The sequence below is a fragment of the Bacillus sp. BC05(2025) genome (genome assembly GCF_056725905.1).
This window is the reverse complement of sequence record NZ_JBWYRA010000001.1, coordinates 1-57671: the sequence shown is the minus strand read 5'-3', so window position 1 is coordinate 57671 and position 57671 is coordinate 1. Positions and strand designations below refer to the sequence as shown.

Genomic DNA, 57671 nt, shown 5'->3' with positions numbered 1-57671 from the left:
ATATAATTCAATTGATGTTTTTTCTTTGTAATTTTCAAATTTATCAAGTCTTTGTATTACCTTTAAAGGTACAAAAGCAATAATATTGTCTAGCCCAATAGATTCAAAGTCTCTAATAACCTCCTCCACTCTAACCTCTTCCTCATCTAGTATGATTAAAGTTTCTGCTTTATAATCTAGTAACCATCCACACCACGTTGTAAAAGAATTGTTATAAGGTATGTTAATTGATTTCTCAATATGACCAGAAGCAAAACGCTCTACATCCCTTATATCAACTATTTGTTGAACGCTCCTCATAACTTCTTGAAGTTCTTCTACTGTTTTAATAGCAAAAACTCCCCTCTTCTTTCGAATTGGAGGACCATACTTATTTAAATTCTTCATTAATGAAAAATACTTTGGAGGCTCTGGCTGTCCCGTCAATAAAGTCGATACAAACTCACCTTCTTCATTACACTGAAATGCCCAATTAAACATCTTTTCATAACCTAATGTAGAAGTTGGAATTGCTCCTAATGCTTTTCCACATGCACTTCCTGCACCATGTGATGGCCATATTTGCAAATAATCAGGGAGTATTTTTATTTTTTGTATAGAATCAAATAATTGTTTCGCTCCTATTTTTGCAGTATCTTTCATACCTACAGCAGTTTCTAATAAATCCGGTCTTCCTATATCTCCTACAAATATAAAATCACCTGTGAATATTCCCATCGGCTTATCATTCGTATAATTATTTTGACTCGTATCAGTTACTAAAAAAGAAATACTCTCAGGTGTATGCCCTGGGGTGTGAATTACATTAAATTTTATATGACCTATTTTAAACTCTGTGCCCTCTCTAACCAATTTGTATCGACCTTCGTTAAGATATTGATATTTCCAATCATAATCTCCTTCATCAGATACATATAACTTTGCATGATAAAGATTTGAAAGTTCTTTAGACCCAGAAAGAAAATCTGCATGAATATGAGTTTCAGCCGCAGCAATTACTTCTATTCCCTCTTTTTTAGCAAATTCTATATATTGTTCTATATAGCGACTTGGATCAATCACAATTGCTACGCCTTCCTTCTGACAACCGACTAAATAAGAAGCATGTGCTAATTTTTCATCATAAAAATATTTTAAAAGCATAGCTATTCCCTCCAAATAGTTAATTCAAAATGATTTTCAATTTTCATTACCGCTTTCTCTCTTCTCTTATAGAATCCCTTTCAACATAAAGTTCCAATACATATAGGGCAACATATATCTTTTAAGTAAAAACATACTATATCGTTCTTTCGCTTGATTGAACGGAAAGGTTTCTTGAGGCTCATGTTCATAGTTGAATTCAGCGAGTATAAGACTTTTATAACCTGTAATAATCGGACAAGATGTATATCCATCATATTTAGCACGCAAATCTCTTCCGTTAAGTACGTCCATAATATTTTGTTTTAAGACCGGTATTTGTTTTCGAATTGCCGCTCCAGTTTTAGAGGTAGGTAAATTGGTACAATCTCCAAGTCCGAAAATATTCTTATACTTTACATGCTGCAAAGTATAAGGGTTTATATCTACCCAACCCTGATGATCACTTATCTCACTCTCTTTAATAAAATTAGGTGGCCCCATAGGTGGAACAACATGGATCATACTATATGGAACTGTTTCTCTTTTCAGTGTTTGCGTATCTTCAAAAATTGCTTCTTTCTTCCCTGCGATAATTTCTACTAAGTTTTTATTATAATTTGTTATTATTTGCTTTCTTTCTAGCACTTGTTCTAATGTATTAGCATAACGTGGAACCTGAAATATGTTAGCGTTCGCCGTATAAAACATTACTTCACTTTTGTTTCTTACACCGCTATTACCAAAATACTCCTCTGCTAAATACATAATCTTTTGTGGAGCACCGCCGCATTTAATAGGAGTATTGGGGTGGGTAAAAACCGCATTTCCTCCTTTAAATTTTTCAATTTCTCTCCAAGTAGAATCAACATATTTATAAGAGTAATTACTACAAACCCCATTAGTCCCAATAGACTCCTTCAAGCCTTTAATACCATCCCAATGTATTTGTATACCGGCTGCTACAATAAGTATTTCATACTCAAGCAGCAGTCCATCATCTAAAAGTAGCTTATTTTCTTCCGGAAACAACTTAACGACACTTTTAGGAATCCACGTTGCACCTTTTGGAATAAGCAATTCTTGATCACGCATCGTACTTTCCTTTGAAACAATTCCTCCCCCCACTAAACTCCATAGTGGTTGGAAATAATGTTTTTTTGATGGGTCAATAATTGCTATACTTTCTTTCAATAGGGGTACATTTCGTAACAAATGTGCAGTAGAAGATATTCCTGCCGTCCCAGCACCAATTACAATAATTTTATAACTATCTCTGGTCTTCATTATCCTCTTCCCATCTAAATTTGATTTTTAAAATAACTAATTCGTAGCCGTATTTTCATTGTAGTAACATTATTATAAGTTAAAAACACCATACATTTATCTGACTAAAATGAAAATTCCGTTAATTTTATCATCAATTTTACTTTATGCGTAAATCTCCTATGCTACTTCCATCTTTTATATTTTTCAATACTAGCCCTTTATCCAATCTTACCTTTATTCCAGTTTCTCTTTACGCTCAAAGCTACCTTTATCTTCTTTTTCGAAGAATGCTTCGTTACTTGTAATTGGAATTTAAGAGTTAGAATAACTTTCTCAAATATATAAATTTGTATAAACAGAGTAACGAAGATCAGCAGAATACTCTGTAACTGCATGAGTTAATTCATGTGCCACAACATAATGAGAACCAGAAAGTGGAATAAATCCACAATCATCTCCATCGCCATATATCATTTGCTAACCATTCCAAAATGCATTATTTACGTTAACTTCATAATTTTCACTCTTTAAGTTTGTACAAATGTCTTAGCCCTATGTACTTCTATATATAGGTCCACATCAATATATTATTGCATCATATACTGAAGAGATAATTTAAATTATTCTATAAAAAGGATGATGAGGATGAACCTAGAGGATATACAAAAATCCTATGGCCTGATTGTAAGTTTAGGCGGATTGTGCCAAGTTACTAACCAAGTCAAAAGGCACCATTTAAGAACATTTTCTGGACCTTTAGATTGGTTTTATTATCCATCACTTTCAGATGTAAACAGATTACTTCAAAATCGATTTGAAAAATTTATGAAGTTGGAAAATATGGTCATAGAAGGATCAGAAAGTTATGGTCTTATTGAATCAGAATTTGATAATCAAACGAAATGGGCAGAACGAGTTACCTACTGTATAAAGGACACTTATTATAATTGTTTATCAATGCATGACTTTCCTATTAATCCAGATGAGAATTGGAAAGTAACCTACCCTTCTTTTAAAGCTAAATTAGACACTAAAATTAAACGATTCCTTGAAGAAATAACTAGTAGTGAATCAATTTTATTCATTAGAATTTGGGGAAATCGAGATGAGGCAGTTGAATTACAGAACGTGTTATCCAAAGTTACAAATAAAGATTTTAATATTCTTATTGTAAATTTTAAGGAGGGTATATCAAATATTGTTGAACAAAATTGGGGCATACCTAGGGTTTGTTCAATTGAACTCCCACGTTATCAGGATAGATGGGAAGGTGATGATTCCGATTGGGATTATATTTTAAATAAAATAGCATTAACTTATTAATTTCCTTTTTACTTTTAACATAATTTTGTTTGTAGATTAAAATAGGCGTAGAAAAATAAAATTCCCCTCTGATTAGCACACACTTAATTCATTATCCGTTCATATAATCATTCATAAGTCCTTCTTTATAGGATCAATAGTTCTTTACAAAGTTAATTCCATCACTAGAGCACCTTTATGCGGTGCTCTTTTTTAATTTCTAGAGTTTAAAATGTAATATTTGTTCACTTTTTCTTTAATAGTTAATTTCCTTCGCTATTCTTCTGTTAATTTCTTTGAAATCATTTATACAATCAGCATATTCTGCTTAGGTAGTATATTCACAACTACCAGATTCTATAATTCACCTTATTTTTGTTATAATTTTATCTTCTAATACTTTTAATTACATGCTTCTTCCATCCCCCCAGATTTCCCTCCCCTTCTTTTATCTTACGAATAAGCAATTTCTTTCATTAGTACTATATAAACTAATTTACATACAATTCATGGTAAACTACATTGCGTATTCTCAACATTTAATCAGCATTTGAATTATAAATCTAACATATATTTTTTAGTTGATTATCATTATGGTACAACCGTGTATACATTTTCCAAACAAACTACATAGCTTAAATTAGTAAAATATATAGAGAGGAAGGAAATAGATCTATGAAAGTCATAATTTTGTGTGGCGGAAAAGGGCTTCGGATGCAAGGAATTTTAGAGGACATTCCCAAACCATTAGTTCGAGTTCAAGGAAAGCCTCTCCTCCTGCATATAATGAATTGGTATAGAAAATATGGACATTCTGATTTCATTTTGCCCTTAGGATATAAAGGTGAGAAAATTAAAGAATATTTTATGGACTTTAGCTGGAAAGAGAATGATTTTAGTTTAAATTTTAAAACTAGTCAATATAAGCTACTTCAGGAATTAGAAAATTGGAATATACACTTTATAGATACAGGAATTGATACAATGACCGGGGCAAGACTAAAAAAACTTGAACCTTTTGTTCAGGGTGAAACCTTTTTATTAACTTATGGCGATGGATTAGCCAATATAGATATTGATCAACTGATAGCATTCCATAAAGAAAAAGGAAAAATTGCTACATTAACTGGAATAAAAAAGAATAGTCAATATGGCCTATTGGCGGTTGAAAATGGAATTGCTATTGATTTTAAAGAAAAACCATTACTTGATGAAGTAATTAACGGCGGTTTTTTTGTATTTAACAAAGGAATTTTCGATTATTTATGTAATAGTGATGATTGTGTTCTAGAAGAAGATCCTCTCCGAAATTTAATAAAAGATAATGAGCTGGCAGTCTATGAACACAATGATTTTTGGGCTAGTGTCGATACACCTAAAGATTTAAAAATCGTAGATGAAAGTTGGAATCCTAATAAATTTTAGTGGAGAGGACTGAATACACATTGAGCTTTAATGATAAAAAAACAAGCTTACCTCGATTATATATCCCCTCTAATGAGAAAATAATTAACCCAATTTCAACAGAAATGAAGACTTCAAATCGCTCTCCTAAAAATACTCAAAAACAAATTAACCCTCAATTCTATAACCAACAACATGATTTAAATAATCATTTTTGTGTCATTGTAGGTAGTGAATATATCTTGAAAATCATTGCCTTACAGCAATCATTAATGCAGTACTCAGATAGATTTACATTGTGGATTTGTTGTATAGACCCTTTTGCATATTCATTATTAAAAGAAATGAACCTAATTAACGTAAACCTTTTGCAAGTTGAAGAATTAGAAGATAGTGAACTAAAAGCAATTAAGAGAAAAAGAAAAGTAAATGAATATTGTTGGACTTTAAAACCTGTCTTGATAGAATATTTATTGGTAAATTATCATTTACCATCTATTCTATATTGTGATGGTGATTTATGCTTTTTCTCTAATCCTAATATTATTTTTGAGGAATGGGGTGAACATTCTATTTTCCTTACTCCCCAAAGAGATCGTGATTGGGTAGAAAAAATGTACGGTAAATACCAGGCTGGTCTAATTGGATTTAAGAGTGATCTCTATGGACTAAAGAGTGTAAGGTGGTGGAAAAAAAAATGTATAGATTGGTGTAGTGCCGAACCTGAGGAGGGAAAGTTTGGCGACCAAAAGTATTTAGATTATATCCCTATCTATTTCCCGAAAGTTAAAATCTCCAATAACTTAGGTGTAAATGCTGCTCCTTGGAACTGTATATATAATAACGGTTACAAAATTGACAAGAGTAAAAATGATGTATTTATCGAAAATGATAAACTAGTTGTTTACCATTTTGCATGTATTACTATCTTTACTGAAAATGATTTTGATTTATGGTCCTTGGGAGCAATTTCAATACCAAATAATATATTAAACCATATTTACACTCCTTATTTAGAGAGAATCCAATTTATTTTAAAGCAATTAAAAGAAAAATTCAATAAAAATATAAAACAATTTTTAAGTAAAAAAGATATAAATGAAGCTCAAACCTTATATAAAGATTCACAATTAAGAAGAAAAATGAATCAATCCAATCATTTTATGAATTTTTCTATGATTATAAGTAAAGAACGATTAATTCAGGGATTGACTTCTTATTATTCCTTAGAAAATCTCGACACTAAATTTACTGTATGGATCTGTTGTATGGATGATTTAACTTACCAAATATTAAAAGATTTAAAATTAAAGCACGCCATACTCATTCCAGTTAAAGATATTGAAAGTCATGAACTACTCAGTATAAAACATGAGAGGAATTTACAAGAGTATTGTTGGACATTAAAAGCACCTCTTTGTCTCCATGTCCTTAATCTTTATCCCGAAGTTGATCACATTATATATTGTGATGCTGATATGTATTTCTTTACAGCACCTAATATCATTCTTGATGAATGGTGGAAATACTCTATATTTCTATGCCCCCAAAGAAGTTCTACTGAAATTGAAAGCATACACGGTATATACCAAGCTGGTTTAGTAGGCTTCAAAAACGATCAAAATAGTAAAGAAATTCTAACATGGTGGAAAGATAAATGCCTAGAATATTGCAAAAATCATTATGATGTTGAAATGAATAGATGGGGTGACCAAAAATATTTAAATCACATTCCTAACATTTTTTCTAATATAAAAATCATGACTCATAAAGGTATTGATGCAGCACCTTGGAATGTAATTCTAAATAGCAGTTCTATATCAAAACCAGATCACAAGGTTCTTATTGATCAAGATGAATTAATTGCTTTCCATTTTGGAAGTATGCAGATTATTAATCCAAATGAGTTCGACTTATGGAAACATGAAACTTTAGAATTACCTTCAGCGATTTTAGATGATATATATATTCCTTATATTGAACAATTGAACAAGACATGTCATATCCTTCAAAACACTTTTCAAAAATCCCCATCCCCTTTATTTGCTGGCCAAATTGATACAACTACAATAAAAAATTATTTTAAATACTCCTCCCCTCATCACAATTAAGACTGATATTCTCCTTATGTTAAAATAAATGAATTTATTCTATTAACTAAAAATACATCTTAATAAAGGATAGATTATCACTATGATTACTTCATTTAAAAATAAAACTTTTCTTATTACTGGTGGATATGGTTTTATTGGTTCTCACTTAGTACGAAGACTTTTAAATTTACAAGCAAAAATTGTTCTTTTTATAAGAACATCATCCAATTCTTGGAGACTGAAGGATATTCTAGAAAATATTGAAACCTATGAAATAGATATACGAGACAAAAAACAAGTACAAGATGCAATAAAGAAAGTTAATCCAGATTATATCTTTCACCTGGCAGCCTATGGTGTAGATTCTGCCCATACAGACTACATGCATGCTATAGAAACAAATATTATAGGGACATGTAACATAATTCATGCAGCAAAACTAGTGAATTGTAAAAAAATTATTCACATGGGCAGTAGTTCTGAATACGGCAATAAAATGGAACCTATTCATGAAAATATGCTACTAACCCCTGTGGATATTTATGGAAGTACCAAAGCTGCTGCTACTATACTAGCCCATCAAATTGCAAGTGAAAACAATATTAATCTTATAACACTAAGACCTTTTGGCATATTCGGAGAGGCCGAGGAGCCACATAAAATATTCAGCTATATTATCTTGCAGGTGCTACAAAATAAAGATGTAAATTTAACTTTATGCAATCAATTAAGAGATTATTGTTATATAGAAAATATAATAGATGCCTGCATCCTAATAGTAGAAAATACCACTGTACAAAATGATATCTTTAATATTGGGAGTGGTACCATTCATCCCTTAAAACATTATGTAGAATTATTATTCAAACATTTGAACACCAATTCCAGACCAAATTACGGTGCAATTTCCTCTAGAACAAATGAAAGATGGATTCCTGAAGCAGATGTTCACAAAATTAAAGAATCTCTTTCTTGGGAACCTAGAATTAATATTGAAGAAGGAATCATTAAAACTATTAATTGGTATAAAAACAATACGCATCTATACCTACTCCCTTGAAAATATTGTACTAAAGGAGGTGGATTAATTGTTAAATAAAAACTTTAATAACGCTTTTTACGGAAAGAAAGTTTTAATTACAGGACATACTGGTTTTAAAGGTTCTTGGTTAGCCTTATGGTTAAAGGAATTAGGTGCCACTGTAATTGGATATTCACTAGATCCTAAAAATAAAAACGACAACTTTAATGTTACCAATCTTCAAAATGATATAATAGACATTCGCGGAGACATAAGAGATTTTAGTAAACTAAATAAAGTTTTTACAGATTACAATCCTGAAATTGTATTCCATTTAGCTGCGCAACCGCTAGTTAAGTATTCATATGAATATCCTAGAGAAACATACGAGGTAAACGTTCTAGGAACTATGAATGTACTAGAGGCAATTCGATTACATGAATCAGCTAAAATAGGAATTATGGTGACAAGTGACAAGTGCTATGAAAATAAAGAATGGCCTTGGGGTTATCGTGAAATTGATCCTATGGGCGGTCATGACATATATAGTTCAAGTAAGGGATGCTGTGAGCTTTTAATTTCTTCCTATCGAAACTCTTATTTTTCAGAAGAAAAATTTTCTCACCACAAGAAAATAATTGCAAGCGTTCGAGCTGGTAATGTAATTGGTGGTGGTGATTGGTCAATAGATAGGATTATTCCTGATTGTATACGAGCATTAGAATCGAATAAAAAGATTATTATTAGAAACCCTACTGCTATTAGACCCTGGCAACATGTACTAGAACCCTTAAACGGGTACTTACTCCTCACAGAAAAAATTATTAATAATGGTATTATTTTTTCAGGCGCATGGAACTTCGGACCATCCCTAGACAATATTGTTCCAGTAGAAAAATTAGTGACGAGTTTACTAGATATTTGGGGGTGCGGGGATTGGACAGCAGAAAATATGGGTCCAATGAATTTTCATGAAGCAAATTTACTAAACCTTGACGTTAGTAAAGCAAAATTCGAGCTTAATTGGCAACCGAAGTGGTCCCTACAACAGACTTTAGAAAATACAATAGAATGGTATAAACATTATAATTCTTACACCAGTACAGAGATGCTAAATTTATGTGTTAACCAAATCAAACAATATTCTATACTTTGAACTAACTATCCCCCTTACTCATAATCACTGCTTGTTCCTTAAGGAGGAAGTCTTCTTAGCTAAAATAATAAAGGACACATTAACTTTTATAGTCTAAATTATGAACCTACTATACCTAAAATCATATGACTGCCCATTAACAAAGATTTTATTTCTTTCGTTATTTCAAATCACTCATAAACATTATACTAAAGAATAAAGGAATCACATATTGTTCTAGTGATTCCTTGGTTCAGAGAGAATAACGCCTTACTTTAACGACAATACAGTATATGAACTTCTTCATTTATTTTTTCTAGTTATGAAAAAAATCTTATCCTGTCAAAAAGGTTTATTTCAAAGCAAAACTTCCTATCTTCTTCTACTTATCCTATCAGAAAAGCAAACAAGGTTAAAATTCCAATAATTATACTAAGCTTTAAAAATTCTATACCTATTCCCTTCTTGTAATTACTCCATCAAAGCTCTTGCTTATATATTGAGTCTCTCATTTACTTTCACCAATGGCAATCAATTCATGAACTGTTTATTCTATAGTCAAATAGCTTTTAGGATCATCTTTCCAGAACGATTTAAAGGAGATTTTCTATTTTATGCACTTTATCCCCCTATCGGTCTTTAATTACCGACAGGAACAAGTCCTTAAAATAGTACACCTTCTTCATAGATCCACATAATTTTCAAATGTTAATACTCGTTATATAATGAAATCAAGCCATAAGTAAGTTTGTTTCCCTGTTACGAATAATGAGATAGACTGTTTTACCTTTTTACATTATTCAAAAATAAATGCGTAATTAATTCGTTTTACGAAACTATAATTTATGTAATGTTCAATCATAGTTTCTTGTTTCACCTGATTGAACATTACATAAAGAATTAAGAGATTATTATCTAAGAGCCTTAACTATAACTTCAGCTGCCTCTGCAATAAGTTGATTATCATAGATAGCTTCTTTCTCATCTTTATTGGATAAAATTGCGACAATAATTGGTGCTCTATTTGGTGGCCAAACGATAGCAATATCATTTCGTGTTCCATAACTTCCCGCTCCTGATTTATCTCCAACTTCCCAGTCAGTTGGTACGCCCGCACGAATAAGTTTGTCTCCAGTTGCATTTCCTTTCATCCACTCTGTAAGAATATTACATTTATGATCTGGAAGCGCATTTCCGACTGTAAAAGCTTTAAGATTTGTAGCAATCGCTTTCGCTGTACTAGTGTCACGAATGTCTCCTGGAATTGCCTCGTTTAATTCTGTTTCAAAGCGATCAGACATAGTAACCCGATCAGACATCTGTCTAAGTGCTTTTTCATATCCTTTCGGTCCGCCTATTTTATGAAATAAAATGTTTCCCGCAGTATTATCACTGTAACGAACAGCAGCCTCTGCAATTTCTCCTAACGTCATTCCAGTATCTATATGTTTCTCTGTAATAGGTGAATAATCCACTAAGTCTTCTTTCGTATAAGTAATAACTTCATTTAATTTCTCAGTAGAGTTTTGCTGTAGTAATACCCCTGCCGCTATCGCCTTGTAGGTTGATGCGAAGGCAAATCTTTCGTTAGGTCGATAAGAGATTGTTTGATTTGTACCAGTATCAATAGCATACACACCTAATCGAGCATCGAATTTTTTCTCAAGTTGTGAGAATTCTTTATACGTCCCATGATTATTATGTTTAACTGGTACTGTCTTTTCTTTCGCTTCAACTTGGACCCCCCCTCCTGTAAAAGCATGTAGACTTGTAATACTTAAACCTAATATACCAACGCATATTCCTATCTTTAGCATCCTCTTGTTTTTCAAGATCATCATTCCTTTCAAGTTCTTAACACTTTTTTAATTACACATAATAGACAATCACCGAAACAAATTTGTTCCATAAGCTTTTAAAAATTTTTAGCTAGTATGAGAGTCATTAGCAAAATAAGAGATAGCCACAATGATCGTCGCTATCTCTTATTGCCAATCTCATTTTTCTTTTATAAAGACCTTTATATAAACAGTATCTCTTTCCATAAGAAAAGCGTATACGTTTTTCTAATTTTGATTCGGAACATCTGTATGAGTAGTTTCACCATGTATACGTTGCTGTTTTAAATCAAAATATACATCTAAAACTTCTTTTCCAATTATAGAATTAATTCCATTTTTATCGTTATGAAGCCACGGAACTACTACTGAAAATGCTACTTCTGGATTATCATAGGGCGCATATCCAACTAACGTTAAGTTGTAGCATTCCATACGTTCTCCTTTTGCATTTCTACCAATTGGATCATCTCCACCATATACAGTTTGAGCTGTCCCTGTCTTACCTGCTGGCTTATATGGAGCATTTTTGAAATGCTTCACCCCAGTTCCATCACCTTCTTGGAATACCCATCTAAATCCTTCTTTTATTCGATCAATATGCTCTGTCTTCATATCAATCCGATTTAATACGACAGGCTCTATAGAACGAATAACTTTGCCAACCTCTTCTTTTATTGATTGCTCTCGTATTTCTTGTACAATTTGAGGTTGCATTCTATAACCGCCATTAGCAATTGTTGAAATATATTGCGCTAATTGCAACGGCGTATACGTATCATACTGACCGATAGAAAAATCTAGTAAAAAACCAGGTTGGCTATCTACTTTTCTAGTTTGGCCAATTATTTCATTCGGTAAATCAATTCCTGTTGGCACGCCTAAGCCAAATTGCTTAAAATAATAGCGCATCGTATTAAATGCTTCTTGTTTTATATCCAATGAACCATTTGGTACGTAATTAACGCCCGCAATTTTTAAAGCTGTTTGGAACATGTATACATTCGAAGATACTTGTAGAGCTCGTAAATCATTAATATTACCAAATCCGGATACATTCCACGATTTCTTAGCTTGTGTACCTTTAAATTTCATCGGTGCATCATAAAATTGATCTCCTGGTTGTATTGCCCCTGTCTCATATCCAGTTAATAAAGTTGCACCTTTTACAGCTGACCCTAGTTCATACGAAGTTGTCATATTACCTAATGCCAAATCCTCGATTTCCAGTTTCCCTTCTTTTTCTACAATCCTTTTGCCTGCCATAGATAAAATCTGTCCGTTATTCGGATTTGTCATAACAACAAAAGCTCGGTCCAATAGTGGCTCTGAACTCTTAAAAGCTCTCAAATTTTTCTCTAAACTTTCTTCCACTTTCTTTTGTAATTCCATATCAATCGTTAATGTTAAACTATTACCACTTTTCCCTTTAGAAATTATTTCTGTGTTTATAATATTTCCTGATTTATCTGTAATATTTTTCACTTCTTCTTTTGTACCATGTAACACCTCTTCATATCGTTGTTCAATATAACTTTTCCCTACTCGATCATTACGGTTATATCCGCGTACTAAATAAGAATCTAAATTTTCTTTTGGCAGACCTTCTTCGCTACTCGTAATATTACCTAACACGGAACGAAATAAATCACCATTTACATAATTGCGCTCCCAATCAACTGTTGCATCTACCCCAGGAAACTCCGCAAGATTTTCACTGATTTGCGCATACTCTTGATTTGTTACATCTTTTTTTATAATTTGTGGTGTCAGTTGATAACCTGAGTTCATTTTACTTTTAATAGCTAACACCTTTAAATCTTGTGCTGTTAATTCTGCCAATTCTACTTCTGTAACGCGACTTCGTCTTAATTCTTCTATTTTTTTATCTAACTCTTTTCCCTCTATTCCCTTTTCTTTAAACTTTTCTATATCTTTTTTCGTAATCATTGCTTCCGCACGTTTCGTATTCAACTGCATCCAAAAATCTTTTTTATCGATATCTGTTAATTTGTTTATATCTTGTTCAGGCATTTCAAGTACTTTTGCCAAGTCTTTTGCAGTTTTCAAAATATCTTCACTAGTAATTCCCTTTGCCCTTGTATACGTAATCGTACGAAGAGATTTATTATTAACAACTGTTTTTCCTTCTCGATCTAGTATTTGTCCACGTGGAACTGGGATACTAGTTGTTGCATTTTGACTGTTTTCCACTTGATTCTTATAAGCCTCTCCCTCTACAATTTGCACTTTTCCTAGTTGAACAATAATAGCTGAGAATAGTAAAAATATGCAAAGAAACATTATATTTAATCGAATAGATATATATGTTTTCTTATTTCCTTTTTGCTTTTCCATAAATCCTCCATATATTTGCTTATATATTACGTAACGATGGCCGATTATAAAGTGAAACTTTAATCAGTAGGGGTTTTCTTCATCCCCCACTGATTATTAGCCCTCACCAATCGGACTTTAATGGGTAGCCCGACCCCCGCCTAACTTCTTTGCTTTCGCTGAATTTTGAGGTGGGGGTCGGGCTGCCCATTAAAGCGGGATAAATATCGTTTCGACTTTTTCACTAAACCATTGTAAGCATCCATTTCTTTTCGTTTTGCTACGTAATTCAAAACTCTCCTGTCTTGTTTTCTCTCTATTTTTTGTCGTTTGCATTAGAAATGCTACAATGTATAACGACTCATCTTAAAAGTAAAATTTCATACTATTTATTCCTTTCTTTATGCTGTAATACTTAATAGACAACCTAAATAATAAAGTTGTTCCACATTTACAAAAAAAATAATTAACTATAATATGGAATAAGCTAAAAAGGGAGGGTTTTATGTTACATACAAAAATAAAAAGATGGAGATTTATAGCGATTCTTTCTATTGTAGGGTTTATATTAATAATTTTGTTTAAAAGTCATTTCTTTTCAATTACTATCGAAACTTCTTCAGCCGAAAGAGGACAAATACTTGATCAAAATGGTGTAATACTAGCTGCAAATAAGAAAGTTAAGTCTCTATATTGTACTTTTAATGATGAAAAGATATCGAAACTAGATACAGCAAACACATTAGCTTTTTTCCATCAATTTTCAAGTGAGTTTCAACATGACATTTCTGCAAAAGATATAAAATTACACTTACAACAATCTTGTAAAAAGCAAACTATGAATGATATACCGTTATACTCTGACATAAATGAGAGTGAACTTACATTCGTAAATAAGAACAAACCCAATAATGTAATAATTAAAGATGAAGTGATTCGATATTATCCTAAACATGAAATTGGTTCACAAGTAATTGGTTATGTGAAAAATGAACTTAATTCAGAGCATATGCCTGTTGGAAAAAGCGGGGTTGAGCTGCAATATGAAAATGATTTAAAAGGAAAACCAGGTAAAACTCTTATTTTTAAAATAAATAACAAAAAGTTCTTATGGAATATTCAAAAAGTACAAAAAGGAAAAGATGTCCAATTAGCTTTAGACTCTAAGTTACAGCAAAAAACAGAGGAAGCATTAAAATCTCAAATTAAGAAAATAACTGATGTTAATGCTGGTTATGTTGTGGTAACCGATGTGAAAACCGGTGCAATTTTAACTATGGCCAACTCAGCAGTATTTGATCCAAATATATTACATACACATACATCACCTGAAAAAGAAAACATTAAATCACTTTCGCAAAATAAAGCAATTCAAAAATTAAAGTACGGTGAATCTTATGTAAATATGGCCTCTACTATAAAGCCACTTTCTATTTTAATTGGATTAAATGAAAAGCTCTTTCAACCTGAAGATACTTATTTAGATAAGGGTAGTTTTCAGTATGATAATCAAAATAACATTGTGAATGCACCTGGAACGCCAACTGGGGAGATTACACCGCGGCAGGCTATCATTAATTCATCTAACACATTTATGACAGCAAAAGTAGCACTACCTTTATTCAACGAAAATAATGGTAATATAGAAAAAGTAGCAAACATATGGACCGATTATTTAATGCAATTCGGTCTTCGTTCTAAAACAGGGATTGATTTACCATTTGAAGAAGACGGACAATATGAGCTTCATCCATCTAATAAATTTGAAAATGGAATATCAGCTTTATTAAATGCCTCTTGGGGAGGAAATGAAGTACACACTCCTCTTCAACTTGCTCAATATGCAGCAACTTTAGCTAGTAAAGGTGATAAATATAAACCTCACATCGCAAGTGCTATTATTGGTCCAAATGGTAAGGAAACAAAAAAGTTTAAACCCATTTTAGAAAGTTCAAATCATTATCCGATGAACTTTTGGAATGTTGTGCAAGGTGGAATGAGTCAAAATATAGAGGAGATTAAAAAGCTGCCTTTTGACGTCGCAGGTAAAACAGGAATTACAGGGTTTCCGAATGAGCAAGCAAGAATGATCAATCATTCTCTTTTCATTGCATATGCTCCTACCAAAGATCCACAAATTGCCGTTTCTGTCGTTATTCCTGGTAGTAATTCAGAAAAAAACATCGCTGCTCTCGTAACATCAGAAATTCTAGAGTCTTGGAATACACTTCAAAAAGAGAATAACAACAAAGAGGAAGGTTCATTAAAGTGAACCTTCCTCTTTTACCATATAGAATCAATATTCGTTATTTTCCATTTACCTTCACGATCCTTTTCGAACATGAAAGAATATTTAATATCAGTTAAAACATACTCTTTTTGTACATATCCAGTATTACCGTTTATTGTAGATACTTTTATATATCCATCATTCTGCACTTTTTCCGGAATCCAAGCTTTTACCATTTCATTAGATACTTCATATAAAACTCGCGATTCTCGTTTTGGTTCAGCTAAAATTTTTGTTTTATTTCCAGTAACAGTTGCATATATAAAATGTGCTTGCTTTGGTTCGTTACTTTCTGTCAATCCACTTGGTACTTTGTATGCTTGCTTTGTATCATTTGTAAATTCTCCCCCCATTGTAAGGGCAACTTGCAACTCATGAAAAATATCTTCATCAAACTTCAATTCGTCCTTCTTATAACTATTCCCTTTAAATAAAACTTCATCATTTAACGCTCTATTCAAGTCGTTTTCATTTTTTGCATTTGTACTTTGATATAAATCATTCATAAATTGTCTTAATGTTGGATCTTGAGCAGACTCATCTTTCGTTTTAGGCTTAATTTGAGTGCTGCTTTGGACCGGTGATTTATTATCATCAAGCCAAGGTTGTTGAACAATAACAAATAACATTGTACAAACGAAAACAACTACAATAGGCAGCGCTTTTTTACGAAACGGTCTTTTATGTTTTACAAAATCCGCTTCTTTATTTTCATATATAGACTGCTTTATTTTAAAAATAAACTCTTCTTCATCTTTACGCTTCTCCATTGGACCTTTTTTTAATTTACTATACCAGTCGGGATTTTGTTTATTGTTCATCACTACTACCCTCCCCAATTAATTTTGAAACCTTACTTCTCGCTCGGCTTAATCTAGATTTTACAGTTCCAATAGATACTCCTAGTGTTTCAGCCATTTCTTCATAAGATAATTCATATTTCGCGTCTAAAATTATTATTTCACGGTGTTTTTTAGGTAGTTTTAATACAACATCCCACACTTCATTCATTTCCTCTTGATTAAAAAATTCTTTTTCTGCCGATGGTGATTGTTTATCATCACTAAAAAATCCTACTAAAGATATCCTTTTAAAATAGGAGGATTTCAAATAGTTTATTGCCGTATTTCTTGTAATTCTTAATATCCACGTTTTAATAGATGACTCCTTTCGAAATGAATTCCAGTTTTTAAATACCTTTATAAATACATCTTGCGTGATATCATCGGATAAGTGTGGATCTTTCGTAATAATAAATGAATAATTCCATACATCTTGCCAATAATCGTTTATAACATAGTCAAGCTCATCATGATTACATTCTTCAATAAACTTCTGTTCCATATCCACACCTCGAACTTATTTGAATAAACATAAAACTACCCTCGCTTTTATTATGGTTTCAATATATAGACAAGATACAAGTTGTATTTGTTCCATTGTCTATCTTTTTTTAATTAAAAAATCCTACTAAAAATGTAAAAGTGTGCAATTACTTTCATAAAATAATCAGCTATATATTCTCTCACATGACAGGCTCTAAAAAAGCAAGTAATGCATACAATGTTAAAAATACACTCATAAAAATCTGATTATTATTTGTGCATTTCACGCAATATTCTACTTGTATTACCTTTTTTTCTTAGAGCACACTTATTTGTGTGCTCTATTTATGTTTTACTACATAACTGTTTTGTTAAAGTTTTAAATTACCCTCACTTGTCCATTTCAATTTATTTACCTCTTCTATTTACTACTAACGATGGTAACCTTTCAAAAATGAAAATAAAAAGGAGATATCAATTTTCTACAGACACAACAAAAAAGCATTCTGGATTAGGAAGAATGCTTTTTTGTTGTACTTAATTTATACATTTTATTTTGAATCAAAACCCCTGCGCTGTATGGGACAGGGGATCCATTCGTTCTAAAGCTTATTTAGAAGAATCACGTACAGGTATACTACTATAAATCACTTCAGCAACTTTCACATATCCTTTTGAGTTTGGATGAATTAAATCCTTAGACCAAACCGTATTATCATTAACTAAATGATGATTCCAAAAGTCAACATGATGAAGCTTGTACTCTCTACTCAGTGAAAGTATAACTTCGTTTGCCTCTAATAATTGTTCTTTTACTACTTGCTTTTTTTTAGATGATAAAGGAAGCCTAATTGTAAAATCTGGAAGGTTCCCTATAATAATATCAGCATCTGCTTTACTTAATGTATCTATCATAAATTCCATATCGTTCTTATATTCTTGATGATTCCAGCGTCCTTTTAATACATCATTTGCACCTGCAATTAGACTAATTAAATCTGGACTAAAAGTTAACGCTTTTTCCAATTGCTGTGACCGAATTTCTTTAGTTACTAACCCACGCTTTGCAAAATTAGTATATTCTATATCAAATGCACACAGTTGAACAAAATGATCTACCCAGCTTTTTAATGTAATTCCCTCAACTTCATCCCCTATGCCCTCGGTAAAACTATCACCAATCGCTACAAATCGCTTCCACATATGTAATCCCCCTTTTTGTTGTTCATATCTACACTATATAATAGTTCATAGCGTATATCTATTTTCATTGGAATTTAATTGAATAATGAATCTCATTTCATCCTGTGTAACTTTATTAAACTATCCTTGTACTAGGTTACTTTAAATTAAAAAATCAAAATAAACGCCATTCTTTTTTCATACTAGCAATTGCTAATGATTCATCTGTATTTTTTTCATATAAAATCTTTCCGGAATTTAGATGAATTTTCCTTAGTCTAGACTATTAATTTTTTATAATAAAAAACTACATCCTATATAGAATGTAGTTTTTTCACAGATTTATCTATTTTTTTACTTCTTTTTTATAAAAATCATATAATAGTTTAATAGATGAGCTAGATAATATAGGCATTGCCTTCTCAACTAATTCTCTATTCCAATCAAACCAACGCATTTCCATCAGCATATTCATTTCTGTATCAGTGAACCGCTTCTTTATTTCCTTAGCAGGATTTCCACCAACTATTGTATACGGCGGAACATCTTTACTTACGACAGTTCCTGCTGCAACGATTGCACCTTCACCAATTGTAACGCCAGGCATTATTATAGCATTCATTCCAATCCAAGCATCACTTTTAATGACTGTATCACCCTTCGGTTCATATGAATGTGCAATTTGCTCAGCGAATGGATATACTGTAATCCATTCTGAGTGATGATTATGATTACCACCCATTAAAATGACCACTCCACTGGCAATACAAACATAATTCCCAATAATGAGTTTATCAAGATGCCATCCCATTTGTTCAATTGGATTGAAAAGTGCTCGGGACTTAGCATCCCCCCACAAATACCTTACACAGCCATCTTCAAAATTTTGGTGACCATAATAGCCTGAATAATAGGAGTACTCTCCTACCTCAATGAGTGGATTTGTAACTATATCTTTTAAATACTTCGTTTCTGACCAATGATTATATAATGGATGCTTCATAACTTTATTCCTCGCTTCTAAGTATTGTAGATCTTTATAATTCACTTAGAAGCTTAATACGACTGCTACATTTTTTAGCTTTCTCAAACGACGAATCATTATATTCAAGCCTTTCTGTTATAATAAAAAAATCATAACGTGTTAAATTACATAAGTCAAATTGCAACATGATGTACTGAAACTTAAAGTGTGAATTGAAATTTAAACATTAAAACAATCGAGTTTTAATTCACAAATTCCAATTACATATGATAAAGATTTCTTAACTATACATCTAACTTCTTTCCTGTATTAGCCATAACGTCCCCGATATAATCTTATTACATTTTAATTTGTCTGATAAATCAATAAATGTTAATATGATTATAGAAGATATTATCATCCATTAGATTTCACAGCTAGTTTTTCACAAAACGATTTCTGAATCCTTAAGTAAATAGGAGGTTTAGAACATGAAACTTTTAAGGCAATCAACAATTATTGGTGCATTGACTGTTGGAGGATTTTTATTTTCGAATACAATTGGTACGCTCCCACCTGTGTCTGCTGAATCGCAACTTACACAAGAAGAATCACGATTTTCAGATAATTGGCGTTGGCAAAGCTATTTTTTATTACATCATAATGCAGATTTTATAGAAGAGTTAGCAGTTGGTGACTTAAAACATGGAGATACATTCGATGTTACTATATATACTGGTGGTAAAGATACTGGTATTGTAAAAATATATCAATTGAGTGGGAATGAAAATGATGAAATAAACTTGCATAGATATAAAACCATTTATGACTCGGGTTTGAAACATAATTATGGTAGATTTGTAACGCCTATTACTAAGGCCTATAATCCTGGAACATATGTAGCTGTTATGAAACTTGGAGAAAATTATTATTATGGAGGCAGTTTTAAAATCTCAAAATAATTAAATCTCATCAAAAAATATTGGATACTATTTTTATTGAACAAAAACCATTTTAAAAGCTCCTCTATCTTATATAAGATAGAGGAGCTTTTGGTTTATTTGCCCTTTTTAAGATATAAAAAATCTTACTTTCTTTATAAATTATATTTTTTATTCAACAACTGTTTTCACCTAATTAAGTTCTACAATCTAATATGCAATATTGCATATTCTATATGTTAACTTTTTGAACATGCGATAATTTAGCTATAAAAATATTTTAAATTAATACTGAAAGGAGAATATTACATGTCTTTCTATTCTTGGTCTCCTCTTATTTTCTTAATAGTTGTTGCAATTAGCATTTCTATTCAAAAGACTAAGAAACGATAATTGATTATTTGGAGGTGTAAAAATGTCATTTGCAGCATGGAGTGCAATTTTTATGACTTTAATCGGAGCAATTTCTGGAGCGGTCTTTGGTACGATCTCCTCTAGAAATAAAGTGAAACTTTAATCAGTGGGGGTTTTCTTCATCCCCCACTGATTATTAGCTGAACCAATCGGACTTTTATGGGCAGTTGATCCCCCGCCTAACTTCTTTGCTTTCGCTGCATTTTGAGGTGGGGGTCTTACTGCCCATTAAAGCGGGATAAAACCAAGAATTAAATAATGACGTAAAAATGAATATCTAATAAAACGCTATACAAAAAAGTAGCCTATAAAGTTTTATAGGCTACTTTTCATTTCATTACTATTATTTAGCTAATTCTTTCGTACCCTTCATTACATCAACGAAGAAGCCCCAGTTATTCACAACAGAAGAAATACTAATATGTTCATCTGGAGTGTGAACATTAAATATATCTGGACCGAATGAAATTGCATCTAATTCAGGCATCTTTTGAACGAATACACTACATTCGATTCCTGCATGTACAGCAAAGATTTCAACATCTTTATTGTATTTTTCTTGATGCACTTTTTCAAACAAATTACGAATTTGTGAATTCGGATTGTATGGCCATTCTGGATACTCTGACTCGATTTCAAATGTTGCACCAACTAACTCGGCGATACATTTAATCTCATCTGCAACATGTTGTTTTAAACTACTTACAGAACTTCTCACTTCGTTACGTAATTTAATTTCATTTTGTAACGTTTCAATAACGCCTAAATTTGTTGAACTTTCTACAAGACCTTTAATATCCATGCTCATACTTTGAATGCCGTTTGGAATTAAGAATAATGATGAAATAAGTTGCTTTTGTGTCTCTTTAGCAAATACTTTTTCTACTTTCTCATCCAATTTTGTAAGTGTAACGTGAACATCTGGATCAACAGCACGCATTTCTTCTTGTAATACTCTCGTCCAAGATTCTAGTTTTTCTTCTACTTTCTCTACATCTTCTGTACGTAATACAACTGTAGCTACACTTTCACGCGGAATTGCATTTGTTTTTAATCCGCCGTGAACTTCACTTATATCAAATTGAATATTTGCTGATAAATCGCGTAATACTCGTCCTAATACTTTGTTCGCATTACCGCGTTGTTTATCAATTTCCATACCAGAATGTCCGCCTTTTAAACCACCAACATATAGACGGTATGCATCCGTATTCGCTGACGCTTCATCCCAAATCACTGGAATTGTTTCAACAGCTTTCGCACCACCTGCGCTACTTACAAGTAATTTATGATCTTCTTCAGAATCAATATTTATAAAAATCTTACCGTCAAAGTGATTTGCATCAACAGCAAAAGCCCCGCCCATTGTTGTTTCTTCTTCAGTAGTAATAACTACTTCAAGTGCTGGATGCGGAATGTCTTTCGAATCTAATAAAGCCATCGCATACGCCACTGCAATACCATTATCAGCGCCTAAAGTCGTTTGATTTGCATATAACATGTCCCCAATGATTCGTAATTCAATTGGATCTTTTTCAAAATCATGTACGGTTGCTTGATTTTTTTCACATACCATATCCATATGACCTTGAATGATAATAGCTGGTACATTTTCATAACCAGCAGTTGCTTCTTTTTTAATAATGACATTCATTGCTTCATCTTGAATCACTTCTAAGTTACGCTCTTTTGCAAAGCCAACTAAATAATCACTAATTTCCTTTTCATTACCTGATCCTCTAGGAATCTTTGAAATTTCTGCAAAATGATAAAATACAGGGTGCTTTGTTAATTGTTCTAAAGTAGAATACATTTTTAAGCTCCTCTCAAAATGACAAAATAATATGTAAGTCTTTTATCATTATACCATGATTCATTATTTTACCTTTCTTTTAACTTTTTAATATATTGTTCATTTTATGGACAACACTCTTACAACACTGTAAGGGTGTTGTAATCTAAATCGATTTTTCTCATTTCATAATAGCCGTATACTGTGTAAAGAAACAAATTGAAGGAGATAAAGAAAATGAAAAGGTTTTTAGTGATTATTACACTATGTTTATTATTTTCTAGTTTTACTATTGGATGTGAAAGAGCATCACTAAATCGAATTGGTAAAGATGTATATTACGTACAGATACAAGGCGAAGGAACTATCGAAAAAGTTGAAGGTAAAAACTTAAGAAATTACACACTGCCCGCTTATGACGAAGATGGAGTAAAAAAACAAATTACATTTAGAAGTAAGAAAGCATCAAACGAACATAAATTAAATGAAAATGCATTTTTATGTCTTTATGTAGATCAAGATGATAAGAGCAAAAATGAAATATCATCAATTGAAGTGAAGTCATATGAAGAGGTTCAGGAAGCTGATTTACCTGCAAAAGTAAAAGAAAAGTTAAATGCTAAATAAAAAACAAAAGAAAATGCTCTATGCATTTTCTTTTGTTTTTTTCACTCGTATATATTTTGAACTGCTATTATTCATCAGTTTCTCTAAACGATTTATATTTTCCGTTAACGCACCTTTCACAAGAGAGAAATCTGTATTTGGTTCTTCTTTTTTTTCTTTAAAAAATGAAGACTTTTGTACATTTACTTCAGCCATCTCTTCTCCCCCTTTTCAAAAAGATACAATCTTCTATTTATATTATATCGCAAATGTAGACAGCATGTACAAGGATCATTTTCTTTTTAATTCTTCTTCTAGTTCTTCTACTTGCTGTAATGTATCTCCTTTTATTAACGAGAAATCCGTTGTATCTTCATTATCTTCTTTAAAAAAATCATTGTCATAATCTTTTATCACTACAATCACCTCTACGTGCTAGTGTAGGGATGATTGTCCGATTTTATACAAGTTTGTCTAAATTTACTTTGTCTTTATGTATAAGTGAAAAGGACAGAAAAAAACTCTGTCCTTATTTACTAAAATAACTATGATGTATTGTTAAATTATATACATTTTCAAAATCCCGATCTTGCAGATTATTTTTCTTCCCATCAATAACAATGAAAACATCACTCACTATTTTTGCTGGTATAATTCCGACATTTTCTACTTGCACCGCTTTCTGCTCATTCAATTGCTCAATGTGTTCAAACGGAACGATAATACTAAATTGCGAACGGATACCGCGAAAGTTCGTATTTAATTCCTTTGCCGCTTCAAATACAACAATCTTCGCCCCAATCTTTTCCCCATATGAATCTAAAAATGCGTTTAAACTTTTTGTATATTCTTCTTCCGTATGCCATTCCATCGTACCAAATACTACTGGATTGACATTTTGAATAATTGTTGTGTATATTTCTCCTCTTGCTTTAGAAGCAATTAATGACCGTTTTATCGATTGAACAGTCTTGCCGATATCGCTAAATTTCGCTCCCCATATTTCTGAAATATTAGGTGTTAAAATAAAGGCAATATCAACGAAAATAACCATTGCAGTGAACATTAAAAGATTTTTCCAGAGGGTTAAATCAATTCCTTTTATCATGAAATACACGGTGACTGATACTATAAACAACCCATACCAAGTCTTTCTAATTCGTTGCTTCTTCTCCTCGTACAACTCTTCATTTCTCCAGTAAAAGAAAATAAGTACTAGAAGAACGATTGCTAAAATAAATAAGCCGATTCGAATGTTAGAGATCACCAATGACATCACCCTCCATTCAAAAACTACTCACGATATCATTACATGCACAAGCAGCTCTCTTTATGACTAAAGACGTGGACAAGCTTCTAAATTTAGCAATATCGCATATACATTAGAAGGTACCACGTCTTTTATCCCGCTATTTGCGACCAGTAAGATCCCCACCTCAACATTCTGCACAAGCGAAGAAGATAGGTGGGTGATTAACTGCTCATAAAAGCCCGATTAGTGAGGGCTGATAGTCAGTGGGACGAACAAAACCCCCACTAAGTTTCACTTTACCTTGAGTCTACATTGTATATGTAGACAAGCATGCGTTTCAAATTTTCATGTTAAAAAGAAATATGTTTCGGAATTTCCCCTTCTGGTACTTCTCCGTCCATACTTAAATAATAATGACGAATTGGACGTAAATCATCGTCTAATTCATAAACGAGCGGAATGCTTGTTGGAATATTTAATGAAACAACACCATCACTTGAAAGGTTATCTAAGTATTTCACTAGCGAACGAATTGTATTACCGTGCGATGAAATTATCACCTTTTCACCACTTTTTAATGATGGCGCAATTTCTGAATGCCAATAATTAAGTACTCTTTTCTCCGTATCCACTAAACATTCAGTCAATGGAAACTCACCTTTTTTAAGTGCTTTATATCTTGGATCATTCATTTCATATCTAGGATCATCTTCAGTAAGAGCAGGTGGTCTTACATCAATACTTCTTCTCCAAATATGAACTTGCTCCTCACCATATTTTTTCGCTGTTTCATCTTTATTTAACCCTTGCAATGCACCGTAATGTCTTTCATTTAGCTTCCAAGATTTATGTACTGGGACCCAGGCAAGATCCATCTCATGAAGTACAATCCATAACGTCCGGATTGCTCTTTTTAATACAGATGTATAAGCGACATCAAAAGTATAGCCATTTTTCTTTAATATCGCTCCTGCTTCTCTCGCTTCACTTAATCCATTCTCTGATAAATCTACATCTGTCCATCCTGTAAAGCGATTTTCAAGATTCCATAAACTTTGTCCGTGACGAATAAGTACAAGTTTTATCATAATAATTCCCCTCTCGGAAATGTGAATTTTATTGTTTCATTGCGTACACGTATAAAGTATCTAGTAATGTATCATTTTATCCATTCACTCTATGATTAAACCATAGTTGCCAAATGTATGGATAAAATTTGTTCTTTTTCAAACTATAAAACAGATATATTTCTTATTTTGTTTGATCGATTGTAACTTCTCGCTTCGACATCCAGGCATCAAAACCTGATCGGCTATTTGCCATTTCATTCATAACTTGATGCCAATTTTCTTCACACGATTCACCAAATTTTGAAAAAATAGCACCCATTTGTTGTCTTTGTACATCGCTCAATTTTTTCTCTAATTCGGTACCTTTTTTTGTTAATGATAACTGTTTCACACGACGGTCATGTGTAGCTTCATTACTCTCAATTAAACCCTTTTCCACAAGTTGTCGTAATGGTCCGTGAAGAGCTTGTTTACTTATTTCTAATAGTGATAATAACTCATTTACACTTATCCCTGGAAAGCGTGCGATAAAAAATAAAATTCGGTGATGTACTCGTTGTATGCCATATTCTTTTATGATTTCATCTGGCTTTTCAGTAAAAGTTTTATATGCAAAGTAAAATAATGCTAATGCTTCATTCATCTGTTCTTCTTTATGTTGTGTCATCTACTTTCCCCCTGTATGTAAATTATACCACAATCCAGTAATCAATATTTTAATGAACGCATTGGAACTTCTTTCGTCAATTGAAATATTCATTGCACAATTAGGAGATGATTCATTTGAAAACGCAATATACTGTAAGTACATATTTATTAGACCGACTAAGCGAATTAGGAATCGAGCATATTTTTGGTGTCCCTGGTGATTATAATTTGGCTTTTTTAGATGATGTAGTAGCACATGAAAAGTTAGAGTGGGTTGGCAATTGTAATGAATTAAATGCGGCATATGCTGCTGATGGATACGCTCGTATAAAAGGAATCGCTGCTCTTATTACCACTTTCGGTGTGGGAGAATTAAGCGCCATTAACGGTGTTGCTGGCTCATACGCAGAAAACGTACCTGTTATAAAAATCACGGGGACACCACCAACGACAGTAATGGAAAATGGAGCACTCGTTCATCATACGTTAGGTGATGGAAAGTTCGATCATTTTTCAATTATGTATAGAGAAATCACGGTGGCACAAACAAATTTAACACCTGAGCATGCCGCTGAAGAAATTGACCGTGTGTTACGTGCATGTTGGCGTGAGAAACGTCCTGTTCATATTCAATTACCGATTGATGTGTATAATAAACCAATTAATAAACCTACGGAACCCATTTTACATAAACCAGTTGTAAGTAATAAAGATGCGCTGGATAAAATGCTTCTACATGCGACTTCAAAAATAAACAGTGCCAAAAACCCTGTTATTTTAGCTGATTTTGAAGTGGCTCGTTTTCATGCGGAAGTATATTTGCATCAATTCGTAGAAAAAACAGGGTTTCCTATCGCAACGTTAAGTATGGGGAAAGGAATATTCCCTGAAAAACACCCTCAATTTATAGGAATTTATACTGGTGATGTTAGTTCCCCCTACTTACGAAAAAGAATTGATGAATCTGACTGTATTATTAATATTGGCGTGAAATTAACTGATACTATTACTGGTGGCTTTACACAAGGTTTTACGAAAGAGCAAGTAATAGAAATCCATCCCTATACTGTGAAAATTATAGATAAAACATATGGGCCCGTTGTAATGAAAGATGTTTTAGAACAGTTAAGCGATTTAATTAAACATCGCAGAGAGGAAAAACTTGAAATTAAGCCCTTTATTTCAGAATCACTATCGATTACTGAAGAGTTTAATCCAAAATCACAAATGGTTACACAAAAACGTTTTTGGCAACAAATATACCATTTCTTACAAGAAAACGATGTTTTAATTACAGAGCAAGGAACACCTTTCTTCGGTAGTGCTACTATCCCTTTACCAAATAGCACAACATATGTAGCGCAACCTTTATGGGGATCGATTGGCTATACATTACCTGCTCTACTCGGTACACAGCTTGCTGATTTATCGCGGCGGAACATATTAATAATTGGTGATGGTTCTTTCCAATTAACTGTTCAAGAGTTATCGACTATACTTCGTCAAAATTTAAAACCGATTATATTTTTAATTAATAACAATGGATACACTGTTGAACGTGCAATTCACGGCCAAAACGAACCGTATAATGACATACAAATGTGGGATTACACAAAACTAGCAAACGTATTCGGATCAAAAGAAAAAAGTCTAACTTGTAAAGCGGAAAATGAAATAGAGTTAGCAGAAGTCTTAACGGATATAACTTTAAATAAGAATCAACTTATCTTTATTGAAGTTGTAATGAGTCAAGGAGATCAGCCTGCATTGTTAGCTAAACTCGGTGAAAGATTCGGCAAGCAAAATTCTTAATAAGAAAAGCGTAGCTATAAATGGACTACGCTTTTTCTTATTAAACTTTTATTCCGCAAGCGTTAACTGCCAAGACACACCATACTTATCATTTAACCAGCCAAATTTTTTACTAAATGGATAGGAACCTAACGGCATTAGTACAGATCCATCCTGCGCTAACTTATGAAAGACCGCTTCAATTTCTTCTTCTGTCTCACAAGTTACATAAAGAGACATAGATGGTGTAAATGTAAAACCATGCTTTACATAACTATCAATGCACATGAATTCTTGACCATTTAGTGTAAAAGTTGCATGAATGACAGAACCCTCTTTACCTGGTCCATTTTCATCGTATCGAGAGATATTTACAATTTCTGATCGATCAAATAGCGACGTGTAAAAATTCATCGCCTCCTCAGCTTTACCTTCGAACATTAAAAACGTAGTGATTTTTTGATTTGTAGTACTCATATTGAGGCATCCCCTTGTTATGTATTTATGAAAAACATACACCGGCAAGTAAAAACCGAACATATATTCCCGTAAATATATTGTCTATAAAAAAGATGAGTTTGTCAATTAAATACTTTTTTATTTCTTCTTAAATAATGCTGTCCAAAGAAATGATTCTCCAAACATAGTATTTGGTTGGTCAATTTGCTTCATCTTTCTAATCTCGATCACCTTAAACTCGTCAAATATTTCTCTTAATTTTCCTTCTGAATATGCAAGGCCACCTTGTAAACTCCACCCTCTATATACGTCCCAATCCGTTATTTCTGATCCATTTCGCTCATCTAAATCACCTGCTGCAAAACATGTTAATCCGAAATAACCACCTGGTTTCAATGAGTTTTTAATTAAATTCACATAATGTATTCTCCTATGCGGTGGAATATGATGTAAACAGCCCGAATCGTACACAAAATCAAAATTATTTTGACACTCTAGATTAAAAATCGAATTACAAATAAAATCAATTTCTATTCCTTTTGCTATAGCCCTCTCTTTCGCCCAATTAATGCCCTCTATCGATAGATCCACTGCTGTTACTTCAAATCCTTCATTCGCCAAATAAATTGCATTTCTTCCTGGACCACATCCAAGCTCCAGCACTTTCCCTTTGGAAATCCATCCTGTTTCTATATATGAAACTAGATTCTCATCTGGAACATTTTCAAAAAACGGAACATCTTTTTCTCTATTTGCATAAAATTCATTCCAAAATGGTTCTGCCGGTCTTAATAATGAATCAAGCATTTTAATAATATCTTCTTCCGTGTGCAACGTTTCATTTTTCATTTGTACCCCTCCATTTTTAAATAATCAGAAAATTATTATATATCTTTTAGAGCTTTCGTACAACGAAAAAACTCCTACATTCAATAGGAGTTTTTCCTTTAAAATCCAAGTATAGCTAACCAGTTTAACAACTTCTCTTCTCGCACTTTTAAATCATCATTCCTAAGCTTCCCTAACTGTATTTCACTAACAATTTCTCCATCAGCCATAAAGAGCACTCTTTCTGTTTTCGCTGCTACCTTTACATCATGAGTGACTAACATAATAGTCGTTCCATCACGGTTAATATTTAATAAAATTTGCATTACCTCTTCTGTTGATTTTAAATTTAGAGCACCCGTTGGTTCATCAGCAAAAATAATATTTGGATTATTGATGAGCGCTCTACAAATAGAAACTCTTTGCAATTGCCCTCCAGATGCTTCAGTTATATAATGAGACGCTATATCACTAATCCCCATTTTCCTCATTAGCTCCAGAGCACGTTGATCTATTATTTTCTTACTCTCACATTTTGCTACATATGCTGACAGGATGATATTATCAAATAGGTTCAAGTTTCTAAGAAGGTTGCTCTGCTGAAAAATAAATCCTATTTCAGTAAGACTCAATTTTGCTAACGCCTCTTCCTTCATACAAGATATTTCTTTACTACCAATTTTCACACTTCCTGATGACATTTGATCCATTCCACTAATATTATATAGTAACGTCGATTTCCCAGAACCGGAAGGCCCCATAACTGATACAAATTCCCCCTCATAAATCTCTAAATCTATATTTTTTAGTACATGATAATTTTCATTTTCATCTATTGAATATGTTTTGTTTAATTGCTTTACTTCTAAAATTTTTTTCACGTTACAATCCCTACTCCCCATTTCGTTTTAAATCGTTTGTTTGCTTCGTAGTAAAACTGCTAAAAAGTGTTGTCGTTATCACAGATATAAATAATATAGCTGGACATATTACATAAGAAACGATAGGATTCACGTCAAACTTTATATGAGTTGCTCCCATAAATGATCCGAACCAGCTTACTAACATTTCCCCAAACGTAGCAGCTAGTAATGTCCCTGTTACAATACCTAATAATACGATGACAATAGAACGGGTTACATACTGTATACGAATATCTTTGTAAGAAAAGCCGATATTTTTCATAATTACTATTTGCGAAGAATCTTTTGCCAATAACATTTTAAAAAACATCGCGGTAATTAAAACTGATATCAATATAGCAACTAAAATAGCCAATTGCGTCACGAGTCTTAATTGTTTAATTGTTTCTCCTAAAGTTTGTGTTAAATAATCATCCATATCTGTTATTTTCGCGGAATGAAAATTATATTTATACTCCTTCACTTTTTCTTGTAAATTCACAGTAGGCTTCATATCTACATTTACTACATACCATAATATATTTTCACTATTATAAGAGAAGTTCGCTTTTGCTGTTTTCCCGCCATTCGTTACATCTTGATATATCCCACTAATAGTTAGTGCCTTTTCTTTTCCTTCTACAAATAAAACGATCTTATCCCCTACACTCTTTTTTAATTCATTTGCGTTCATATAAGAAAGGGCAATTTTATTTTCATTATCGGGTGCCATACCTTGAATATAATCTAATGGAAACTGAGTGAAGTCTCCTACTTCTACATGTAAGTTTTCATGTGTACCATCAGCATTCACCATTTTAAATGTACTCGTTACAAATGCTGCATATTTTTCTACTTCTTTATCATTTCGTATATATGAAATGACGTCCTTAAATCGTTTCTCTATATTTTCAGATTGCTGTAAATCTATTCGAATGTCACTTTTACCTGTTCCCATATAATTTACAAACTTCGGTGACTGAATCGTATACAAAAAATTAACAGGTACAACAATCATGAAGACGGCTATGATTAAAACGATACTTAATACGCGATATAACTTAAATCGTTTTACTATATCTTGTATACCAATAAATATATTTACATTTGTAATTTTAGTTTGACAGAACGAAAAAGACCTTTTCCCCTTCCTCTTTCCTAGATTATCTCTTGATTGTAAAGCATCTATTGTTGTAATTATCCTGAAATTCCGCAAAATGATACGACAAAATAGAATAACAGTTAGAAATAACAAAATTGTAACTATTAATGGTACAACAAAATGTAAAATACTTGTACTCGCTGTCCCCATATAAAGTGAGATATTAGCGTTGAAAATTTTTGTAACAAATAATGAAAGAATATATCCACATATACAACCGCTAGCAGCAATAACAACATATTTTGTTACATATAATTTTTGAATCTCTTTACTTGTAATACCGATAGCTTTCATTACACCAATTTCCTGATAATCTTCTTCCATAGATGTTATAATTGTAAATCTAATACATAAACTTGCGATTAACATTAATAATGCACTTATTATGATTAGTACCGCAGCTATTATTCCATCTGTTAATGAATTGAGTGTTTTAAAAAGTGAATACGTAATAGAAGGACCTTTTTGAGGTAAGTTCGATGATTGGTATAGAGTTTCAAATTCATTTATTTTATTTACATCTGTTAGCTGGAATTCAATAATATATTCGCTTTCTCCAAAATCCCACTTTATTCTTTCGAAATCTTCATCACTTATTACAAATCGTTTTGAACTAACGATTGAGGGATTCATTTGAACATCACGAACAAATTCTGATATAGTAAATGCTAGTTCATTATTATTTTTAACAAGCCATATTTTATCTCCAATACGCAAATTATGTTTTTGCATATAATAAATTGGTACACCTATTTCCCCTTTCCTAACGTCGATCACTTCATTATTTAAATTTAATAAAAAGTCAAATTTACTATTTTGTTTAACAAAGCTAATATCCATTACACTATTATGTTCCGCCTCATTTTTCTTCTTTATAAAAATGTTAGACCCGCCAATTTGAACCATCTCAGCCGTTTGCTGTTTTTTTACAATAGGATTTTCCGCTACAAATGAATCAATTGACTTTTGACTTATTTCTCCGGCATGCATTTGTACAAAGTGCGGTGCGTTTGATACTTTAAACAATTGATCCATTGAGTTCAATAAATTAATAACGTTACTTGAAGCACTAGCCATTAAAAGACTTGATAACATGATAAACATAAATAAAATGGTAATTATTATTTTATTTTGAGAGAAATCTCTTTTTAGCATTCTCCTAATCATATGAAGCTAGTTCCCTTCATTCCATAATATTTTCTTCGTCACGATTGCTATTATTATCATTATGAAACTAATAGCGAATATAGGTAAATAAATTTTCATACTGAATCCTTCAAACATATAACCATAAATAACTTGCCCGATTGGTGCCATACATTGAGATACCGCTGTTATAATTGCCATTACTTTTCCTAAGTTTTCATTTGGTGTTTTCTTTTGGACTACAGTAATGACATAGATGGATACAATTGTCATGATTATTGCAATTAGAATTGAAGAGAGGATAAAGAGGATAAATGGTGGATAGTGTCCTAAATTAAGAATAAATGGCGTAACTGATAGTGCCATAGGTATTACTAATAAAGCTATTAAAAGCATCCAATAATACAATGTTTTCATCTGTATCTTTTTCGCAAAATAACCTATAGATAACGCACCTAATATAGTAGCAAAATCTATTAATCCCATTCCAATTCCGTATAACGTGTCGCTACTTTCCATCGTTACTCGTATAATAATTGGAGCACCAACTACAAATAGCGGTGTCAGTATTAAATTTAGTAATGCGGCTAAAAGCATAGATTTCAAAATAAATGGTTGTTTTAAAACATATATAAAACCTTCTTTCATATCCTTGACAATTGTCGGTATAATATGTCTTTCTTGCACTCTTTTTATAAAAGGTATCGTAATAAACATTTCTAAAATCGCAGATAAAAAGAAAGCAAGACAGCTCATTATAACGAGCATTTTCAAACCAATTATGCCGTACAATATTCCTCCTAATACAGGAGCAACTATATTAGATAATGCCTGCACACCATTTACGATACCATTTGCTTGTTCTAACTTTTCCTCTGGAACTAATTGCGGAATACTCGCCATTACAACTGGTGAGTACATTGCACTAATGACTGCTAGTAAAAACATAATTGTCCCAATCAATATAATAGATACCGATCCAGAAAATAATAAAACTATAAAGCTTAATACAATCGCAGCGTTAATAAAATCAAAAATGACCATTACATTACGGCGATTGAAACGATCTGCTATCGCTCCGCCAAGGGGAGCTAACAAAAACGGAATACTCGTTACCGCATATAGTCCTGCGAATATATCAGCACGCCCTGTTATATCTAGCACATATAATGACAGAGCAAAACGTAAAAGTGTTGAACCTAAAATAGTAATAATTTGCCCACTCACCATTAAGTGAAAATCTTTCATTGAAGATTTTATACTTGCTGGCATCTTCATCACACCCTTCATTTGAATTTTGACCGACTGCCGGTCTGTAATAATCAAACAGAAATCATCATTTCTGTTTAGTTAAAACCTCCAGCATATAATCAAAAGATCCTTCTTTCGCTCCAACAGATGCTTCCATCATTTTTATATAAGCTTTCGCTCTTCTCATCATTTCTTCCGGCTTCCACTGGAATAAACCTTCATCAAATATGACTTGTGCTGAAGAGAGTAATAATTCAATCGTTTCTTGTGGGTATGGTGTAGAAAAAACACCTTCATCGATTCCTTGTTCTAAAATCTCTGCTAAAACAGGAGATAAATGAATAATGGATTGCACTATGCTTTTTTGATGCATTTCCGCATTATTTGGCTGATGAAATTGTTCAATCATTTTATCTTTAACATCTCCTGATTTTGGCGATTGCTCCAACAAAACTCGAAATAACTTTTCTAAAACGGGGATATTTGGGTTAGAGACGATTACTTTCGCTTTAGCAACATCTTCTTTAATGATCCTCATAATGATCTCATCCATTACTTCTTCTTTCGACTTAAAATAGTGATAAAACGTCCCCTTTGCTATTCCTATCTCTTTTAAAATGTCATTTACTGTTGTTTTCGTATAACCTTTCGTAATAAATAAACGTTCAGCCGTTTCTAAAATTTCCTTTCTACGCTCCTCATACTCCTTTACAACTCGCATTCATGTTCTCCTTCCCATCAGACCGACTGTCGGTCTATTTAAATTATATGTTTAGTTAGTAAAAAGTTTCCTGTTATTGTACATATACAACACACTACTTTTTATTTCCTTTATAAATTTTCTAATTTTTAATAAGGTAAATGAAATTTTAAAGGGTGTTTAAATGCAATCATCCCTGTACTTATATCGATTTCGTTGTGTACAAACAAAAAAGAGCCGCAATAATATGCGACTCTTTTCAATAATAACTATTTAACGGCCACGTCTTTGTTGACCTTGTTTTGTACTACCTTTTTTATTACTTGGCTTGTTAAATGATCGGTTGCTCTCATTTCTCGAACTATTTCTTGGACCACCTTTTGAACCATCTCTTGAACGACTTCTTGATCCTTCACGGCTATCTCTTTGACGATTCGGACCTGATTTCTTTGGAGCCGGCTTTGGTACCGGTTTTCCATTTTCATCTACACGTCTTATCTTCGGTTGTTCGATTATTTCTCTTTGCAATGGTGCACCAAGCGTTTTTTCAATTTCTTCTAAATGTTTTTCATCTTTCGCTGCAACAAACGTAATTGCAAGACCTGATCCGCCTGCACGTCCTGTTCGGCCAATGCGGTGAATATAACTTTCTACATCCTCAGGGATATCAAAGTTAAATACGTGCGTTACACCATCTACATCAAGTCCACGAGCTGCTACATCAGTCGCAATTAAGTACTGAATTTTCGCTTCGCGGAAACTCTTCATAACTCTCTCACGTTTCGCTTGAGGTATATCACCATGAAGTTCAGCACAATTATAACCTAGTCCTTTTAAATTATCATAAAGCTTACTTGCTCTAACCTTTGTACGACAGAAAATAACTGCTAAAAATGGCTGATCACGATCCATAACAAAACGAAGTGCATCTGGCTTTGCGCGATCTGTCGTCTCAATGACACGCTGTTCAATTGTATTTACCGTTACTTCTTCACTTTGTACTTGAACCATTTGCGGTTCATCCATATAACGCTTCGCCAATTTTTTAATATCTTTTGGCATCGTTGCTGAGAATAACATCGTTTGTTTACTACCAGGTGTCTCATCTAAAATATCTTCAATATCATATAAGAAACCGAAATAAAGCATTTGATCCGCTTCATCTAGTACAATCGTTGAAAGATTACTTAAATCAATTGTTTCACGACGTATATGATCTAATAAGCGTCCTGGTGTCGCTACAACAATATGTGTATTGCCTTTTAATTTTCTCAATTGCTGTGCTACATCTTGCCCGCCATAAATCGCTAGTACATTAATATCTTCTCTTTGAACAAGCATTTTTTTAATTTCAGTCGTAATTTGCAGCGCTAGTTCCCTTGTTGGTGCAACAATTAAAGCCTGAACATCACTACACTCTGGATCGATTTTTTCTAAAATCGGTAACACGAATGCTAGCGTTTTACCCGTACCTGTTTTTGCCTGCCCAATAATATCTTTACCAGACAGTATAACAGGAATTGCCTGCTCTTGAATCGGTGTTGCTTCTGTAATTCCATTTTCACGTAATGTATGATTAAAAGTTTCACTAATTCCTAATTCTAAAAAATTTTTCAAATAGACCACTTCTTTTCCTTATTTTTCACATTAGCTTTCATTGTACCATTTGTTTCCCTAAATATGAAAAATAAAAAAATTTTTATCTTCTTTTTTTATATTCATTATGTACTAGTTGGACAAATTCTATTTGTTTTTTCTCTGATTTTATTAATGCTTCCATGTTGGTAGAAGACAAAATGAACTTTTTAATTTTTCTATTACTCCAAATTAGTCTTGTATACTTTGTATCTTCATGTAGCCTTCGAAACCATTCAAATTCACTTAACTTTGCAATATGATGTTTTAATTTCATGTCATTTCGAGGATAAAATGTAATTATAGCCATTATTACATCAAGCAATAAACTCATCTTCTCCCCTCCTATACATATATATTTCAAATTTACGGAAGCATAGTTAAAGGGTGATGAAATTGACCACTACATGCATAAAGATTTTTTGTGTATTTTTCTTACTATATTTTCAATCCAACTCAATTATTATGGCGAAATCTCAAACAAATGTGATAAGTGACTTCAAACAAGCTTTACTCAAGAATGATAAAAAATTAATGAGGTCATATGTAACAGAAGGGGTTGAACTACCTACTTTCCAAACAAATAAACAAATTCATGAAATTAAAATAGTACCATCTCCAAAAGAAGATACCACAATACTTATTTCTTATTCCAAAGATACTGATGATGGATTTACTATCGGTTACATTTTAGAAATAGTAACAAAGAATAATAAAATATCTCGGATTAATCAAATTTATGATGGAACCAATCCCCTTATGAAAGAAGCTACTATTGTAAAAGAATATGAAATGAAGTGTAAGGAACATATACTTACTCCTACAAAATTTCCGTTCGAAATTCACGAATTTCAAGGGTACATCTATAACGAGTACTTACACCTCCTATACTACAATGAAGATATTAATGGGATTTTTAAAATCACTGTTTCACCAGTTCAAAACAAATTAGGCTTCTATGTACTTAGGGGAGATAAGTTCTACACCTTAAAAAATAATATAAAAGCATTATATAATCCTCATTTTGATTCAGCATATGAGCTTATCTTTCAGCAGAATGGTTTTCAATATACAATTGCAATTGGTAACAAACGCTATATAAAAGGAAAATATAACGTAAAAGATTTAATTCAAATTGCAGAATCAATGAATTAAAAAAAACGAACTTTTCGAAATGGAAAAGTTCGTTTTTTTATTATTTTATAAAGTAAGCTTTCCTCCATGATAGCAATAATAGCTTGCTGCTTTAAGGTTTTTAATTTTCTTTAAAGATTCTTCCGCTTTTTCTATATCTAAACAAAAATTCGAATTAGCTATTACTAATTCACAATTTTCTTGAACGGCCGCATCCCCTGTAATTACACAGTTTGAATTCGGAAAATATAATGAAATATGCCCCGAAGTATGCCCTGGCGTTGCTACTATTTGACATTCATTATTCAAAATCATTTGACCATCATATACTTTTTCATCGACGGAAACATGTCTTATATTTTTTAATTGTTGTATAAACCACTCACCAAAGTCTTTCTCTTCACTTGGCATACGTTGTAACATTTCTTCAGCTTGAATTAGTCTCTCCGATTTTATTTCACCATTAATATAGTTGGATTCAATTTCACTAGCAATAATATTAACGTGAGAATATTTCGATTTGAAATCATATAAAGATCCTATATGATCGTCATCATAATGGGTAATAATTATATTTTTTAAGTTTTTTATCTCATACCCCTGTTTTAAAATTGCCTCTTCAATTAAAGATAAAAAGTTTACATAACCTGTATCTACTAAAGTTAATTCATTGTTTATTATAATTAAGCTCGGATATATACATTGTTTTGTCCCATTAAATTCAAATTCAATTGATAGTTCTATAATCTTCATTTTTCTTCCCCCATACCCGTTATTTAATGTTTATTACTACTAAATACATCATCCACATACATTTTACTGTACATACTTATGTAACGAAACACTATGAGTCGTTACATAACCAACATTCTATTATTTTGAACAGGTAATTCCCTATTTTTATGGAAATATACAATAAAATTGATTATTTCACTACTTCTTTGTCTATCCTTTTAAAAATCTATATTTTTGTAAAAGGAGTGTTTATATGGAGAAACAGACACTTTGGAAAAAATTCAAAAAAAGCTCAGCAAATCTTGGGAAATCAAGCGTTTATGAAAGTATTATTTTATACTACACAATGAGAAAAAAAGGGTTACCTACTAAAGTGAAATTCATAATATTAGCCGCTTTATCTTATTACGTATTAGCAATCGACTTCATTCCAGATATAGCTGCTATTATTGGGATCGGCTTATTAGATGATGTTTTAGCAATTGCTATAGCGCATAAATTTGTAATGCGCCATGCGGACGCTGAAATTCGAGAAAAGAGTAAAATAAAAATGGAGTCATTATTTACTTCAGCTCAGGCGTGACTTAAAATAGTTAGTCATTTCCCTACGTTTTTTAGTTTCAACTAAAGCCAATCTTTTATTAAGGTACACTCTATGCACCCCTCTGAATATTATCCAGCATGAATTACGCTTTGACAGGATAAATCGTATCAGAAACAACAGAAATTCTCTTAACTCTTTAGCCTTAGACAATTAGGGTGCCAGCACTTGGTCTTAAGTTCCGACACCCTACTATTCGTTCTGATTCAGTTGATTTCAATAAAGGAGTATAGACAATATTAGTGCATATAGTTTATGCAGTTACATGCGTCCCCCTATACAAAACTGCTATTGCCACTACTATAAGAATCATCCCCATAAAAGCAGGTGCGGCATGACCAAGTGATACATAGATTTGTCCTCCAATAATTGGACCAATCATTCTTGCCAAAGCTTGAATAGATTGGCTACCGCCTTGAATCCTTCCTTGTTCACTAGAATCGACAGACTTTGAAAGCATCCCATTGAATGAAGGTCCGAAAATCGAGTCACCAAAACCAAATAGTAACATCCCAACGATTAGAAGAGGAAATAGGGAAAACAAAGCAGATGCTGCAATAAAACTGTAGCCAATAACCTCCGAAACCATCCCAAGTATTGCTATTTGCTTATCACTAAGCTTAATCAAAAGCTTCGGCATTATAAAAGCTTGTGAAATGATATCTTGAAATCCCATAATTGAAAACATAAGTCCGATTAGTGCAGGCTTCCAGCTAAAAGTATCCATCGTGAATTGTGTGAAAATTGCTTGTAAAGATCCGTTAGGCATCCAAAGTAAAAACGCTGAGACAAGTAACCATTTTAAGCTTTTCATGGAAAATATGTTTGCCAGCTGAGCAAAAGGATTTAACCTTACAAAAGTAATTTCTTTTAGTCTATTATTTTTCTCAAGACTCTCAGGCATATATTTCATCCCGTATAAAACATTTAATAAAGTTATAAGCGCTCCGAAATATAAAGGTACAGAATGACCAAACTTTGCAAGTAATCCCCCAAGAGTTGGTCCGATAATGGTTCCTGTACCTACCACCGCACTCACCCACCCAAAATACTTCGTTCTCTGTTCTGGAGGGATGATATCTGCAAAATATGCAAAAATTGTACTGATACTCCCGCCTGTTATTCCTTCTATTATGCGTCCAGCAAATAGTACCCATAAAGCTCCTCCTATACCAAAAACTAAGTACCCGATCGCAGAACCGAAAAGGCATATTAAAAGTAATGGACGACGGCCATATTTATCGCTCAAAGCTCCGAGTGCAGGAGCAGCGAAAAATACGCAAATCGCATAAACAGAGGTCAACAGCGTAACAACTAATGCCTGTTCTTCCGGACTCCTTATATAAGGATGCACTAAGAATGGAACAACAGGCATGATGATACTGAAACCTATTCCACAAAGAAATACAGAAATAAGGCCGAATATTAAAGCATGTTTATCTATGCTCTTTTCAGTTTCGCTTTCATTTTGTGATCTAAATATTGACATTTAATCTCTCTCCTCAAAACATTTTGTTGTTTTGTCAACAAAATAATAACTCCATTTAGTTGATTAGTCAACAAAAATACAATAATAAAAAGGTAGCCTTACTGTGAACAGGCTACCTTTTTATTATTTAAATGTATCTTGCATGAACGGACAAATAAGTTAGTTTTTCGGGATTAACTGCCCGAATGCTTCAACTTTATTACGACTTAATATGTATACCTTGTTTCTTTATTTCTGCATCCAAATGCCTACTATACTTTTCCACGAAGCTAATAATACTATTGAATTCCGCCTCAGTTACTTGCTCAAATACAGCTTTATCTCGCTCTTGAAACTCATTGTGCAACTCTTCGTGAATTTTATATATTTCTTTCCCACGTGCAGTAAGCCTAAAATAGATCTCTTTTTTATTCTCTGATTTCTGGTAACTTTCGATAAGGCCTTTGTTTATGAGCTTCTTAGTCATTCTACTTATTGCACCGCGAGTCACATAAAAGGCCTCTGCAAGTTGTGTCACGTTAGAATCTGCATTGTTTTCAATATATTCAATGCAATGTACTTCAGAAGACTTAAAACCTTTAAGACCTTCTTCCATCTTATCTTTATTAAGCCAAACTAGCTTATTATATAATTCCCTGAAACCGTTCATGACCTGTTCTTCCTTGTTCATGTTCTATCCTCCTAACAGCTCATTCATACGCTAAAACCATTATATTAAATTTATGTTTCCGTTTCGACAATATTGATATAATTATTTGAGGTATCTTTGAAAATAGACGATTAACATATGATAATTCACTATACAGTAGACAAAAAGTAAGAGCTAAGATTAGTTGTCTTAGCTCTTCTTCCATAAAATTCATGTTTTTTAAATACTATTTCACTTCATTAGCTACAAAAAATTGCTCACAAACACTTGAAATACGCTGCAAGTCTACATTCCCACCAGATATAATCGCTACTACCTTTTTCCCTTTAATATATGCATCCACTTTCCCTGCAAGTAGGGCAGCAGTAGCTAATGCGCCAGCACCTTCTACAACAGCTTTTCCACGCTGTAATAAGTCCTTCATCGCTACTTCTAATTCACCTTCTGATACTGTTACAATATCATCTACTAATTCTTTTACAACTTCAAAAGTTAATTTACCAGGTATTTTAACTGCGCAACCATCTGCTATTGTAGGTGCCTCATAATGCTCTACAATCGTACCTTTGTCATAAGAAGCCTTCATCCCATGAACATTATCTGCTTGGACACCAATAATATTAATGGATGGATTAAAAGATTTTAATGCAACAGCAATACCAGAAATAATTCCACCTCCGCCAATTGGTACAATAACAGTATCAACATCCCACATGTCATCAAGAATATCTAATCCTATTGTACCTTGACCAGCCATTACTTCTACATCGTCATATGGATGTAAGTATGTTTCACCTGTCTCCTTAATAATCTCCTCACATTTTGCCTTTGCATCATCAAAGGTTTCACCATGTAAAACCACTTCAGATCCATATCCTTTAGTTGCATCAACTTTCGCCTGAGGTGCAGAAATCGGCATAACAATTTTACTCTTAATACCGAGTAAATGAGCTGATAAAGCAATTCCTTGTGCATGATTACCAGCAGAACAAGCAATTACTCCTCTCTCTTTTTCCTGATCTGTTAACTGTGACATTTTATTAAATGCACCACGGAATTTAAAAGAACCCGTTAATTGCATATTTTCTAATTTCAAGTGAATTTCTCCGCCTGTTTTACTAGTCAAATAAAATGATTTTACTAATGGCGTTTTACGAGCATTTCTGTCTAAAATGTTTTGAGCTTTTTTAATATCGGCTATATGTAACGGTAGTTTTTTTGTTATCATACTAACACCTCTTCCAATGATCTATACCTAAGTTTTCGTATGTAGCAACTCCTTTATACGAAACCATCTATATTAAGAAAAAGTCTTTATATATGTACCTCACTCTGTAATACACACAGTTGTAAACAATTCAACATCCTCTTCATATCACGTTCTTTGTAATGATTCAGGCATGCAATTTGGATCCAGTTATTCTTTTGTAAATACGCTGATTCATAATGGACGATATATCCTTGTAACGCTAACGCATCTCCTAGCGCTTTAGAAGAAAGACCTTTATCTAATTGAATGGTAAGTATAATTGGTGCAGCATGTTCTTTCGGTGAAACGAGTTTTAAACCTATAGTAGTAATAGCTTGTTCAATATATACATACGTCTCTTTTATTTTTTTAAATGCCATTTCATCTTCGAATCTTTTTAATGCTTCTTGCAGTGCATAAATTAAATTCCATGAATGTGAATATGGAATACTTTCGTTTTCTTCGTACATACCAATGTCCATATAGACCGGTAAAGTCTCGTTTACTTTCACATTATGATTATGAAAAACGAAAGATAATCCAGTAAACGATTTAATTGCCTTTCCGCTAACGCCGCTCGCAAAATATACACTCTTTAAATCTATCGGTATTGCTCCAATTGAGCTAATGCAATCTACACATAGTTTCACTTTATACTTTTCACATAATGCATTTAACTCGTCTAAATCATTTAACATTCCGGTAGATGTTTCATGGTGAACAAACCAAAGCCACTCATAATTTCCAGCTTCCATTATTTGTTCTAATTCTGTAGAAATAAATGGTTGTCCCATTTCCTTTTTATACGTATCAAAATGTAATTGCGCGCGTGTTGCGTGTCCAACTAATCTATTGCCAAATTCCCCATTCGTTAATACTAGTCCTTTTAAAGAGCGTAATTGTAAAGCAATAGCATCATTCGCTAACGTCCCTGTTCCTAACATGATTTGCACATGTTTCGCTTTCGTCATGTGTAGTAAACGTTTTTTCACATTTTCCATCGTCACTTGAAATGACTTAGAGCGATGCGAAATCGGCTTAGTAGAAAATGCCTTTAGAACATTTTCTTCAATATCTACTGGACCTGGTAAAAATGTATATTCTTTCGTCATAATCCCACCAACACTCGATGCTTCAAACATAGCAGGAGTAACATACATTGGCTGAAAGGCTGCTTCTTCAGTACCAACTAACGTATGGAAAGATTTGAATCCCATTTGCTCATATAAAGGTAGTTCACGTGTTGTCGCAGAAATGAGTGCTAATTCATATCCATTTAGAAGCAAATAACGATGTAAAAAGCGAATTAATCCTAACAATGCTCTTCCATTTCGATATTCATGTTCTACTGAAAGTAAACGAATTTCATACACGTTTTCTCCATGCTCTTGCAAATAAAAATCTAAATTTGAAATTTTATAATCTAACGAGAATGGTCGTTTTCCTCGCAATGCAACCATACCTACTAATTTATCTTCATCTAAACAAATTAAATATGTATTTTCATCATGAAACCGATCTATACGAACACGCTCTTTCGTTTCTTCATGTTGCGGAATTTCTTCTACAAATGTTTTATAATTCAATTTATGTATACGTTCAAATTCCCAATCTTGATCAGCAACTTTATAAATTAACCCCATGCCCTATCTCCTTTATGTGTTTGATAAAAATTATAAGTGGAGATTTACTCCACTTATTAAAAGTTCGTTTCATTCTCGATTTACATATAAAATAAGCACAATGATAAGAGCACTTAAAACAGTGGTAATAATAGAATAAGAGTACAAAATCATGCAAACTGGTAAACAAGCGATTGTAATTAATCCTGGCTTAGTAAATCCTTTAAAGATTAAATAAAATATAATGAAAACAGCAACAAGGGTAAGCGCTATCAAATAATTAAATGCGATTAACCCTCCTATAAATGTTGATATACCTTTTCCGCCCTTGCCTTTAAATACAATTGGATAAATATGTCCAAGTAAAACAGCCAGTAAAGCTACCATTACAAATATAGAATCTCCAAAAAGGTATTTTGCAATAGAAACTACAATCGCCCCTTTCATTGCATCACCTAAAAATGTAGCGATGAAATACCCTTTTCCATATACACGCCCCATATTTCTTGCGCCGGGATTCCCGCTTCCTTCATCTCGAATATCAACGTTATATCTCCATTTCGTTACTATATAAGCGGTCAATATGTTTCCAAATAAATAAGAAGCGACCAAATACAAAAACTGCATACTATTAATCATATAATCATTCACTTTCTACATGGAAGTACTTATACAATATTCATGAACTATGTATATTGTACTTTTTTATCCACTTCCCTTTATACATTTTAACATCATATATTTACAAATCATACAAAAATTCTCATACAGCTATTTATTTAAATATAAATTCTTCATTAAATAATATGTTCCTTTCACCGCTGGTTCGGATTGTGATACAAATGTAACTTTTCCTATACTTTTCTCACAGCATTTCTTAAATTCAGCATATATTTCTGGAACGAAACGCATTATGCTGCCACTTACTGCAATTGAAGTTGATACATCAAACTTCATTTTATTGTAAATATTCACCGTAATTCTCGTTAATTCCTTAGCAGCTTGCAAGATAATTTCACGTGCGTCCTCATTCCCATTTTTCGCTTCCTCAATAATTAGTGGAGCAATTCCTGCAACTTTATCTTTTGAAGAACGATAAACTAGTCTTTTTATATGAGACGACGTCAAAAGTTGAAACTCATCTTGAATCCTTAAGCTTAATGGACAAAGTGCAACTCCTTGATCAAATTGATTCGCCATTCTTTTTAAACCTTGTAATGCAATCCAATATCCGCTTCCCTCATCCCCTAAAATATGTCCCCATCCACCACTATACTCGTACACTTCTCCTTTCTTCCCAATACAAATTGCACCTGTACCGCCAATTGTTAAAATTCCATCTTTTCCTTTTAAAACAGCTGCATGTGCAATCATCGCATCATTAAAAACTTCAATTGGTGTTCCGTACTTCTTCTTTAGACGTAATGTTAATTCATTCGTATTTACTCCACTTACACCCGCTAATCCTAAACAAATACAAACGCAATGCCCATTTAATACACCTTTCTGGCATTGATCAATCGCCTCCATAATATGCACAAGAGCTTCTTCAAAATCTATTAATATATTTCCAAAACCACTTGTAGCTCTTACAAGTTCATTTCCGTCTTTATCAAATGCAATTGCTTCTGTCTTCGTTCCCCCGCCGTCTATTCCAATCATATACTTCATATGTTCGCCTCATTTTCATCATCTTATTGGAGGGAGTGTTATATTCCCTAATACTACAGATTGCATTGCACCTGTTGCGCTCGGCACATTACTCGGATTACGATGATATGTTTCATTTGCTAAAATGGCAAAGGCGATTGCTTCCTTCGCTTCTGAAGAATAGCCTATATCTTCTTGAAGGAATAATGCACATTTTTCATCTTTCAATCCATGCCGTATCATTTCTACAAGTGTATCATTATAACTTCCGCCACCACCTAGAATTACCTCATCGATTTCATAATACGGCAAAATATACTCCTTATAATGATAAACAATTGAACTTGCAGTAAACATCGTGACAGTCGTCAATATATTTTCTTTGCTATACTTTTCAAACCGCTTCAATAACTCACTTACAAATTCTGCTCCAAACTGTTCTCTACCAGTTGATTTCGGTGGATTTATTTTCAAAAATGGGTGGTTCATACAATATGTCAAAATTTCTTCTACAACTACCCCCTGTTTTGCAATCTTACCATTTTGATCATATGACAACTGAAATAACCTTTGGCATACTTCATCCATTACCATATTACCTGGACCTGTATCAAATGCTATAACGCTCTTCTCACTTAGTTGACTTGGTATTACAGTCACATTACCAATCCCGCCGATATTTTGTAGTAGTCTATTTTTAGTTTGGTGACGATATAAAATAATCTCTGAATATGGTACAAGTGGTGCACCTTGTCCTCCAGCTGCCATATCCATCGTTCGAAAATTAGAAATAACCGTCGTATTCGTTTCATACGCTATAACTGCTGGTTCTCCAATTTGTAATGTGGAAGGAACCATAGTACCATCTTGCTGTGGCTGATGATAAATCGTTTGTCCATGAGAAGCAATTAAATCTAATTGTCCTAAAGGAAAATTGGCCTCTTTACAAACTTCCTTTACAGCATTTGCGAAGCGTAAACCAAGTTTAAAATTTAAACTGCATATAAGTTGTACATTTGAATTTTCTATTGATAATGCCCGCTGGATCTCATTTTTTATATCATTACTAAATGGCACAGTAGTAAAATGGATGAGTTCAACTTTAGAACCTATACCGCTTCCTTCTATATGAACGAGTGCTACATCTATACCGTCTAACGAAGTACCAGACATTACCCCTGCAACATACATAACATGCATGACCTCCTCTTTATTAAAAAACAATCATGTAAGTTACAAACGTACAACCGATTGAAAATAATATAAATCTAAAAAACAACTGAGCTTTTGATGCAAACGGTCCATCAATAAAAGAAACAACTATTGTAAGTAAAATACTTGCCGCAATGCTTGTAACGAGCCATATACTATGCATTTGTGATAGATGTAGCATTCTTAATAAAGGTACAAAAAGAAAATTTGCACATATCACTCCAAATAGTAATAAAAATACACCTTTATAACTAAATTTTATATTCATTCCAATTCATCCTCTCTGAACTTCATGTAAAAGAAGTGATAGACAGAATGCCTATCACTCATAAATAGAGTATGAAGCCTACGAATTAACAGATTCTCCGTCTCCATTCTTTTCAATTTCAAGCATATTTTTGTCGTACATTTTAAAGAATGGTAAATAAATAAGAAATGATATTGCTATATTTATTAATACTAATACAACTGCACGCCAATCTCCTCCTGTAGCTAAATATGCACCAATTGGAGCTGGCAAGGTCCACGGTGGCATAATATGCGTTGGCGTTACAAATCCCATTGCAGTTGCAGAATAAGCTATACTGGCTGTTACTAATGGTGTAATAACAAATGGAATAATTAAGATTGGATTCAGGACAATTGGTAAACCGAATATAACCGGTTCATTAATATTAAAAATGCCGGGCACAATACAAGTTCTCGATAGTGCTTTCGAATATTTTGACCGGCCAAATACAATCATAGCTAACACAAGTCCTAACGTTGCTCCCGAGCCACCAATCCAAATAAACCATTGATAAAACGGCTCTGGTGCAATAAATGGAAAATGGCTTGCCCCACTTGCTACAGCTTCACCGTTCTTCCCTAAATACACATCCCAAAGCGGCCTTGCGACAGTACCTACAACAGATACACCGTGTATCCCGAAAGACCAGAAAAAGGTAATTAAAAATACAGGGATGATAACACCAAAGTAACTATCACCAGCTTTAACTAACGGCGCTGCTAATTTATCCACAACGTAATGTACATCTACTTTAAAAACGACAGTAATAAGACTCATAATAATAATAACGAAAGCCGCAGGTATAAGTGCTTCAAACGAACGTGCTACTGATGGTGGTACTTGTTCTGGCATTTTGATTGTCACATTTTTCTTCTTACAAAATCTTAATACCTCCACTGATAAAATAGAAACAATCATCGTCACGAATAATCCATGACCTCCGAGATTTGTCATCGGAAGCATGAATCCTTTTTTATCAATTAATTCAGGTGTTAATGTTAGTAGCAATGAACATACTGCAAGCTGTGCTCCTGATAAAGCATCTAGCTTATAACTTTTCGCTAAATTGTATCCTATTCCAAACGCTATATATAAAGACATAATAAACATCGTTAAACGATATGGTATTAATATACTCGTTTGATTTTTTAATGCCCAAACAGATATGAAACTATCTTTCGGTAACGGTGGAAATGCTACGATTAAAAAGAAACTTCCTACAATAATAAATGGTAATGCAGAAATAACACCATCACGGATTGCTTGTAAATGCCTCTGTTCAGAAAGCCTTGCCATCGGTCCAGATAAATTTTTATCAAGAAACGTGACAAATTTATTCATAACGCTTCCCCCTAACTAATTAAATCGTTTACCGTTTTTAATAAAGTCGGTCCACCAAGCGGCGTGTATGCTTGCGGCGGTATAATACCGCACGGGATAGATTCCTCTTCAGCAAATTTTTTAACATAGTCAAATCGATGTCTGACTTGAGGTGCAACCATTACAACATCCCAGCCATTCTTTACTTCTTCCTCTACCTCATTTGTTCCAATCGCATGGACTTCGATATTTACACCTTTTTTCTCTGCCTCTTTTTTTAAAGCGTTTACAACAATTGCACTGGACATTCCTCCAGAACAAACGAACAATACTTTCATTTATTAATCCTCCTATACTTATAATTTATCCCCCTTCAAATGAAAGGAAGTTTCACTTTACTAACAAGCATATGAAGTAATGAAACGATTTAGTTATAATGAAAGTAAATTTCAGTAAAAATATTTTTCCTATTAAATTAATGTTTCAATATTTATTTTTCTCAATTGTAAGTACAACCTCAACTCGGATATCATATTAGTTAACCATATAATAGGGAGGCGTATAAATGATTATGAAACGTTTATTAATGACGTGTTGTATCGTCATCTTTTTTATTCCTTTCTCTTTCATTTCTCCTCACTCTACTTATGCTGAAGTAAATACTACGTACAAAAAACATGAATTACGTGCTGTATGGATCGCATCTGTTCTTAATATTGATTGGCCCACAAAAACTGGCTTACCTATCGAAAATCAAAAACAAGATTTTATTAAATTATTAGACGATGTAAAAAACACTGGTATGAATGCGGTCGTTGTACAAATAAAACCAACTGCTGATGCTTTTTACCCTTCCAATTACGGTCCTTGGTCTGAATACCTTACAGGTACACAAGGAAAAGATCCTGGTTATGACCCGCTCGCATTTATGATTGAAGAAGCTCATAAGAGAAATATAGAATTCCACGCATGGATTAATCCATACCGAATAACGATGAATCACACTGATATAAATCGATTATCGGATAATCACCCTGCAAAACAGCATCCGGATTGGGTTGTACCTTATGGAGGAAAGTTATATTACAACCCTGGCATTCCAGAAGTAAAAAAATTTATAACTGAAGGTGCTTTAGAAATCGTACAAAATTACGATGTTGATGCATTACATATGGATGATTATTTTTATCCATATAAAGTGGCGGGTGAACAATTCCCCGATCAAAAAACGTACGAAACATATAATAACGGTAGATTTACAAATATAGAGGATTGGCGACGTGACAATGTAAATGAACTTGTAAGAAATTTAAATACTGCTATAAAACAAGAGAAGTCATACGTAAAGTTTGGCATAAGCCCGTTCGGCGTATGGCGAAATATAGCTGACGATCCAACTGGATCTAACACAACTGCAGGTCAAAGAAACTATGATGATCTTTATGCTGATACACGTGAATGGATACAAAAAGGTTATATCGATTACATTACACCGCAAATATATTGGAATATAGGTTTCACACCAGCTGCATATGACATATTAGTAGACTGGTGGGTAAAAGAAACAAATAATAAACCGATTCACCTATACATTGGTCAGGCGGCCTATAAAATTAATAATAACTCTGTCCCCGCTTGGTCTGATCCGGAAGAATATCCAAGACAAATTGCATTAAACCGGTTATTTCCTGAAATAAAAGGTAGTATGCATTTTAGCTTAAAAGATATTAATAACAATCCACTAGGAGTTAAAGATAGACTCGCAAAAGACGTATATAAACATCCTGCATTAATCCCGCCTATGCCTTGGCTTGATCATGAACCACCAAAACAACCGACTTTAAAAGGAGCCATTCCAAGAGAGGAAGGTATTGCTGTAGGTATCATTGATGATAGAGAGAATGACTCTGCTTATTACGCCATTTACCGTGTGAATGGAAAAAATGAAGTGGATATACAAAATCCAAAAAATTTACTTACTACTGTAAGAAAAACAAAACTTGGAGAAATTTATGTAGATAAAACAGCTATTTCTGGAGAAACATATACGTATGTAGTAACTGCAGTTGATCGATTGCATAATGAAAGCGTTGCTTCTAGTCATACAACCGTTAAAGCAAAATAACATCTAATAAAAAAGCGCCTTAAAAGTCAAGAACTATAGCTTTTAAGGCGCTTTTATTATTTATTCTTAAACTTCTCAGTCGCTGCTCTCATTTTCACATTCAAGTCGTGATCAATCGAGTCGCGGATATCTCGTTCTACTACTTCCATTTCTTTTTGGAAATTTTGCAAGTAGATTTTTAATTCTTCTTCTTTTTCTGGTCGTTGTGAAGGTGGTAATTGTACAACTAACGACAGCATAGCTGTTAAATCTTTCATTAAGAACGTTTCGAGTTTATGTTGTTGTTCGAACATACGCTGCTCCTGATAATACGGCAAAGCATTTAATACTGAAATTGTAATATCATCAACCGTGCGTTGTAATGAAGGATTTATTGAGCGCTTATACGCTTGAATTGTATTTAATGCATCTGGATATCGATCATAAAAATACAATTTATAAAACGATAAATCTGTCGGTTTGACTGTTTGCTGCGTTTCTTGTCTTAAAAAATCTTTTACTTTCATCGCCGCTACATCAATATCTTCATTAGTAAGCTTTTTCGTTGTTTTTGCCATTACATGTACTTTTTTCTGTTTTTCTTTCGGTAACATCGAGAATACTTGCTCTCTCGTACGTTGACCCGATGCACAGAAAAGAGTGTTTAATGTATGTTGTTCTTTCTTTCCTTCCGTACGAATCCAGCGATAAAAGAGAGGGTGTTGTGTAAATTCTTGTAGAAACGGTAATGATTTATTCGATAACTTATCTAAAGAATCGTGTGCTCTTTTATATGGTTTCGTCCATGAAAAATACAGTTTACGTCCGAAATATACAACTAAAACAACGACAGTAAATGCGATTAAAAGCAATGTACCTAATAGTACTAATACGGTTTGAATGAAACTCATTTTTTCACCTCCTCTAAAAGTCTGCTATTTTCTTGGGCGCTGAATGAGTTTTTGTTTCATTTCATCATTAAATGTATCTAGTTCAATAACAAATTTCTTACTTGACTCGATAATACGTTCTGACGATTTCTCAGAAGCTTCAATCGCAGCGAATACGTTTTGGAATGATTCACGTAATTTATCCATGCTAATTGCAGGATTTTCAAGAAGTTTTGTTGTTTCTTCTGTATTTTGTTTTAATGCTTGTGAGTTACTTAATACCATCGATTCAATTGCTTCATTTGTCGCATTCACTGCATCAATTGTTTTACGTTGATTTGTTAATGCTAGTTGGATAGCAGCAGAAACTGTTACAACGTTTTGCGTCATCGTAATTGCATTACGAATTGCCTCCGTTAACTTTTCATTATTTTTCTTAATAATGTCTACCGATGCGATAGATTGTAATAACACACTTTTCGCTTGCTGCATATTACGCGTACGCACTAAAATCTTTTCTAATGCATCATTAATTAATGGAATATCTCTTTGACGTTCTGGATTTTGTTTCTCAGCTTCCAGCATGCCAGCAAGTTTTTTTCCTAAGTATACTTGCTTATCAAGCGCGTGAATTTTATCGTGCGATTGCTCTTTAAGCATTTCAAGTCCAACTGTATCTTCTTGTAAATTGTCACGACCAATTAGAAGGGATCTTATAATCTCCTCAATTTGCTTATCTATAGATTGATATTTATGCACGTATGTTTCAAGTGGGTTTTTCTTGAATACTTTAAACATAATTTTCTTCATACCACTTGCTTTTAATGAATTCGGATCAAGCTCTGATACCACTTTTCGTAACTCTAACAATGTATTTGGAATTTCTTCGTTCTTTCCATTCATCATCGCTGTGACAGGACGTTTTAATGCTGATAACGTTTGTCCTGCTGCTTGTTGCTCTTTATCCCCTAAATCTCCTAGCTGAGACAATACTTTTGATAAATCTGTATTTTGCTCGCTATTTAACTTTTGTACATAAAGATCAGCTTCTTTATTCAGTTCCTCTAATTCTTCATCTTTTATAACTGTATCCACTACTACTTCTACATTATTATCTTTCACAACCGATACAGGTTCTTTTTTCTCGAGTTCAGTCAACAAAATCGCTCCTTTATTTATATGTGCGAATTTATATGCACTATATTTCATCTATTATATCGTATTTCATATGCATTCTGACTGCTTGAAATCGATTTTTTTAGAAATGTCTATTTATGCAGTCATTCCCTGTTTCTTACTATAAGTATACCTGTAATCAACATAATTTTCCTCAGACTTAAGACCTAGAGAACCACATGCTGAAGGCCGATTCTTCGTATGTTACATATATAAATTATGTTCTTCCTATCCTTTTGTACTCAATATTTTGACATACACCTTTTACAATGTGATAATTATATTACGCTCAGTCCTATTTCTTCTTGCGCGCTACAAACGCTCCATTTTGGAATGCCAATAACACCGTTTCAAACATTTCATCTTCTTCAATCATTTTTCTAAACTCGGCTAATTCACTTGCATGAGAGGTTGCATTATCAACAACTAGAAAACCTTTTGGTTGTAAAATGCGTTTTATATGCTCAAGCCACCACATGTATTGCGTACGCTCTGAATCTAGGAAAATAAAATCAAATGAATGATCTAGTTGCGCATCTAAAAATGCCCCTGCTTCTTGATTATGAACATCAATCCTTTGCAACAAGTTTGCCTTTTCAAAATTGACAAGTGCCTCTCCAACTCGTTCTGAAGAAAGCTCCACAGTTGTTACATTTCCATTTGTTTCTTCTACCGCATTAGCTAACCACAATGTAGAATAACCATTAGAAGTTCCAATTTCTAAAATGTTTATTGCGCTACACCCTTTTACTAAAATTGATAAAAACTGCCCCATCTCACGTGAAATATTCCGTAATCTTTCTTCCCTTGTTTTTTTATTTCGATCATGCTCTTCTCCATATTGTTCAAGTTGAAGTAATAATGAGTCTAACGTATCCATTCTTTTCATCGCCTTTCCAAAGCAATATGATGAGAAAGCTCTTGTTGCCCGTCTACTTTCATTATATGCGAAACGAAAAGCTTTTTCTCGTTATATAACAAAGATTTGAAATTTTTTATAGCATATTGTTTCGTTTTTTGGTAAAGTTAATTTCTACGTGCAATTATTCCATTCATACTATTTTTATTTCAATTGCAGTTGTTAAATCATATAAACCTCATTTAAATGAATCGGTATTTCAAATTCAATTAAGCGCCCTTTCCGGACGCATTTTCTTTTGTTTATATATTTATTAGAAGAAAGGATGCTTACAATGAACGTGATTAGCTTAGATGCTGCTCGAAAGCGAAAACAGCATAAAAAATTAATGATTACTATACCGATTATTTCACGTATTTATGAAGAAAATGGGGAAATTAAATTTGAGGTAGCCGGCGAAAAAGATGTACCTCTTGAAATGTTAGAGAAATAATAAAAAAGACGCACTTCTAAAGAAATGCGTCTTTTTTATACTATTCTATTTAAGTGCATAAGTTTTTCAGGATTAACCATCATATAAATATTTGAGATTTTCTCATTCTCAAATGTGAATGAAAGTACATAAGTCACTTTGTTTTTCACTTTAACAATAACGCCTGGGGCACCATTTACTACCTTATAATCAACGTTGTACGCTGATGGGAACTTACTTCTAATTCCAGAGAATAAACGAATAATTCTATCTGCAGAATAGATTGGATGAATTGCAGTTGTAACTTTGCCCCCAACAATTGCTACACCAAAATTTTCCATAACAAAATCCCTCCTTTTCCGTTCTACATACAAGACGAACGATTAAGGAGGGATGTGACATTCAATTACAGATAATTTATTTCAAAAAACATCTTATTTACATAATAATATTATTTTCTGATCTATTACACGATGATGCCAACTCTTTCTCTCTCACTCCTTCCTCCAATTATTTTTAATGAATAAGAACAATAAATCAAATGCAGTTATTCTTTCACATTTTAATAACTAGACTCATATCCTAAATTCAGATTGCATGAAAATATAAGAAGGGTAGGAAATCCAAATGGCTTCTAATATCGATTACACTTCCCCCTCAACTAACTTCACTCATGATTTAAATAGAAGTAATTTTTTTCAGAAAGATGCTCAAAATTATATAAACGTACTTGGCGAGAATCAATTAAATACGTTAGAAAATACTTCTTTATTAGATATCTATTTAAGTACAGGAAATGTTGTAGAGCCGCACATACATCAAAATGCAACTGAACTTGTTTACTGTATTTCGGGATCTGCTGTTGTTTCTCTACTGAATCCTTTTACAAATCAAATATTAAACTTACCGATAAAACCAGGGCAAGTTGCCAACATTCCAAAAGCGTGGTGGCATTATGAAGTCGCTACAGCAGATGGTACTCATTTATTAGCTATTTTCGACGCCCCAACACCAGAAGTTATTTTTGGTTCTGATATTTTACGATTAACTCCCGCTAATATAATGGCTCATACTTACTGTCTCGATGAGCAACAATGGAAACAAGCGGTATCCCCTATTCAATCCACTACAGTAATTGGCCCTCCAGCAAATTGTAATAAAAACCGCGGAACGACAAACCCTGCAACTCAACCTCCTAATCCACAACAAGATTTATATTACCAAGATTCATACTATTTCCCTCTTTACTGGGGATATTAATTTATATCATTAATAGACAATTATTTATCTCCTCGGAAAATACGTAGGAGATTTTTTATTGAATAATCCCCATTCCTATTTTTTATCGTAACAATTAATAGAGTTCATACATATAATATTTATATATTTAATTGGAGGTGATAGTACTATGAGTAATTATAATTACCGAAAAAACTACTCTCATAATAAAAGTAGTAGTTCATCAGCATCCTCTCAGTCTTCGAATTCTCAATCTTCCAATTCCCAATCACAAAGAGACTTAGCCAATCAAGGCTATGTAAAGAAAAAAGGATGTAACTGTAATAAAAACAAATAGTTTATTATTAATTTGAACAATAACATTGCAACGCTCACGATAAATAATTTACTTCCCTTTTATTTAAAAGATGAATTCTGTTTTTAATAGAATTCATCTTTTTTATTTATAGATAATTTTTCAAACCATATAACTTATTCCATAAACAATAGATTATAAATCATTAATTTTGATTTTTTTAACAAAGAGTACTTTCTCAATTGATTTATCACCTATCTTTCCATAAAATATAGCCCACCCTAATAAAATTAGGATGGGCTATATACAAACGCCAATTCAAATTTCAAACAGGCGTTGTAACAAACTAGACGATATTAATACCTGCACTTACAAATCCAGCTACTGCAGCTATTGGACTTGCTGCTGTTAATGAAACGTATAGTAGTATTTTATCTCCTGCAGCTACTGGGATAGCTTCAGGTATAATACCTGATGCTGTAGAACCAATTGCGATTGCAGCAAATGCTGGTGTTAATAATAGAGGTGCACCCTGTACTGTAAACGTATTACTTGCTGCAGGTGCAGTTAATATTTGTATCTGCACTTGAACAGGTGATAATGGAGATAATGCAGCTGTTGCACTAAAGAAACCTGCTAATGACGTAATAACACCTGCGCGTGGTGCTACAAATGCATAATCACCTACACCTAACGCTAATGTGATACTAGTTCCACCTGTTAAAGCTATACCAGGCTGACTAAATCCAAATCCAAGAAGAGTTCCTGTATTAGCTATTAATGCGTTAACTAACGCTGCTGGTGTTGTACCTGAAGCGAACGGAATAATTGCTCCACCACCTGTTGCTCCCGTTGCACCTGTTGCTCCCGTTAGACCTGTTGCTCCTGTTGCTCCTGTCGGGCCTGTTGCTCCTGCTAGACCTGTTGCTCCTGTCGGGCCTGTTGCTCCCGTTGGACCTGTTGGGCCTGCTGCTCCTGTTGCTCCTGTTGGGCCTGTTGCTCCTCCAGTACCTGCTGGACCTGTTGCTCCTGTTGGGCCTGTTGCTCCCGTTGCTCCTGTTGGGCCTGTTGCTCCTGTTGGGCCTGTTGCTCCTCCTCCAGTACCTGCTGGACCCGTTGCTCCTGTTGGGCCTGTTGCTCCCGTTGGGCCTGTTGCCCCGCCTCCTGGACCTGTTGGACCTGTTGGACCTGTTGCTCCTCCTCCTGGAGTAGCACCAATTAATTGAGTTAATAAATTTAATAGAAGTTGTAAGCTTGCAGGATCAATAATTAATGAGAAGAAGAATGGTGCAAGAGCACTGTAGAATTGTTGTAATAAAGAAAGTAATTGATTTAAATTTGGATTAGGAGATTGTAGTAAATTAATAATACTTTGAATTAATTGTTTTAAGAAATTCCCTTCTGGAGAAGGTGCTAATTCATTTAGTAAATTTAATAGTTGTGTAAACAAATTGAGTAAAGCTAATCTGTTTGCATCACTTGGATTTGCAAAAAACGCTGCAATAGCCGCAATTAAAGAGTTTAGTAAAGTAATTAATCTACCTAATTGCTCACTAGTAATTGGAACTGTTTGTGGATTGTTACAACATTCTGGAGTGAACACAATCGGATTATTGCAGTTATTATGACCAAAACAATTATTATGTGACATTTATTTCCTCCTTACTTATTTTATATTTGAGTGTCTTCCTATTATAAGAACTATACAATTGTGCATAGGTTTAATTCACTTAAAATAGGAAACATGAATGATAATTAAACTTTAAAACGTTATTTAATTATGTTCATGACTCACATATTAATTATATGTTTTTAATAATTGACTGCTTAGATTAAACACCTAAACTTAAGAGTTTATTTTATTTTTCCACGTTTATCTCTTAGGTCCAAAAGCACATTTTGATTTGAGTATAAAAACTAAGTATTAGCATATAACCAATATCTAACAAGTACTAACACTATCTTTTCAAATAAACAACAATAATATCTTTACTTAAATTGTGTTCCCTCTATTATCATAAAGCCGTTCTATTATCAAAAACCCGCATACAATATAGTGGACAAGTTATTGTATACTTCGTTCAAAAAAACAATTTAGAGAGTGAGAATTAATTGCCAATCATCCAACCATTTATGGCATCTAGAAGATTTACATCTACACTAGGAGCTGGAACAGGTGTAGCTTTCATAATTGCTGCAACAGCTTGTTTAAACGATGCCGGTACTGCAACTGCTTTTCCGACTTTTACGTATTATAACTTATATGTAAACGGCATTCTTCAACCTATTGTGAACTCCAGTGTTACTACTGGACCTACTGGCGCTATCACAATTCCTGATGGAGATGCATTAGACGATGGAATTCCAATTACAATCGAATTTATTGTCACTTAATTTTAACTAATTTAAAGTAGAAAAAAGACAGATTCTTTTCATATAAGAATCTGTCTTTTTTAACTAATAGTGATAAATTGTAAAATAATTGATGAACCTTGTGATGGTGGTTGATTATCCAATAATGTTAGCTGACCAGTACTAACTTGATATAAAGGTTGTGGTTGAAGTATTCCATTAATAAACAAGTTAATATATGAAACCTCATCAGGAGATAATATGTGAGTTGTACCATATTGAGCGATCCCATCTGAATCTGTATATATAAGTTTCTCTCCATCTGCAAAAGTGTAAAATAATAAATTAGTTGTTGTTATAGGACCAATAACTCCAGTTGGACCCGTTACACCAGTCGGACCTGTTATCCCTGTTGCTCCCATTACACCAGTTGGGCCTGTTATCCCTGTTGCTCC

At 33.1% G+C, this 57671-nt stretch carries 53 protein-coding genes and 2 pseudogenes (1 of these 55 running past the window's edge); 15 read left to right on the top strand and 40 right to left on the bottom strand.

All coding sequences use genetic code 11. From position 1 onward, the window contains the following. From ACZ76X_RS00275 to ACZ76X_RS00265, 3 genes and pseudogenes are all read right to left on the bottom strand, one after another. A protein-coding gene (locus ACZ76X_RS00275) for an MBL fold metallo-hydrolase (protein ID WP_479849083.1) crosses the window boundary here: on the bottom strand, positions 1-1143 show its 5' portion. Its footprint begins 294 nt before the window's first position; only the first 1143 of its 1437 coding nucleotides appear in the window; it begins with the start codon at positions 1141-1143; its stop codon lies off the left edge, out of view. A gap of 66 nt (positions 1144-1209) precedes the next feature. Then, positions 1210-2409, bottom strand: coding sequence for an NAD(P)/FAD-dependent oxidoreductase (locus tag ACZ76X_RS00270; RefSeq protein ID WP_479849082.1), 1200 nt, complete (start codon positions 2407-2409; stop codon positions 1210-1212). Between the two features lie 342 nt (positions 2410-2751). Further along, positions 2752-2910: pseudogene (locus ACZ76X_RS00265) on the bottom strand (peptidase M4 family protein); the annotation flags it as partial. Between the two features lie 126 nt (positions 2911-3036). Here ACZ76X_RS00265 and ACZ76X_RS00260 point away from each other — a divergent pair. From ACZ76X_RS00260 to rfbG, 5 genes are all read left to right on the top strand, one after another. Further along, the gene (locus ACZ76X_RS00260) at positions 3037-3714 is read left to right on the top strand and encodes a papain-like cysteine peptidase (protein WP_306183038.1); all 678 of its coding nucleotides are present in this window, start codon (positions 3037-3039) and stop codon (positions 3712-3714) included. 654 nt (positions 3715-4368) lie between these two features. Next, on the top strand, positions 4369-5118 hold the full coding sequence (locus ACZ76X_RS00255; protein WP_479849081.1) for a sugar phosphate nucleotidyltransferase: 750 nt from the start codon (positions 4369-4371) through the stop codon (positions 5116-5118). Positions 5119-5138: 20 nt separating this feature from the next. Further along, a complete protein-coding gene (locus tag ACZ76X_RS00250; RefSeq protein ID WP_479849080.1) occupies positions 5139-7208 on the top strand; it encodes a glycosyl transferase in 2070 nt (689 codons plus the stop codon). Positions 7209-7290: 82 nt separating this feature from the next. Beyond that, the gene (locus ACZ76X_RS00245) at positions 7291-8250 is read left to right on the top strand and encodes an NAD-dependent epimerase/dehydratase family protein (RefSeq protein WP_479849079.1); all 960 of its coding nucleotides are present in this window, start codon (positions 7291-7293) and stop codon (positions 8248-8250) included. Between the two features lie 28 nt (positions 8251-8278). Continuing rightward, complete coding sequence (gene rfbG / locus ACZ76X_RS00240; protein ID WP_479849078.1) at positions 8279-9367, top strand: CDP-glucose 4,6-dehydratase; 1089 nt, start codon at positions 8279-8281, stop codon at positions 9365-9367. A gap of 890 nt (positions 9368-10257) precedes the next feature. On the opposite strand, the gene bla is transcribed toward rfbG, so the two are convergent. Further along, positions 10258-11187: a class A beta-lactamase Bla1 gene (gene bla / locus ACZ76X_RS00235; protein WP_479849848.1), complete on the bottom strand. Its 930-nt coding sequence runs from the start codon at positions 11185-11187 to the stop codon at positions 10258-10260. Between the two features lie 225 nt (positions 11188-11412). After that, positions 11413-13542, bottom strand: a complete 2130-nt coding sequence (locus ACZ76X_RS00230) for a peptidoglycan D,D-transpeptidase FtsI family protein (RefSeq protein WP_479849077.1) — start codon at positions 13540-13542, stop codon at positions 11413-11415. A gap of 484 nt (positions 13543-14026) precedes the next feature. Here ACZ76X_RS00230 and ACZ76X_RS00225 point away from each other — a divergent pair, with 484 nt between their 5' ends. Next, positions 14027-15793: a peptidoglycan D,D-transpeptidase FtsI family protein gene (locus ACZ76X_RS00225; protein WP_479849076.1), complete on the top strand. Its 1767-nt coding sequence runs from the start codon at positions 14027-14029 to the stop codon at positions 15791-15793. A gap of 11 nt (positions 15794-15804) precedes the next feature. On the opposite strand, the gene ACZ76X_RS00220 is transcribed toward ACZ76X_RS00225, so the two are convergent. From ACZ76X_RS00220 to ACZ76X_RS00205, 4 genes are all read right to left on the bottom strand, one after another. Beyond that, a complete protein-coding gene (locus tag ACZ76X_RS00220) occupies positions 15805-16632 on the bottom strand; it encodes an SH3 domain-containing protein (protein WP_479849075.1) in 828 nt (275 codons plus the stop codon). Next, positions 16622-17155 (bottom strand): RNA polymerase sigma factor, encoded by a 534-nt coding sequence (locus ACZ76X_RS00215; protein WP_479849074.1) that lies wholly within the window; start codon positions 17153-17155, stop codon positions 16622-16624. The genes ACZ76X_RS00220 and ACZ76X_RS00215 overlap by 11 nt, the downstream gene beginning before the upstream one ends. A 590-nt stretch (positions 17156-17745) precedes the next feature. Then, complete coding sequence (locus ACZ76X_RS00210; protein ID WP_479849073.1) at positions 17746-18339, bottom strand: SGNH/GDSL hydrolase family protein; 594 nt, start codon at positions 18337-18339, stop codon at positions 17746-17748. A gap of 325 nt (positions 18340-18664) precedes the next feature. After that, positions 18665-19321, bottom strand: coding sequence for a CatB-related O-acetyltransferase (locus ACZ76X_RS00205; protein WP_479849072.1), 657 nt, complete (start codon positions 19319-19321; stop codon positions 18665-18667). 452 nt (positions 19322-19773) lie between these two features. Between ACZ76X_RS00205 and ACZ76X_RS00200 the strand changes: the two genes are divergently transcribed. Further along, on the top strand, positions 19774-20244 hold the full coding sequence (locus ACZ76X_RS00200) for a DUF5065 family protein (RefSeq protein WP_479849071.1): 471 nt from the start codon (positions 19774-19776) through the stop codon (positions 20242-20244). A 736-nt stretch (positions 20245-20980) separates the two neighbouring features. Here the strand turns inward: ACZ76X_RS00200 and pepD are convergent. Next, the gene (gene pepD, locus ACZ76X_RS00195; RefSeq protein WP_479849070.1) at positions 20981-22450 is read right to left on the bottom strand and encodes a beta-Ala-His dipeptidase; all 1470 of its coding nucleotides are present in this window, start codon (positions 22448-22450) and stop codon (positions 20981-20983) included. Between the two features lie 216 nt (positions 22451-22666). Between pepD and ACZ76X_RS00190 the strand changes: the two genes are divergently transcribed. Next, complete coding sequence (locus ACZ76X_RS00190; RefSeq protein WP_098670769.1) at positions 22667-23056, top strand: YxeA family protein; 390 nt, start codon at positions 22667-22669, stop codon at positions 23054-23056. Between the two features lie 18 nt (positions 23057-23074). Here the strand turns inward: ACZ76X_RS00190 and spoIISB are convergent, their stop codons facing one another. The 5 genes from spoIISB to ACZ76X_RS00165 form a co-directional block, all read right to left on the bottom strand. Further along, positions 23075-23251 carry a stage II sporulation protein SB gene (spoIISB, locus tag ACZ76X_RS00185; RefSeq protein ID WP_000852620.1) on the bottom strand — a complete coding sequence of 59 codons (177 nt, stop codon included), beginning with the start codon at positions 23249-23251 and terminating at the stop codon, positions 23075-23077. A 75-nt stretch (positions 23252-23326) separates the two neighbouring features. Then, positions 23327-23452 (bottom strand): hypothetical protein, encoded by a 126-nt coding sequence (locus ACZ76X_RS00180; RefSeq protein WP_000588712.1) that lies wholly within the window; start codon positions 23450-23452, stop codon positions 23327-23329. A gap of 112 nt (positions 23453-23564) precedes the next feature. Continuing rightward, the gene (locus ACZ76X_RS00175; protein WP_479849847.1) at positions 23565-24302 is read right to left on the bottom strand and encodes a type II toxin-antitoxin system SpoIISA family toxin; all 738 of its coding nucleotides are present in this window, start codon (positions 24300-24302) and stop codon (positions 23565-23567) included. 335 nt (positions 24303-24637) lie between these two features. After that, entirely contained in the window at positions 24638-25375 is a 738-nt protein-coding gene (gene gpmA / locus ACZ76X_RS00170; protein ID WP_479849069.1) for a 2,3-diphosphoglycerate-dependent phosphoglycerate mutase, read from the bottom strand. A 163-nt stretch (positions 25376-25538) separates the two neighbouring features. Continuing rightward, on the bottom strand, positions 25539-26024 hold the full coding sequence (locus tag ACZ76X_RS00165) for a MarR family winged helix-turn-helix transcriptional regulator (protein ID WP_479849068.1): 486 nt from the start codon (positions 26022-26024) through the stop codon (positions 25539-25541). A gap of 107 nt (positions 26025-26131) precedes the next feature. Here ACZ76X_RS00165 and ACZ76X_RS00160 point away from each other — a divergent pair, with 107 nt between their 5' ends. Further along, the gene (locus ACZ76X_RS00160) at positions 26132-27817 is read left to right on the top strand and encodes an alpha-keto acid decarboxylase family protein (RefSeq protein WP_479849067.1); all 1686 of its coding nucleotides are present in this window, start codon (positions 26132-26134) and stop codon (positions 27815-27817) included. 48 nt (positions 27818-27865) lie between these two features. Here ACZ76X_RS00160 and ACZ76X_RS00155 read toward each other — a convergent pair whose 3' ends face one another. From ACZ76X_RS00155 to ACZ76X_RS00120, 8 genes are all read right to left on the bottom strand, one after another. After that, positions 27866-28273, bottom strand: a complete 408-nt coding sequence (locus ACZ76X_RS00155) for a VOC family protein (RefSeq protein WP_479849066.1) — start codon at positions 28271-28273, stop codon at positions 27866-27868. A gap of 120 nt (positions 28274-28393) precedes the next feature. Then, the gene (locus ACZ76X_RS00150; protein ID WP_479849065.1) at positions 28394-29104 is read right to left on the bottom strand and encodes a class I SAM-dependent methyltransferase; all 711 of its coding nucleotides are present in this window, start codon (positions 29102-29104) and stop codon (positions 28394-28396) included. Between the two features lie 98 nt (positions 29105-29202). Next, entirely contained in the window at positions 29203-29964 is a 762-nt protein-coding gene (locus ACZ76X_RS00145; protein ID WP_479849064.1) for an ABC transporter ATP-binding protein, read from the bottom strand. A gap of 10 nt (positions 29965-29974) precedes the next feature. After that, positions 29975-32314, bottom strand: coding sequence for an ABC transporter permease (locus ACZ76X_RS00140; RefSeq protein WP_479849063.1), 2340 nt, complete (start codon positions 32312-32314; stop codon positions 29975-29977). A gap of 6 nt (positions 32315-32320) precedes the next feature. After that, on the bottom strand, positions 32321-33583 hold the full coding sequence (locus ACZ76X_RS00135) for an MFS transporter (RefSeq protein WP_479849846.1): 1263 nt from the start codon (positions 33581-33583) through the stop codon (positions 32321-32323). Between the two features lie 46 nt (positions 33584-33629). Beyond that, positions 33630-34265 carry a TetR/AcrR family transcriptional regulator gene (locus ACZ76X_RS00130; RefSeq protein WP_479849062.1) on the bottom strand — a complete coding sequence of 212 codons (636 nt, stop codon included), beginning with the start codon at positions 34263-34265 and terminating at the stop codon, positions 33630-33632. A gap of 252 nt (positions 34266-34517) precedes the next feature. Beyond that, on the bottom strand, positions 34518-35870 hold the full coding sequence (locus ACZ76X_RS00125; protein ID WP_479849061.1) for a DEAD/DEAH box helicase: 1353 nt from the start codon (positions 35868-35870) through the stop codon (positions 34518-34520). Between the two features lie 73 nt (positions 35871-35943). After that, positions 35944-36213, bottom strand: coding sequence for a hypothetical protein (locus ACZ76X_RS00120; protein ID WP_479849060.1), 270 nt, complete (start codon positions 36211-36213; stop codon positions 35944-35946). Positions 36214-36269: 56 nt separating this feature from the next. Here ACZ76X_RS00120 and ACZ76X_RS00115 point away from each other — a divergent pair, with 56 nt between their 5' ends. Beyond that, positions 36270-37034 (top strand): hypothetical protein, encoded by a 765-nt coding sequence (locus tag ACZ76X_RS00115; RefSeq protein WP_479849059.1) that lies wholly within the window; start codon positions 36270-36272, stop codon positions 37032-37034. 45 nt (positions 37035-37079) lie between these two features. On the opposite strand, the gene ACZ76X_RS00110 is transcribed toward ACZ76X_RS00115, so the two are convergent. Further along, on the bottom strand, positions 37080-37766 hold the full coding sequence (locus tag ACZ76X_RS00110; RefSeq protein WP_479849058.1) for an MBL fold metallo-hydrolase: 687 nt from the start codon (positions 37764-37766) through the stop codon (positions 37080-37082). Positions 37767-38001: 235 nt separating this feature from the next. Here ACZ76X_RS00110 and ACZ76X_RS00105 point away from each other — a divergent pair, with 235 nt between their 5' ends. Then, a complete protein-coding gene (locus ACZ76X_RS00105) occupies positions 38002-38331 on the top strand; it encodes a YkvA family protein (protein WP_479849057.1) in 330 nt (109 codons plus the stop codon). Positions 38332-38602: 271 nt separating this feature from the next. On the opposite strand, the gene ACZ76X_RS00100 is transcribed toward ACZ76X_RS00105, so the two are convergent. From ACZ76X_RS00100 to ACZ76X_RS00055, 10 genes are all read right to left on the bottom strand, one after another. After that, on the bottom strand, positions 38603-39838 hold the full coding sequence (locus ACZ76X_RS00100; RefSeq protein WP_479849056.1) for an MFS transporter: 1236 nt from the start codon (positions 39836-39838) through the stop codon (positions 38603-38605). A gap of 199 nt (positions 39839-40037) precedes the next feature. Continuing rightward, positions 40038-40508: a MarR family transcriptional regulator gene (locus tag ACZ76X_RS00095; RefSeq protein WP_479849055.1), complete on the bottom strand. Its 471-nt coding sequence runs from the start codon at positions 40506-40508 to the stop codon at positions 40038-40040. A gap of 205 nt (positions 40509-40713) precedes the next feature. Further along, positions 40714-41715 (bottom strand): bifunctional threonine ammonia-lyase/L-serine ammonia-lyase TdcB, encoded by a 1002-nt coding sequence (gene tdcB, locus ACZ76X_RS00090; RefSeq protein ID WP_479849054.1) that lies wholly within the window; start codon positions 41713-41715, stop codon positions 40714-40716. Positions 41716-41801: 86 nt separating this feature from the next. After that, positions 41802-43379, bottom strand: coding sequence for an aminotransferase class V-fold PLP-dependent enzyme (locus ACZ76X_RS00085; protein ID WP_479849053.1), 1578 nt, complete (start codon positions 43377-43379; stop codon positions 41802-41804). Positions 43380-43448: 69 nt separating this feature from the next. Then, complete coding sequence (gene plsY, locus ACZ76X_RS00080; RefSeq protein WP_479849052.1) at positions 43449-43997, bottom strand: glycerol-3-phosphate 1-O-acyltransferase PlsY; 549 nt, start codon at positions 43995-43997, stop codon at positions 43449-43451. 132 nt (positions 43998-44129) lie between these two features. After that, entirely contained in the window at positions 44130-45029 is a 900-nt protein-coding gene (locus ACZ76X_RS00075; protein ID WP_479849051.1) for a BadF/BadG/BcrA/BcrD ATPase family protein, read from the bottom strand. Positions 45030-45047: 18 nt separating this feature from the next. After that, complete coding sequence (gene anmK, locus ACZ76X_RS00070) at positions 45048-46208, bottom strand: anhydro-N-acetylmuramic acid kinase AnmK (protein ID WP_479849050.1); 1161 nt, start codon at positions 46206-46208, stop codon at positions 45048-45050. A 13-nt stretch (positions 46209-46221) separates the two neighbouring features. Beyond that, positions 46222-46488, bottom strand: a complete 267-nt coding sequence (locus ACZ76X_RS00065) for a hypothetical protein (protein ID WP_479849049.1) — start codon at positions 46486-46488, stop codon at positions 46222-46224. Between the two features lie 78 nt (positions 46489-46566). Continuing rightward, on the bottom strand, positions 46567-47850 hold the full coding sequence (locus ACZ76X_RS00060) for a PTS sugar transporter subunit IIC (protein WP_479849048.1): 1284 nt from the start codon (positions 47848-47850) through the stop codon (positions 46567-46569). A gap of 11 nt (positions 47851-47861) precedes the next feature. Continuing rightward, positions 47862-48167 carry a PTS sugar transporter subunit IIB gene (locus ACZ76X_RS00055; RefSeq protein ID WP_479849047.1) on the bottom strand — a complete coding sequence of 102 codons (306 nt, stop codon included), beginning with the start codon at positions 48165-48167 and terminating at the stop codon, positions 47862-47864. A gap of 227 nt (positions 48168-48394) precedes the next feature. Between ACZ76X_RS00055 and ACZ76X_RS00050 the strand changes: the two genes are divergently transcribed. Next, a complete protein-coding gene (locus ACZ76X_RS00050) occupies positions 48395-49954 on the top strand; it encodes a glycoside hydrolase family 10-like protein (RefSeq protein WP_479849046.1) in 1560 nt (519 codons plus the stop codon). A gap of 56 nt (positions 49955-50010) precedes the next feature. On the opposite strand, the gene ACZ76X_RS00045 is transcribed toward ACZ76X_RS00050, so the two are convergent. From ACZ76X_RS00045 to ACZ76X_RS00035, 3 genes are all read right to left on the bottom strand, one after another. Next, entirely contained in the window at positions 50011-50844 is an 834-nt protein-coding gene (locus tag ACZ76X_RS00045) for a DUF3974 domain-containing protein (protein WP_479849045.1), read from the bottom strand. A gap of 24 nt (positions 50845-50868) precedes the next feature. Next, positions 50869-51981 carry a toxic anion resistance protein gene (locus tag ACZ76X_RS00040; protein WP_000137416.1) on the bottom strand — a complete coding sequence of 371 codons (1113 nt, stop codon included), beginning with the start codon at positions 51979-51981 and terminating at the stop codon, positions 50869-50871. A 313-nt stretch (positions 51982-52294) separates the two neighbouring features. Continuing rightward, a complete protein-coding gene (locus ACZ76X_RS00035) occupies positions 52295-52888 on the bottom strand; it encodes an O-methyltransferase (RefSeq protein ID WP_479849044.1) in 594 nt (197 codons plus the stop codon). Between the two features lie 304 nt (positions 52889-53192). On the opposite strand from ACZ76X_RS00035, the gene ACZ76X_RS00030 reads away from it, so the two are divergent. Then, positions 53193-53351, top strand: coding sequence for a hypothetical protein (locus ACZ76X_RS00030; protein WP_479849043.1), 159 nt, complete (start codon positions 53193-53195; stop codon positions 53349-53351). Between the two features lie 35 nt (positions 53352-53386). On the opposite strand, the pseudogene ACZ76X_RS00025 reads toward ACZ76X_RS00030, so the two are convergent. Beyond that, positions 53387-53644 (bottom strand): annotated as a pseudogene (locus tag ACZ76X_RS00025) (RNA polymerase sigma factor SigJ); the annotation flags it as partial. A 313-nt stretch (positions 53645-53957) separates the two neighbouring features. On the opposite strand from ACZ76X_RS00025, the gene ACZ76X_RS00020 reads away from it, so the two are divergent. After that, the gene (locus tag ACZ76X_RS00020) at positions 53958-54590 is read left to right on the top strand and encodes a cupin domain-containing protein (protein ID WP_479849042.1); all 633 of its coding nucleotides are present in this window, start codon (positions 53958-53960) and stop codon (positions 54588-54590) included. Positions 54591-55210: 620 nt separating this feature from the next. Here ACZ76X_RS00020 and ACZ76X_RS00015 read toward each other — a convergent pair. After that, positions 55211-56515 carry an exosporium glycoprotein BclB-related protein gene (locus ACZ76X_RS00015; RefSeq protein WP_479849041.1) on the bottom strand — a complete coding sequence of 435 codons (1305 nt, stop codon included), beginning with the start codon at positions 56513-56515 and terminating at the stop codon, positions 55211-55213. Positions 56516-56976: 461 nt separating this feature from the next. On the opposite strand from ACZ76X_RS00015, the gene ACZ76X_RS00010 reads away from it, so the two are divergent. Continuing rightward, positions 56977-57258: a DUF4183 domain-containing protein gene (locus ACZ76X_RS00010; protein WP_479849040.1), complete on the top strand. Its 282-nt coding sequence runs from the start codon at positions 56977-56979 to the stop codon at positions 57256-57258. A 59-nt stretch (positions 57259-57317) separates the two neighbouring features. Here the strand turns inward: ACZ76X_RS00010 and ACZ76X_RS00005 are convergent. Continuing rightward, positions 57318-57671, bottom strand: a 354-nt coding sequence (locus tag ACZ76X_RS00005) for a DUF4183 domain-containing protein (protein ID WP_479849039.1), incomplete at its 5' end; no start/stop codon positions are given.

Coding starts and splice junctions, on each gene's coding strand:
- ACZ76X_RS00075 (WP_479849051.1), bottom strand. CDS start 45,029: ATGAAGTATATGATTGGAATAGACGGCGGGGGAACGAAGACAGAAGCA.
- ACZ76X_RS00120 (WP_479849060.1), bottom strand. CDS start 36,213: ATGAGTTTATTGCTTGATGTAATAATGGCTATAATTACATTTTATCCT.
- ACZ76X_RS00155 (WP_479849066.1), bottom strand. CDS start 28,273: ATGAGTACTACAAATCAAAAAATCACTACGTTTTTAATGTTCGAAGGT.
- ACZ76X_RS00220 (WP_479849075.1), bottom strand. CDS start 16,632: ATGAACAATAAACAAAATCCCGACTGGTATAGTAAATTAAAAAAAGGT.
- ACZ76X_RS00215 (WP_479849074.1), bottom strand. CDS start 17,155: ATGGAACAGAAGTTTATTGAAGAATGTAATCATGATGAGCTTGACTAT.
- ACZ76X_RS00065 (WP_479849049.1), bottom strand. CDS start 46,488: ATGAATATAAAATTTAGTTATAAAGGTGTATTTTTATTACTATTTGGA.
- gpmA (WP_479849069.1), bottom strand. CDS start 25,375: ATGATAAAACTTGTACTTATTCGTCACGGACAAAGTTTATGGAATCTT.
- plsY (WP_479849052.1), bottom strand. CDS start 43,997: ATGATTAATAGTATGCAGTTTTTGTATTTGGTCGCTTCTTATTTATTT.
- ACZ76X_RS00055 (WP_479849047.1), bottom strand. CDS start 48,167: ATGAAAGTATTGTTCGTTTGTTCTGGAGGAATGTCCAGTGCAATTGTT.
- ACZ76X_RS00030 (WP_479849043.1), top strand. CDS start 53,193: ATGAACGTGATTAGCTTAGATGCTGCTCGAAAGCGAAAACAGCATAAA.
- ACZ76X_RS00100 (WP_479849056.1), bottom strand. CDS start 39,838: ATGTCAATATTTAGATCACAAAATGAAAGCGAAACTGAAAAGAGCATA.
- ACZ76X_RS00140 (WP_479849063.1), bottom strand. CDS start 32,314: ATGATTAGGAGAATGCTAAAAAGAGATTTCTCTCAAAATAAAATAATA.
- ACZ76X_RS00050 (WP_479849046.1), top strand. CDS start 48,395: ATGATTATGAAACGTTTATTAATGACGTGTTGTATCGTCATCTTTTTT.
- ACZ76X_RS00135 (WP_479849846.1), bottom strand. CDS start 33,583: ATGAAGGGTGTGATGAAGATGCCAGCAAGTATAAAATCTTCAATGAAA.
- ACZ76X_RS00225 (WP_479849076.1), top strand. CDS start 14,027: ATGTTACATACAAAAATAAAAAGATGGAGATTTATAGCGATTCTTTCT.
- ACZ76X_RS00150 (WP_479849065.1), bottom strand. CDS start 29,104: ATGAAAAATGAAACGTTGCACACGGAAGAAGATATTATTAAAATGCTT.
- ACZ76X_RS00245 (WP_479849079.1), top strand. CDS start 7,291: ATGATTACTTCATTTAAAAATAAAACTTTTCTTATTACTGGTGGATAT.
- ACZ76X_RS00130 (WP_479849062.1), bottom strand. CDS start 34,265: ATGCGAGTTGTAAAGGAGTATGAGGAGCGTAGAAAGGAAATTTTAGAA.
- ACZ76X_RS00210 (WP_479849073.1), bottom strand. CDS start 18,339: ATGTGGAAGCGATTTGTAGCGATTGGTGATAGTTTTACCGAGGGCATA.
- ACZ76X_RS00035 (WP_479849044.1), bottom strand. CDS start 52,888: ATGAAAAGAATGGATACGTTAGACTCATTATTACTTCAACTTGAACAA.
- pepD (WP_479849070.1), bottom strand. CDS start 22,450: ATGTATTCTACTTTAGAACAATTAACAAAGCACCCTGTATTTTATCAT.
- ACZ76X_RS00115 (WP_479849059.1), top strand. CDS start 36,270: ATGAAATTGACCACTACATGCATAAAGATTTTTTGTGTATTTTTCTTA.
- ACZ76X_RS00165 (WP_479849068.1), bottom strand. CDS start 26,024: ATGACACAACATAAAGAAGAACAGATGAATGAAGCATTAGCATTATTT.
- ACZ76X_RS00160 (WP_479849067.1), top strand. CDS start 26,132: ATGATTCATTTGAAAACGCAATATACTGTAAGTACATATTTATTAGAC.
- ACZ76X_RS00200 (WP_479849071.1), top strand. CDS start 19,774: ATGAAACTTTTAAGGCAATCAACAATTATTGGTGCATTGACTGTTGGA.
- anmK (WP_479849050.1), bottom strand. CDS start 46,208: ATGCATGTTATGTATGTTGCAGGGGTAATGTCTGGTACTTCGTTAGAC.
- ACZ76X_RS00105 (WP_479849057.1), top strand. CDS start 38,002: ATGGAGAAACAGACACTTTGGAAAAAATTCAAAAAAAGCTCAGCAAAT.
- ACZ76X_RS00015 (WP_479849041.1), bottom strand. CDS start 56,515: ATGTCACATAATAATTGTTTTGGTCATAATAACTGCAATAATCCGATT.
- ACZ76X_RS00085 (WP_479849053.1), bottom strand. CDS start 43,379: ATGGGGTTAATTTATAAAGTTGCTGATCAAGATTGGGAATTTGAACGT.
- ACZ76X_RS00255 (WP_479849081.1), top strand. CDS start 4,369: ATGAAAGTCATAATTTTGTGTGGCGGAAAAGGGCTTCGGATGCAAGGA.
- ACZ76X_RS00205 (WP_479849072.1), bottom strand. CDS start 19,321: ATGAAGCATCCATTATATAATCATTGGTCAGAAACGAAGTATTTAAAA.
- ACZ76X_RS00060 (WP_479849048.1), bottom strand. CDS start 47,850: ATGAATAAATTTGTCACGTTTCTTGATAAAAATTTATCTGGACCGATG.
- ACZ76X_RS00045 (WP_479849045.1), bottom strand. CDS start 50,844: ATGAGTTTCATTCAAACCGTATTAGTACTATTAGGTACATTGCTTTTA.
- ACZ76X_RS00230 (WP_479849077.1), bottom strand. CDS start 13,542: ATGGAAAAGCAAAAAGGAAATAAGAAAACATATATATCTATTCGATTA.
- ACZ76X_RS00270 (WP_479849082.1), bottom strand. CDS start 2,409: ATGAAGACCAGAGATAGTTATAAAATTATTGTAATTGGTGCTGGGACG.
- ACZ76X_RS00190 (WP_098670769.1), top strand. CDS start 22,667: ATGAAAAGGTTTTTAGTGATTATTACACTATGTTTATTATTTTCTAGT.
- tdcB (WP_479849054.1), bottom strand. CDS start 41,715: ATGATAACAAAAAAACTACCGTTACATATAGCCGATATTAAAAAAGCT.
- ACZ76X_RS00020 (WP_479849042.1), top strand. CDS start 53,958: ATGGCTTCTAATATCGATTACACTTCCCCCTCAACTAACTTCACTCAT.
- ACZ76X_RS00260 (WP_306183038.1), top strand. CDS start 3,037: ATGAACCTAGAGGATATACAAAAATCCTATGGCCTGATTGTAAGTTTA.
- ACZ76X_RS00110 (WP_479849058.1), bottom strand. CDS start 37,766: ATGAAGATTATAGAACTATCAATTGAATTTGAATTTAATGGGACAAAA.
- ACZ76X_RS00095 (WP_479849055.1), bottom strand. CDS start 40,508: ATGAACAAGGAAGAACAGGTCATGAACGGTTTCAGGGAATTATATAAT.
- spoIISB (WP_000852620.1), bottom strand. CDS start 23,251: ATGGCTGAAGTAAATGTACAAAAGTCTTCATTTTTTAAAGAAAAAAAA.
- bla (WP_479849848.1), bottom strand. CDS start 11,187: ATGATGATCTTGAAAAACAAGAGGATGCTAAAGATAGGAATATGCGTT.